Annotated in this window: 50 protein-coding genes (1 of these 50 running past the window's edge); 18 read left to right on the plus strand and 32 right to left on the minus strand. The window is 48.9% G+C overall.

Annotated elements, in window-relative coordinates; all coding sequences use genetic code 11:
- The 4 genes from BIZ37_RS04295 to BIZ37_RS04310 all read right to left on the minus strand — a co-directional run.
- Positions 1–529, minus strand: a 529-nt coding sequence (locus tag BIZ37_RS04295; RefSeq protein WP_187460460.1) for an ABC transporter permease, incomplete at its 3' end; no start/stop codon positions are given.
- Positions 529–1218, minus strand: a complete 690-nt coding sequence (locus tag BIZ37_RS04300) for an ABC transporter ATP-binding protein (RefSeq protein WP_187460461.1) — start codon at positions 1216–1218, stop codon at positions 529–531. The genes BIZ37_RS04300 and BIZ37_RS04295, both read right to left, overlap by 1 nt.
- A 49-nt stretch (positions 1219–1267) precedes the next feature.
- The gene (locus tag BIZ37_RS04305; protein WP_187460462.1) at positions 1268–2044 is read right to left on the minus strand and encodes a DUF2796 domain-containing protein; all 777 of its coding nucleotides are present in this window, start codon (positions 2042–2044) and stop codon (positions 1268–1270) included.
- A gap of 431 nt (positions 2045–2475) precedes the next feature.
- Entirely contained in the window at positions 2476–3027 is a 552-nt protein-coding gene (locus BIZ37_RS04310; protein WP_187460463.1) for a YtfJ family protein, read from the minus strand.
- A gap of 272 nt (positions 3028–3299) precedes the next feature.
- Here BIZ37_RS04310 and BIZ37_RS04315 point away from each other — a divergent pair, with 272 nt between their 5' ends.
- Entirely contained in the window at positions 3300–3509 is a 210-nt protein-coding gene (locus BIZ37_RS04315; protein WP_107299646.1) for a DUF1107 domain-containing protein, read from the plus strand.
- Here BIZ37_RS04315 and msrA read toward each other — a convergent pair.
- A complete protein-coding gene (gene msrA, locus BIZ37_RS04320) occupies positions 3506–4138 on the minus strand; it encodes a peptide-methionine (S)-S-oxide reductase MsrA (RefSeq protein ID WP_187460464.1) in 633 nt (210 codons plus the stop codon). The genes BIZ37_RS04315 and msrA overlap by 4 nt on opposite strands.
- A 174-nt stretch (positions 4139–4312) precedes the next feature.
- On the opposite strand from msrA, the gene BIZ37_RS04325 reads away from it, so the two are divergent.
- The 4 genes from BIZ37_RS04325 to BIZ37_RS04340 all read left to right on the plus strand — a co-directional run bounded on the left by BIZ37_RS04325 (position 4313) and on the right by BIZ37_RS04340 (position 10646).
- Positions 4313–6028 carry an autotransporter assembly complex family protein gene (locus BIZ37_RS04325; protein ID WP_187460465.1) on the plus strand — a complete coding sequence of 572 codons (1716 nt, stop codon included), beginning with the start codon at positions 4313–4315 and terminating at the stop codon, positions 6026–6028.
- Positions 6025–9777, plus strand: a complete 3753-nt coding sequence (locus tag BIZ37_RS04330; protein WP_187460466.1) for a translocation/assembly module TamB domain-containing protein — start codon at positions 6025–6027, stop codon at positions 9775–9777. Before BIZ37_RS04325 ends, BIZ37_RS04330 begins: the two co-directional genes overlap by 4 nt.
- Positions 9778–10206: 429 nt before the next feature.
- Positions 10207–10371 carry a hypothetical protein gene (locus BIZ37_RS04335; RefSeq protein ID WP_187460467.1) on the plus strand — a complete coding sequence of 55 codons (165 nt, stop codon included), beginning with the start codon at positions 10207–10209 and terminating at the stop codon, positions 10369–10371.
- 131 nt (positions 10372–10502) lie between these two features.
- Entirely contained in the window at positions 10503–10646 is a 144-nt protein-coding gene (locus BIZ37_RS04340) for a hypothetical protein (RefSeq protein ID WP_187460468.1), read from the plus strand.
- A 2020-nt stretch (positions 10647–12666) separates the two neighbouring features.
- On the opposite strand, the gene BIZ37_RS04345 is transcribed toward BIZ37_RS04340, so the two are convergent.
- From BIZ37_RS04345 to BIZ37_RS04370, 6 genes are read right to left on the minus strand one after another with little or no spacing between them, the layout of a single operon-like run.
- Positions 12667–14802 (minus strand): ATP-dependent RecD-like DNA helicase, encoded by a 2136-nt coding sequence (locus BIZ37_RS04345; protein WP_187460469.1) that lies wholly within the window; start codon positions 14800–14802, stop codon positions 12667–12669.
- Positions 14799–15398 carry a hypothetical protein gene (locus BIZ37_RS04350; protein ID WP_187460470.1) on the minus strand — a complete coding sequence of 200 codons (600 nt, stop codon included), beginning with the start codon at positions 15396–15398 and terminating at the stop codon, positions 14799–14801. The genes BIZ37_RS04345 and BIZ37_RS04350 overlap by 4 nt, the downstream gene beginning before the upstream one ends.
- A 22-nt stretch (positions 15399–15420) precedes the next feature.
- The gene (locus BIZ37_RS04355) at positions 15421–15960 is read right to left on the minus strand and encodes a hypothetical protein (protein ID WP_187460471.1); all 540 of its coding nucleotides are present in this window, start codon (positions 15958–15960) and stop codon (positions 15421–15423) included.
- The gene (locus BIZ37_RS04360; RefSeq protein ID WP_187460472.1) at positions 15947–18796 is read right to left on the minus strand and encodes a hypothetical protein; all 2850 of its coding nucleotides are present in this window, start codon (positions 18794–18796) and stop codon (positions 15947–15949) included. The genes BIZ37_RS04355 and BIZ37_RS04360 overlap by 14 nt, the downstream gene beginning before the upstream one ends.
- Complete coding sequence (locus BIZ37_RS04365; protein ID WP_187460473.1) at positions 18793–21186, minus strand: hypothetical protein; 2394 nt, start codon at positions 21184–21186, stop codon at positions 18793–18795. The genes BIZ37_RS04360 and BIZ37_RS04365 overlap by 4 nt, the downstream gene beginning before the upstream one ends.
- Positions 21187–22452 carry a hypothetical protein gene (locus tag BIZ37_RS04370; protein ID WP_187460474.1) on the minus strand — a complete coding sequence of 422 codons (1266 nt, stop codon included), beginning with the start codon at positions 22450–22452 and terminating at the stop codon, positions 21187–21189.
- Positions 22453–22502: 50 nt separating this feature from the next.
- Here BIZ37_RS04370 and BIZ37_RS04375 point away from each other — a divergent pair, with 50 nt between their 5' ends.
- Entirely contained in the window at positions 22503–22895 is a 393-nt protein-coding gene (locus BIZ37_RS04375; protein WP_187460475.1) for a gamma-glutamylcyclotransferase family protein, read from the plus strand.
- 14 nt (positions 22896–22909) lie between these two features.
- Here BIZ37_RS04375 and BIZ37_RS04380 read toward each other — a convergent pair whose 3' ends face one another.
- The 3 genes from BIZ37_RS04380 to fbp all read right to left on the minus strand — a co-directional run bounded on the left by BIZ37_RS04380 (position 22910) and on the right by fbp (position 25050).
- Positions 22910–23278 carry a rhodanese-like domain-containing protein gene (locus tag BIZ37_RS04380; RefSeq protein ID WP_187460476.1) on the minus strand — a complete coding sequence of 123 codons (369 nt, stop codon included), beginning with the start codon at positions 23276–23278 and terminating at the stop codon, positions 22910–22912.
- A 56-nt stretch (positions 23279–23334) separates the two neighbouring features.
- Positions 23335–23865 carry an inorganic diphosphatase gene (ppa, locus tag BIZ37_RS04385; RefSeq protein WP_107299640.1) on the minus strand — a complete coding sequence of 177 codons (531 nt, stop codon included), beginning with the start codon at positions 23863–23865 and terminating at the stop codon, positions 23335–23337.
- A gap of 168 nt (positions 23866–24033) precedes the next feature.
- Entirely contained in the window at positions 24034–25050 is a 1017-nt protein-coding gene (gene fbp, locus BIZ37_RS04390) for a class 1 fructose-bisphosphatase (protein ID WP_187460477.1), read from the minus strand.
- Positions 25051–25258: 208 nt separating this feature from the next.
- Here fbp and mpl point away from each other — a divergent pair, with 208 nt between their 5' ends.
- Positions 25259–26620 carry a UDP-N-acetylmuramate:L-alanyl-gamma-D-glutamyl-meso-diaminopimelate ligase gene (mpl, locus tag BIZ37_RS04395; RefSeq protein WP_187460478.1) on the plus strand — a complete coding sequence of 454 codons (1362 nt, stop codon included), beginning with the start codon at positions 25259–25261 and terminating at the stop codon, positions 26618–26620.
- Positions 26613–27236 carry a flavin prenyltransferase UbiX gene (locus BIZ37_RS04400; RefSeq protein WP_370577304.1) on the plus strand — a complete coding sequence of 208 codons (624 nt, stop codon included), beginning with the start codon at positions 26613–26615 and terminating at the stop codon, positions 27234–27236. Before mpl ends, BIZ37_RS04400 begins: the two co-directional genes overlap by 8 nt.
- Before the next feature lie 59 nt (positions 27237–27295).
- Here BIZ37_RS04400 and BIZ37_RS04405 read toward each other — a convergent pair whose 3' ends face one another.
- The 4 genes from BIZ37_RS04405 to argR form a co-directional block, all read right to left on the minus strand.
- Positions 27296–27751, minus strand: a complete 456-nt coding sequence (locus BIZ37_RS04405) for a universal stress protein (protein ID WP_107299636.1) — start codon at positions 27749–27751, stop codon at positions 27296–27298.
- A gap of 91 nt (positions 27752–27842) precedes the next feature.
- Positions 27843–30422 (minus strand): TRAP transporter permease, encoded by a 2580-nt coding sequence (locus BIZ37_RS04410; RefSeq protein WP_187460479.1) that lies wholly within the window; start codon positions 30420–30422, stop codon positions 27843–27845.
- Positions 30423–30536: 114 nt separating this feature from the next.
- Positions 30537–31505, minus strand: coding sequence for a TAXI family TRAP transporter solute-binding subunit (locus tag BIZ37_RS04415; protein WP_187460480.1), 969 nt, complete (start codon positions 31503–31505; stop codon positions 30537–30539).
- 332 nt (positions 31506–31837) lie between these two features.
- A complete protein-coding gene (argR, locus tag BIZ37_RS04420; RefSeq protein WP_107299633.1) occupies positions 31838–32308 on the minus strand; it encodes a transcriptional regulator ArgR in 471 nt (156 codons plus the stop codon).
- Positions 32309–32678: 370 nt separating this feature from the next.
- On the opposite strand from argR, the gene mdh reads away from it, so the two are divergent.
- Positions 32679–33617, plus strand: coding sequence for a malate dehydrogenase (mdh, locus tag BIZ37_RS04425; RefSeq protein WP_107299632.1), 939 nt, complete (start codon positions 32679–32681; stop codon positions 33615–33617).
- An 82-nt stretch (positions 33618–33699) separates the two neighbouring features.
- Here the strand turns inward: mdh and BIZ37_RS04430 are convergent, their stop codons facing one another.
- Positions 33700–33891, minus strand: a complete 192-nt coding sequence (locus BIZ37_RS04430; protein ID WP_107299631.1) for a hypothetical protein — start codon at positions 33889–33891, stop codon at positions 33700–33702.
- 148 nt (positions 33892–34039) lie between these two features.
- A complete protein-coding gene (ispB, locus tag BIZ37_RS04435; protein ID WP_187460481.1) occupies positions 34040–35011 on the minus strand; it encodes an octaprenyl diphosphate synthase in 972 nt (323 codons plus the stop codon).
- Positions 35012–35412: 401 nt separating this feature from the next.
- Between ispB and rplU the strand changes: the two genes are divergently transcribed.
- From rplU to folA, 7 genes are all read left to right on the plus strand, one after another.
- Entirely contained in the window at positions 35413–35724 is a 312-nt protein-coding gene (gene rplU / locus BIZ37_RS04440) for a 50S ribosomal protein L21 (protein ID WP_039456406.1), read from the plus strand.
- An 18-nt stretch (positions 35725–35742) separates the two neighbouring features.
- Positions 35743–36000, plus strand: a complete 258-nt coding sequence (gene rpmA / locus BIZ37_RS04445) for a 50S ribosomal protein L27 (RefSeq protein WP_007467532.1) — start codon at positions 35743–35745, stop codon at positions 35998–36000.
- A gap of 66 nt (positions 36001–36066) precedes the next feature.
- Positions 36067–36990, plus strand: a complete 924-nt coding sequence (locus tag BIZ37_RS04450) for a DMT family transporter (RefSeq protein ID WP_107299629.1) — start codon at positions 36067–36069, stop codon at positions 36988–36990.
- A gap of 140 nt (positions 36991–37130) precedes the next feature.
- The gene (cgtA, locus tag BIZ37_RS04455; protein WP_187460482.1) at positions 37131–38312 is read left to right on the plus strand and encodes an Obg family GTPase CgtA; all 1182 of its coding nucleotides are present in this window, start codon (positions 37131–37133) and stop codon (positions 38310–38312) included.
- Between the two features lie 127 nt (positions 38313–38439).
- Positions 38440–39231, plus strand: a complete 792-nt coding sequence (locus BIZ37_RS04460; protein ID WP_187460483.1) for a threonine/serine exporter ThrE family protein — start codon at positions 38440–38442, stop codon at positions 39229–39231.
- The gene (locus BIZ37_RS04465; protein WP_370577305.1) at positions 39228–39701 is read left to right on the plus strand and encodes a threonine/serine exporter family protein; all 474 of its coding nucleotides are present in this window, start codon (positions 39228–39230) and stop codon (positions 39699–39701) included. Before BIZ37_RS04460 ends, BIZ37_RS04465 begins: the two co-directional genes overlap by 4 nt.
- A gap of 28 nt (positions 39702–39729) precedes the next feature.
- On the plus strand, positions 39730–40209 hold the full coding sequence (gene folA, locus BIZ37_RS04470) for a type 3 dihydrofolate reductase (RefSeq protein WP_187460485.1): 480 nt from the start codon (positions 39730–39732) through the stop codon (positions 40207–40209).
- Positions 40210–40279: 70 nt separating this feature from the next.
- On the opposite strand, the gene BIZ37_RS04475 is transcribed toward folA, so the two are convergent.
- The 6 genes from BIZ37_RS04475 to lptD all read right to left on the minus strand — a co-directional run bounded on the left by BIZ37_RS04475 (position 40280) and on the right by lptD (position 47085).
- Entirely contained in the window at positions 40280–41095 is an 816-nt protein-coding gene (locus tag BIZ37_RS04475; RefSeq protein ID WP_187460486.1) for a symmetrical bis(5'-nucleosyl)-tetraphosphatase, read from the minus strand.
- 9 nt (positions 41096–41104) lie between these two features.
- A complete protein-coding gene (gene apaG / locus BIZ37_RS04480; protein ID WP_370577306.1) occupies positions 41105–41488 on the minus strand; it encodes a Co2+/Mg2+ efflux protein ApaG in 384 nt (127 codons plus the stop codon).
- A gap of 82 nt (positions 41489–41570) precedes the next feature.
- Positions 41571–42383, minus strand: coding sequence for a 16S rRNA (adenine(1518)-N(6)/adenine(1519)-N(6))-dimethyltransferase RsmA (gene rsmA / locus BIZ37_RS04485; RefSeq protein ID WP_187460487.1), 813 nt, complete (start codon positions 42381–42383; stop codon positions 41571–41573).
- Entirely contained in the window at positions 42380–43372 is a 993-nt protein-coding gene (gene pdxA, locus BIZ37_RS04490; RefSeq protein ID WP_187460488.1) for a 4-hydroxythreonine-4-phosphate dehydrogenase PdxA, read from the minus strand. The genes rsmA and pdxA overlap by 4 nt, the downstream gene beginning before the upstream one ends.
- Positions 43359–44663 (minus strand): peptidylprolyl isomerase SurA, encoded by a 1305-nt coding sequence (gene surA, locus BIZ37_RS04495; protein WP_187460489.1) that lies wholly within the window; start codon positions 44661–44663, stop codon positions 43359–43361. Before surA ends, pdxA begins: the two co-directional genes overlap by 14 nt.
- A gap of 64 nt (positions 44664–44727) precedes the next feature.
- Entirely contained in the window at positions 44728–47085 is a 2358-nt protein-coding gene (gene lptD, locus BIZ37_RS04500) for an LPS assembly protein LptD (RefSeq protein ID WP_187460490.1), read from the minus strand.
- Positions 47086–47285: 200 nt separating this feature from the next.
- Here lptD and djlA point away from each other — a divergent pair, with 200 nt between their 5' ends.
- Positions 47286–48131, plus strand: coding sequence for a co-chaperone DjlA (gene djlA / locus BIZ37_RS04505; RefSeq protein WP_107299618.1), 846 nt, complete (start codon positions 47286–47288; stop codon positions 48129–48131).
- Between the two features lie 96 nt (positions 48132–48227).
- Here djlA and BIZ37_RS04510 read toward each other — a convergent pair whose 3' ends face one another.
- The 3 genes from BIZ37_RS04510 to rapA all read right to left on the minus strand — a co-directional run bounded on the left by BIZ37_RS04510 (position 48228) and on the right by rapA (position 53028).
- On the minus strand, positions 48228–49181 hold the full coding sequence (locus BIZ37_RS04510) for a D-2-hydroxyacid dehydrogenase (RefSeq protein WP_187460491.1): 954 nt from the start codon (positions 49179–49181) through the stop codon (positions 48228–48230).
- A gap of 66 nt (positions 49182–49247) precedes the next feature.
- Positions 49248–49961: a bifunctional tRNA pseudouridine(32) synthase/23S rRNA pseudouridine(746) synthase RluA gene (rluA, locus tag BIZ37_RS04515; RefSeq protein ID WP_187460492.1), complete on the minus strand. Its 714-nt coding sequence runs from the start codon at positions 49959–49961 to the stop codon at positions 49248–49250.
- A gap of 148 nt (positions 49962–50109) precedes the next feature.
- The gene (rapA, locus tag BIZ37_RS04520; RefSeq protein WP_107299615.1) at positions 50110–53028 is read right to left on the minus strand and encodes an RNA polymerase-associated protein RapA; all 2919 of its coding nucleotides are present in this window, start codon (positions 53026–53028) and stop codon (positions 50110–50112) included.
- Between the two features lie 346 nt (positions 53029–53374).
- On the opposite strand from rapA, the gene BIZ37_RS04525 reads away from it, so the two are divergent.
- Complete coding sequence (locus tag BIZ37_RS04525) at positions 53375–54751, plus strand: PhoH family protein (RefSeq protein ID WP_187460493.1); 1377 nt, start codon at positions 53375–53377, stop codon at positions 54749–54751.
- A gap of 75 nt (positions 54752–54826) precedes the next feature.
- On the opposite strand, the gene thiQ is transcribed toward BIZ37_RS04525, so the two are convergent.
- The 3 genes in view from thiQ to thiB are tightly spaced (at most 37 nt apart) and all read right to left on the minus strand, a layout consistent with a single transcriptional unit that may run on beyond the window.
- On the minus strand, positions 54827–55546 hold the full coding sequence (gene thiQ, locus BIZ37_RS04530) for a thiamine ABC transporter ATP-binding protein (protein WP_187460494.1): 720 nt from the start codon (positions 55544–55546) through the stop codon (positions 54827–54829).
- On the minus strand, positions 55546–57111 hold the full coding sequence (thiP, locus tag BIZ37_RS04535; protein WP_187460502.1) for a thiamine/thiamine pyrophosphate ABC transporter permease ThiP: 1566 nt from the start codon (positions 57109–57111) through the stop codon (positions 55546–55548). Before thiP ends, thiQ begins: the two co-directional genes overlap by 1 nt.
- A gap of 37 nt (positions 57112–57148) precedes the next feature.
- Positions 57149–57671, minus strand: the 3' portion of a protein-coding gene (gene thiB / locus BIZ37_RS04540; RefSeq protein ID WP_187460495.1) for a thiamine ABC transporter substrate binding subunit. It continues 458 nt past the right edge of the window; 523 of the gene's 981 nt are visible here — the last part of the coding sequence; the start codon falls outside the window, past its right edge — the gene reads right to left on this strand; its stop codon occupies positions 57149–57151.

Here is a 57671-nt window from a genome sequence, read left to right on the forward strand (position 1 = left end):
GGTTAAAGGATTGGTCGCTGATACCGTGGGCGATAATTATCTCATCGCCAATCTTGTAATCGAGCTTTTTAGCAACGTCAGAGCCGATAACCGTTTCAAACAAGCTATCGAAGACCTCTCCCTGAGCTAATTGTAAGGGCTGTTTCTGGCCATACCGATAATGCTTGAAATAATCACCATTGGTACCAATAACACGGAAGCCACGATGTGAATCTCCCAATGAAATCGGGATCGCCCATTTTACAGAGCGGTGCTGGCTGATCTCTTGGAAACTCTTCCAGTCGATGTTATTGGTGGCATTGCCGATTCGAAAAACAGAATACAGCAACAGGTTGACCTGGCCAGAGCGTGAACCCACGATGAGATCTGTTTCTGAGATGGTATTGGCAAAGCTGGACTTAGCCTGAGTTCGGACTTTCTCTACGCCCAGTAGTAAGGTTACTGAAATCGCAACGGTCAATAGGGTTAATACTGCAGTGGCCTTGCGGTTCGTTAGGCTTTGCCAAGCAAGGCGGAAAATGGCGGTCATTACTGTCCCCTCGCAGCTTGGTTGATTGTGTTGAGGCTGATGCTGCGGTCAAAGAGTGCTTCTAATGTTTCATCGTGGCTGACGAACAGTAGTGTCGTCTCCGATTTGTCACACTCGGTCATGAGTAATTGAATAAAGGCCTCTCGGTTATCATGGTCGAGGGCTGAGGTTGGTTCGTCAGCAATTAACAGTTGTGGTTTGCCTATCAGCGCCCTGGCTGCGGCAACACGTTGCTGCTGACCAATGCTGAGGTCACTGATCGGGCGGCTTAGGCATTCTGCGGGTAAATGCAGTTGGGTAAGCAGTTGCTTCGCCTGTTGGTATAGGCTTCCGTCTATTTGTTTTTTGCGAAGTTCGGAAAATCGGCAGGGTAGCAGGACATTATCAATTACTGACAGATAAGGCAGTAGATTGAACATTTGAAATATGTAGCCAATATGATCAGCCCTGAAACGGTCTCTGGCCGTTGGTTTCAGGTGGCTAAATGGTTGGCCTAGCAGTTCTATCGTGCCGGTTGTTGGCTCATTAATTCCAGCTAGTAAGCCAAGTAGGCTTGATTTGCCACTGCCACTGGGACCTTTGATAAAGACTTTTTCTCCCTTGTTGATGATGAGGGAGGGGATATCTAGCAAGGGAGTGGCTTGGCGGGGCCATTGGAATGTGAGTTCGCGGATCTCAATGATGCTCATGGTCTGTCCTGAAATGGGGAATTTCTTCCCCATTTGGGTTACTGGGAAGTTAGAAACGGAAAGAGGTAGTGGCTGAAGTTAGCGAACCCCCTTTCTGGCCTTTATCGGTGATAGCGTTGACCGTGATGCTTTCAGTTGATGGGTACTGAGTAAACCACTGAGTATTAATATCTGTTAGCTGGTCAATGTTGTCACACTTGTAAGTGTATTGTGCTGAGAACTCACCGTGTGCACCATGGTCATGGTCATGGTCATGGTCGTGATGATCGTGTTTGTCGTGGTCATGGCCGTGGTCGTCGTGATCGTGCTTGTCGTGGTCATGGCCGTGGTCGTCGTGATCGTGCTTGTCGTGGTCATGGCCGTGGTCGTCGTGATCGTGTTTGTCGTGGTCATGGCCGTGGTCGTCATGATCATGCTTGTCGTGGTCATGGCCGTGGTCGTCGTGATCATGCTTGTCATGGTCATGACCGTCACTAGAACCAGAGGATAGCGTTTCTGTAACTTGGCTTTCTACCAATTGGCATTTTGCATTGGCAGTCAGCATCCAAGTTGAATCTGGTGCTTTTAGTTTTGCGATCGCATTTTCGACCGCCGCTTTTTGCTCGTCAGTTTGGGGAGCGTGCTCAAAGCCAACCACGTCAGCGCCTGGGGCGTGAATTTCCATTAATAAGTCTTGGCCATCCTGAGCGATATTGACTTCAACCACACCATGGACATGGGCATCATGTTGACGGAAGTGGTCGTCTGCAACTGCAGAGCCTGAAGCGGCCAAGCCGAGGGTGACGAACAAAGTAGCAATCGGTGAAAGAGAGTGATTTAAACGCATGGTTACCCCAAAAATAAGTCAATGAATAAAATGTATTGGATTAAAGTCACTCAATGCACTGGAGGTGAACGTGCGATTGAGGAGAGATATTGCAGAAAGCCTAGGTCGGGTTCTGAAATGAAAACGGTAGATAAAGGCTTTTTATGTACCGCCGGTAGGGCGGTATGGCCTAGGAGGTTGTGGTAGACCGAGTTGCCATTGGTGCAGAGATAGTTAACAAGTGCATCAAGTTGGTGCAATACAGTAACTGGCCCGATGATGTTCGGACTTATCAGTAAATTGTTTGGTCTCGGTGTCCAACGCTGCGCAAGGTTCACTTTGATAAAATAAAAAGCCATATCCATGTGGTGTAATAATATAACATTACTACTATTGCTAGAATATGGCCTCCATTATCATTTTATTTCTTATTTAAGGTTTGTTAAGTCACCCTAAAGGTTACTTTTTATTAGCTCAAGTGCTTGATTAATCTCTTGCTCTGTCAGTTTACCTTCTTTGACAAAAAGGACTTGGCTATCTTTGTCGAGAACAATGATGGCTGAGTTTTCTGCGGCGAGTTGCCACGATTTATGGACGCTCCCCTTGGCATCGAGGACCATGGAAGACCATGAGAATTCCTTTTTGCTGTCTTCAGCAGATGATTTAACGAAGCTTCCTGTACCCCACATAGCATCATCCTGGTTGATGATGGTGGTTGTCTGGTACTGATCATCCGGGAAGTCTGCTGCAGTGATAGCCGTCATCAGATCGGCATTCATTGCCTTGGCCGAACTGCGGCCGGCGATAGCTTGGATCACCCTTACCTTGCCCGCAAGTTGGTTGCTGTTCCAATCTTGATAGACAATTTTGTCATCTTGTAGAGTAATTTCACCTTTATCTGCAACCACTGCATTCGGAAGTGCTTCTCCGACAGAGAGGTTATGGGCAAATACTGTACCCGGTAGCAGCATGGCCAGCATGGCGAAGATTGGCTTCTTATTCATCTTTATTTCCATTATTTATTAGACGCGCCATTATCTTAGATTAGTGATGGCGAGCTGGTTTAACCAGTTTATAAAGCCTTGAACTTTATCACGAAAATATAAAACAAAGTGCGTAAAACGGTGAGTTGCCTTGCGGGGTGAGAATAAGCTAGCTAAACACTGCTTAACTGGCAAGTAACTTGCTTAATTTCTTATAAATTAGGCAATCTTGGAAAAAGGAAACATCTGGCTGTTTTCAAGGTCTATATTAATAGTAATTTTGTGAGGGAACCATGTTAAGAGTATTCAAACAATATCGACCAAACCAAGTCGCACGCTATGTGAAAAGTTACTTCCGAGGCCGATTGTTCATTATCGGTGTTGGGGCTTATGAATTTGACCGGGGACGCTTGCTGCCGCCAAAAAGACAAGATACCAAGGCGCTGAATGTGTTAAGCGAAGTTAACCGGGAGATCCAGCTCCTTAGTGCTGAGGCCGTCTAGTCTTGGTGCTGCGGGGGCATGCAGATGCCAGTTCCGCCTAGTCCACAGTAGCCATTGGGGTTTTTGGCAAGATACTGCTGATGGTAATCTTCAGCGAAATAGAATGTACCGGCAGGCAGGATTTCGGTAGTGATTGTGGCACTTTTCAGGGCCTGCTGATAACGGGTTTTACTCTCTGTTGCCGCCTGAAACTGTTCGTCTGAGTAGGTGTAAATGGCTGAGCGGTACTGGGTACCAATATCATTGCCTTGGCGCATACCTTGGGTGGGGTCGTGTTTTTCCCAGAATAGAGTGAGTAGGGCCTCTAAGCTTATCTGCTTCGGGTCAAATATTACCCTGACGACTTCACTGTGCCCTGTTCGCCCGGTACATACCTCTTCATAGGTTGGGTTTGGCGTTAATCCACCGCTGTATCCAACAGCGGTACTGTAAACTCCCTCCTGCTGCCAAAACAGTCTTTCTGCACCCCAGAAACACCCCATTCCGATAGTGAGTACTTCCATACTGCTCGGGATATCGTCATTTAATAGTGTCCCATTCACTGCATGGGGGATAGAAGGGATGATGGGGGTAGCCCTTCCAATCAAGGCTTGGCTCTCTGTTGGTAAGGTTTGCTTGGCTGACGACATGGTTATTTCCTTATTTTGCAGTCACTGACTTTGTTCAAAGTAGAGGAAACAGCGAAGACAATCAACTTAAGCAGATTTTCACAGCAAAAGATTGGCAGTTAGGGCTGTGCTTTGTCAAAATTAACCATGCACAAAGATAAAAAAATAATGCGCTAACCAATGAAGTAAATAAGAATGAAGATACCTTTTTTGCGGTATGGCCTAGCAACATTTGCGCTCACCGTTGCGATACCGGCTTCAGCCGCCACCTCTTTGACAATAAAAGGGTTAAAAGGAAGCCTTGAGGACAATGTAGATGCCTATGTGTCTGCGATACCAGAACAAGATTACAGTACTTCCTTGCGCTTTCGCGAGCAGCTTGAGGGAGAGATCCGCGATGCACTAAAAGCATTAGGGCGCTATAACCCCACAATTAGCTTTTCCGAAGCTGAAGATGGCAGAGAGCTGATTGTGCAGGTTGATGCTGGCCCCAAAACCACTATCGCCCGCAGTAATATTATTTTGACTGGGATGGCTAAAAATGACCCTGATTTCTTAGCCTTGGTACGCACAAGTGGGTTGGGGTTGGGGCAAACACTCAATCATGGAAAGTATGAATCACTGAAGTCTTCACTAACGAGCTTAGCGATTCGAAAAGGATACTTTGATGGCGAGTTGACAGTGAGCCGAATGGAGGTTGCTCCAAGCCGTAACGAAGCTTTTATTACTATCGAGTACGCATCTGGCCAACGCTATAACTTTGGAGAAACCGTTTTTGAAGGCAGCCAGATTGAACTTGATCGCCTAGAATCGTTAATGCCTTATGAGAAAGGTGACCCATACCTTGCCTCTACATTGGGGGAGTTTAACCAGCGCTTGTCCAATGTCGGTTGGTTTTCGTCCATCTTTGTTGGTGGTGAACTTGCCGAGATCAAGGATGATGAAATCCCTGTCAGTGTCGTCGTTAAACCACAAGTAAAAAACCAAATTGAAACCGGTATCGGTTTCTCGACCGATGTCGGTCCACGTCTTAAATTCAACTGGCGCAAACCCTGGTTAAACAGCAAGGGCCACAGTTTGAGCATTAAAACCGAACTGTCAGAAATTCAGCCAAAGATTGAAGCAACCTACAAAATCCCGCTCGATGATGTGTTGAATGACTATTACCAAATAGTTGGCGGGATCCGTTATGTCGATAACCATGACACGGTCAGTACCGAAACTAACTTGGCCGTCGAGCGTCATTGGCGTTTGGAGTCAGGATGGAAACGAATCGCTTCATTACGTTTGCTTTATGAAGATTATACCCAGGGCAAAATTGAAAGCGGAAATTTGACTATGGTGATCCCTGGGATCAGCTATGACAAAACGCGGCTTCGAGGTGGTGCAATGCCAACCTGGGGGGACAAACAGTTGATATCTATCGAGTATTCAGATCCTGCTTTGGGTTCTGATACTCGCTTGACACGCTTTCGTGGGCGATCGGCCTGGATACGCAGTTCAGGGGAGAACCACCGTGGCTTGTTGCGCCTAGATGGTGGTGCCGTCATCGCAGATAGATTGGAAGATATCCCACCCTCGATGCGCTTCTTTGTCGGGGGGGATAACAGCCTGCGAGGTTACAGCTATGAGTCAATCTCACCTCGTAACGAAATAGGCCTCAGGGAAGGTGGTAAGTATATGGTGACTTCCACGCTTGAATACCAATACCGGGTATATGGTGATTGGTGGGGAGCGGTATTCTACGACTATGGCTCAGCCTGGAATGATAGCCCCGAGTGGGTAGCAGGTACTGGTGTCGGCGTTCGTTGGGCATCGCCTGTTGGACCTATCCGTGTTGATTTTGCTTGGGGGCTGGACAAGAAAAAAGACAAGTTCCAGCTCCACTTTGTATTGGGGCCAGAAATATGATTTGGGTAAAGCGCTCAGCCATCGCCTTGTTGGCATTGTTGATGGTATTGGTGATTGCCGTTGCAGCATTGCTGTATACCCCTGCAGGGATCAAAGTTGCTGTGTGGGGTGCGCAGAAAGCACTGCCTTCCCTCAGTATTGGTGGATCCCAAGGTAGCTTGTTGAATGGATTTTCCCTTGAACAGGTTGTTTATAATGATGACAGCATCGATCTTTCACTGGCGCAACTGGCCTTGGACATTGAAGATAGCTGCCTGCTGACCCCGGCAGTATGTATTTCCAATCTTGCGGTGAGCGGGGTGCGCTTCTCGATGCCACAATTTCCCCCTGTGCAGGAAGATGCCGAAGAAGAAGCGCCTTCGGAGCCGGTCACCGAGATCAGTCTGCCTATTCCTATCACGCTTTCTCGCTTGGTGCTTGATGATATTGAGCTTGATGTATTGGGTAACCAAGTCGGGTGGCAGCACTTCTCAAGTGCCGCAGAGATGGTGGGGGATAAGCTGGTCCTCAAGCCGACTGATTGGCAGAAGATAGATCTTACACTGGCCTCTGCAGAAACAGATCCCACTGAGGCTACAGAGCCCCAGAAGGAGACTCCTGAGCCGATCGTTCTGCCTGAAGTGCTCATTCCTCTATCCGTCGAGATCCAACGCTTTACCATTGAAGACTTTACCCTTCATGGGGAAACACCCCAGACCGTGCAAAAGCTCGAGCTGGTTGCTTCGGCAAAGGGCAGCGATGTTGCGGTGGAGAAGCTTGAGGTGTCTGCGCCGCAGGCAGATCTTAAAGCCAATGCCAAGGTGACTTTGGCGGGCGACTATCCGTTGGTACTTGATGCTGATGCTGCCATTCATATAGCTCCCGTCGCCAATCATGATTTGGTCCTCAATGCCGAGGGCAGTGTGGCTAATTTGATATTGGATGCCCGGGTGAAAGGGACGCTTGATGCTTGGTTGAAAGGTCAATTATCGCCATTGGATCCGAGCTTGCCGTTTGAACTCTCGCTTGATAGCCAGCATCTGCAATGGCCAATTGATAGCGAACCCGATTTTGAGGTTAAAGAGACGGCGTTGACGGCAAAAGGCAGCCTTGAAGGATACAGCTTTACCTTGGCTAGCCAGATTGATGGCAAGCCGATGCCAGCCGTTGGTGCTGAACTTGTCGGAAAGGGAACACTTGAGAATGTTGAGCTGAGCCGTCTCAGTGTCGATACCTTGGGAGGCAATATCTCGGGCAGTGCCAAGGCCAGTTGGAAAGATTTGGTGAGCTGGCAGGGGGAACTTGCCTTCAGCCATATTCAACCAGGTTTGGAATGGCAGGATGTACCGGGTGACTTGAACGGTAGGCTAAAGACGTCCGGTGGGCTAACCCAACAAGGCGGTTGGTTTGTTGAACTGCCGGAGCTGGTGGTTGATGGCGAGGTGATGGAGCAGCAGCTTGATCTTAATGGCCAGCTTTCGGCAAAAGATACCTCCGGAAAAGGCGACATCCAGCTCGATACTGAAGGGCTGGTATTGAAACATGGTCCAAATGGCTTTTCAGCTAAGGGCCGCTTGACCAAAACTTGGGATATGGCTGCGGAAATTAATGCCCCTGATCTGTCCCAGTCCCTGCCAGGGTTAAGGGGGAGTGTTCTGGGCAGCGTGCAGTTGAAAGGCAAAATGGCAGAGCCAGATCTGGATGTTGATTTGGTTGGCGAAGCTTTAGGGTGGGAAGAGTTGGCTTCGCTAGAGAAACTTACTTTGAAAGGGGAGATCACCCCGATGCCGCTGCTGGATGCTGATGTCAGCCTAACCGCATCGGGAGGGCGTTATGACACGTTTACCCTCAACGATCTTTCGCTATTGTTCCAAGGAAGTGAAAAGCAGCATCAGTTAGTGCTGGATGTGAATGCAGAACCGGTTAGCACGGCATTGCGCCTTCAGGGGGAGCTCGATAGGGACAAGGGATGGCGTGGTGCTCTCCAGCAAGGGGAGATTGATACCGAACTGGGGGTATGGAAGCTTGATCGTTCTACAGCCATTGGTTACCGCTTTGACAAGCAACTAGCGAGTGTTGCTGCACATTGCTGGAAACAAGACAGGGATAGGGCGGCTTTATGTCTGACCCAGAATATGGAAGCAGGGGCCAGCGGCCGTGCCAATGTATCGCTCAGTAATGTTGATTTCGCGATGCTGGAGCCATATCTACCGGATACCGTCACGCTGAAAGGTAGTGCAGGCGCACAGGCTGAAGTAGCATGGGCGCCGAAGTCAGCACCCTATGTTAAAGCCAGCGTCACTTTACCCGCAGGCAGTGTGACTCAGCAGGAAGACCCAGATCTGGAGCCCGTCACTGTTGGTTGGGATAAGGTAACGATCAACGCAGAGGTGAAACAAGATACCCTGAATGCTGATTGGTTATTTGCCATTCGAAACAATGGTGACTTGAGTGGTCGCGCCAAGGTTACCCCTTTAAGTGGTGAGCAGCAGCTAGATGCCAATTTGAAACTGGATCGTTTCATGCTTGGTTTCCTTAAACCGTTAATGATGGACTACCACACTTTCGATGGTCAGGTTGATGCTGATATCTCGGTGACGGGGCCTGTGATGCATCCAGCGGTGAACGGCTTGCTCAAAGTCAGTAACGTGAAGGCTTCGGGACGCACCGTGCCAGTTGATGTTGATAAAGCGGATATTACCGCGACTTTCAGTGGTTATCAGGCACGGCTTAGCGGTGAGGTGGTGACACCGGACGGCAAGCTCAATATTACCGGTGATGGTAACTGGCAGGATTTAGCGGATTGGCGTGGTCAGCTTGGGGTTAATGGCCGTGAACTCGAAGTCACAGTACCACCTTTGCTTGCGGTGAAGGTAACGCCAGATTTAACAATTAAGGCATCACCGAAACAAGCTGAAATCACCGGTAGTGTTGCTATCCCATGGGGGCGTATTACCGTTGACCAACTGCCTGAATCAGCCGTGTCGGTATCGGATGATGAGATATTGCTGAACGATGATCTACAGCCAATAGAGACGGATAAACCCATCCCGTTCAATGTGAAGACCAATGTGCTGGTCAGAATTGGTAATGATGTTAAGTTGTCAGCGTTTGGGCTTAAGGCCGATCTTGTGGGGGATCTTAATGTCCGTCAGGATGAAAAAGGGCCGTTGGTATACGGTGAGGTGAATCTGAGGGACGGTACCTACCGCTCATTTGCCCAGGAATTGGTGATCCGAAAAGGACAAATCTTATTCAATGGTCCTGCCGACCAGCCTTATTTGTCGATAGAGGCAATTCGCGATCCTAACAATATCGAAGATGATGTGATTGCAGGACTTAGGGTTACAGGCCCTGCTGATGAGCCGAGGGTTGATATTTTCTCGGATCCGGCCATGCCACAACAAAATGCGCTGTCTTATATACTACGGGGTAGGGATCTGGACAGTGAGTCGGGCGATAACAGCGATGCTATGGCAACCACTTTATTGACTATGGGCTTGGCTCAGAGTGGTCAGCTGGTGGGGAATGTAGGTGAAGCCTTTGGTGTCCAGGACCTAGCGCTCGATACTGCGGGTACGGGAGATGATACCCAAGTGACCATCAGTGGCTACATTGCCCCTGGCCTTCAGGTGAAATATGGGGTAGGGATTTTCAACTCTATCCCAGAATTTACCGTGCGTTACCGCCTGATGAAAGATCTGTATGTGGAAGTTGTCTCTGGCTTGGACAGTGCTGCGGACTTGCTGTACCAGTTTGAATTTAACTAATGGATAGGTAGTAGAGTGAGAGTCTTTGTCTACGCTTCTTTGTGAGAGTCAAAATTGGCAGTTTTAAAGTGAGTGAGTGAGCTAAAACGGTAGCTTGCTCCTCATTTTCCTCTGCCAAAAGTGTACTGCCAGTGATTTTAGAGGAATTCATCTCTATCCAAGTGTATTAGTCCTGCCAAACCTGCACGTTAGTAAGTCTAGCAACAACTCTTGTTAACCCTAATATTGGCGACAATCTGTCGCCAATATTAGGAAGTCGTCTGCACCGGCAAATGCCCATGGGTTCCTGGATAAATTGTAGAACAACCTCTGTCATTCATTTTTTCTTCCCCTTCCAACACAGCATCGCACTAAACAGGCTAAAAAAACTTTATCTCTAAACTGTATGGATATACAGTTATCTGAGTGATAATAGATAGGTGTGCTTATATGACTGATTTTGAAATTCTAATGACTGCAAAAGCGAAACAGCTAGGGATTTCTATTGAGCAACTTAGGGTTGCTATTGCTAACCGTGTTGTTGCCGGTGAGTCCGAAGAAGACCCTGTATCGTTGCTCCTGTCCATCACTGAACGGGATATCCGGTTGTCATGATTACCAATATCAAAAGCACTAATGACTTCTGTTGTGGCTGTAGGCTGTACCGTCAAACCTTTGAGGAGAATGGGCAACTGACATGCATCCAGTGCTCAAAGCTAAGGTATCGGGTTGATGAGTTATTCATTGTGTTCAGTAAGTCAAAGTGGTGGCTAATCAGCTTTGATGGCCGGGCTCATATACATGTACATGGCAAGGCTACTAAATACAGTGAGGTTGTTGATTTGGTTGGTGATGAAGACGCTACTGCACTGACGCTAACTTACCAATAACGTTTCTGAGAGCCTAGGTCGTAAAACCAAAATTCTTCACTAAGCTAACGAACGTTAGACTAACGTTCGTTAGCTTAGCAACTTCATGTAAATCGAATCACCTTTCAGTCTATCCGCGATACAAAGTCGCTGAAACGTATATGTCCAACAGTTTCATTAATTATAAGCGTTTATATTTAATAGCCCTCAGAATGATTACCCTTCGGATAGGTTCAGAGCAGCGTGAGCCCAGAGAAATTTAGAAAAATGGCAGGTGTACAGCCCCTCGACCCAGAACCGACCTGTGGGGAAGTGATAAGGGTAATGAAAAGCGACAGTGTCGGATTAGCATAATTATAGATAGAGGGAAGGACTGTCGGGCAGGGGTGGCGGTATGTTTACCGGAATGAACGAATAAAACCATGGCTGTTCAAAAAAAATGATTTTTAGCTGGTATAGTGTCCTCAGGGAAAGAAATTAATTGTTGTCAGGAAATGTGTAGAGACAGTTTCCGAATAGGTACTTGCGATTTCTTTCGGCTCTATTCGGTCAAGGGGCAAGCTTTTTCTTATGAACGCTATATTGATAGATGGAATCGCATGTAACTCCGGTATAATGATTTTGAAAAGAAGGTTTTAATTTTGCAGGTTTTGAAAGTAGGGTACAAAAAAGCCGCTTTTTCAGCGGCTTAGATGTGTTGATAGGTGGTTTCTCAGGCCAGCTATCTACATCAGTAAGGGGGTCTCATTCCCTTACCGACGCACATTGAGATATTAACCCAATGGACTCAACTAGCAGTTTATGAAATGTTGGCGTATTTGTCATCATTAATTGTGGTAGTGCCTCTCGAACACTATCTGTCTTTCAACCCGAGACATTAACCCAATGGACTCAACTGTTGGTTAATAGTCTCCCTAACTACGGAGGCGATCATGGTATTGTTTTTAGATATCCTAAAATTGCTAGCGGTGCTGATACCAGTGCTGATCTATATCATCGAAATTACACAACTATAACTAAAAGGGGTCAGTATTGGCTGGCCCCAATTATTTAAACCCGTGGCTTACCAGGCGGCACATTATCTTTCCCTAACGTATCCAAGCGACGCATTGAGACTTGCTGTAGAAACGTAATCTCACGCAGCGACCGGATGATATGCAGATAAAGGAATTTCTATTTTGTATAACACGCAGCCTTGATTATATCTGTATATACTGACAACCAATATTTGCCCAGCTTCGAGCCACAAAGACCTATGCTGACTCATCTTTGCCCCGAGACGTGTTTCGCCAAGTTGCACCATTCAGGAAATAAAAAGGCCTGGCAGATGCCAGGCCTTTGCTTACTGTTGTTACAGCATTTTCATCTATCGACCAAGGCGCATTAATTCTACAGCTTTCTTGCCAAATTCGATGATGATAGTAATTGTTACCATATTTGTTCTCCAAATATATTTTACAAAAGGTAGTGCTTCCTCTTAGCGAGGATGCATGGGTAATTCCATACTAGTTTATTGAGTGCTGTAACAATTATTTACCATAGTAGTTTATTAGTTTACTGTCGCGAAGCGCGCACATACCTCATAACAACAATAGACCAGTCACAAAAAAGTGCAATTCTGTGTTAAACCGAGAAGACAAATCTAGGTACACATAATCTTTGAATATGTTAAATAGCGGATTTTGTTATTAAAAACTGACCTCTCGCGCAGATATATCCCTTAAGACATTAAAACCATCTTCCAAATGAACCAGGAAGAGCGCCATACCTGTCAGTAAAAATACTTTCGATTCGTAAGTAATCACCCGCGCTAAATGGCAAACCCACACTCGGAGAGAATGGTGCCCCAACGGGCTATTTTGATAACTTTAGCTTGGGCGGGCAAAGAGCAGAAGAGCGGCTTTGCAGGGGGCGCGCTGCGCACTAACACTGCCCGATTGGCCTAGTAGCAGCTTCGCTGGGTCTCGGGCGGATTCAGTCCAGCAACCCCTCAGCTTTCTTTCCGCCCTTATATGCCGCCAGAGGCGGCATGAGAGATGCTTTACGCCTTGAGTAAGCGGTGAAGGGAGGTTTTGCGGCGGTCAGCCTCAGGCAGCCGTTGAATTGCATTCACGAACTGCTCATAAGTGCCAACGATATCGATATGGATTTCAGCTCGAGTGAGGGCAGTGTATATCCATGAACGGTCAATACGTTGTGATCTACCCAGAACCACGATAACCCGTGGAAATTGAGACCCTTGCGCCTTATGCAGGGTCACACAATAGGCTGGCCTGATGTAGTCGATAAGGGTTTCATTCAGCTCTAGTGTCCTGCCATCATCGAGTGCGACCATGCCCTTGTGGCCCAGGCTGGCATTCTCGATTAGATGCCCCATGGTGCCGTTTTGGATGTCTGAGTCCCAGTCATTGTTATTGAATATTATCGGGTCTCCTACACGGATATTCAGGTAACTCCAAAGCCCCTTCATCGAAAACTCAAACTGAGCGCCATTTGGGTTACACACCTGTTGGCAGATGCTGTTAATGATATCAACTCCACCATGAGGGTTTCTGTAGGTGTCAGCAAGGATGAGGGTGTTTTCGGGATCTTGCTTAAATAGTTCCGTCACAACCTGATTTATATCATCGGATTCTGTTTGATGTAGCGTGATGTTCGCTGGGAAGCAGGAGGGTACGATGCCGTTCCTGACGTCATAGGTAAATTCAGGGATACCTGTCGAACCGTCTTGGCGCTTAACGATGTCTAGTTCAACACCAGAAATTGATTCGGCCTGGACAACATCACGGAGGACAGCCCCGTAATTGATTGCCGCTAATTGGCCTATATCACCGACTAGCAGGATGCGGGTATCAGGCTGTATCGCTCTGATAATGCGGTACATATTCGGCAGGTCAATCATCGAGCTTTCATCAATGACGACAATGGCTTTTTCGCCCTCTTTGATTTTGACGTTTTTCAGGAATCCAGTGATCGTTCTGGCTGCAACCCCTGTTGCCTCACGTATCCGCTTTGCTGCACGGCCTGCCAGTGCCATAGGGTAGATCTTGTAACCTAGGCGATAATACGCCCTGAAAATCGATCTGAGCACAGTTGTCTTGCCAGTCCCTGCTCCCCCTATCAATCTGTAGATAGAGTGTGTCAGGCTCTCACAGACGGCCTCACCCTGTCGCTCTGTTAGGGGGAAGGGCAGGTCTTGGATGCCATAGGCAAGTGCCTCTTCATGCTCACCGCCCCATGTATCAGTCTTCTTAGCAAGCTCAAGAAAGTGGCTTGCAACGACGTGCTCCATGACAAACACACCAAGGGAATGATAATAACCATCGTCGTCGACAATCACATCAGCCTTGGTAAATGACTGTTTTAGAGCTTCTTTAGCAAGGTCGGTATCACCAAGTATCGATGGGAGCCTTCGCATCAGGTCGTTTTCACTAGCCACGGTATGGCCGTACTGTGAGTGGCGATAGAGGGCTTCTTCAACGCCAGCAATGAGGCGTCTTGGGTCTGATATCGCCACCTTAAACTTTTCGAGTGCCAGTTCATCAACACTGTCAAAAGTCATCCCATACACCTGCAAAATATACGGGTTGGATTTAATTTGCTCAATCGCATCTTCATCATGGTACTTGATGATGTCGGAGCTAACAGACGGTGGTATGGAATGGTCTGCAAACCAATGTAGGTACTTTAAATTGTTATATTTTTTCCATCCCTCAATCAAACTTTCAGCCGGTTTGCGGGGTATGACAGCTTCAAGTGATTGAATGTCGCCGTCTGCCAAAATCTTGTAGATCCCCTTCTGGTAGCGGTGCCAAAGTTTGGCTGCGTAGCTTTTACCTACTCCGGGAAATGCCTTCTCTTTGTCGACAAAATGTACAAAAGCCCGATCAACGTCAGGCATTGTTACTCTCAGCTTTTCTGCCGTTATATCAACCCGTGCAATTTCACGTCCATTTTTAACCTCAGTTGATACTGTCTTGGTGCCATAAATGCGCCAATGCTGACCAATAACAGGTATAACAGGCAATTTTTTACGGACTGTTTTTACAACAACATACTTCTTTCCACTGGCACCCACACCTGCAACAATAGGTACACCACTGAAAATAAACTCATCGTTGGTGTCCTTCCAAATATTACTGACCTGCATATCATATCGTGTAGGCTCTGGCTTCATCGTGGCATCCTTCCCAAATTAATCAGTGCAGAATCAATAGCCTCATAGCGTGATAATTTGAGTTTCAGTTCTTCATTCTCAGCTTCCAATTCAGTAACACGCTGTTGTAAAAACTTATTATATCGGCTGGTTTCCTGATTCGATTTTTCTCTCTGGTCGTGCTTTTTGGGGCCGGCGCTCTTTGCTTTAGCGACAGGCTTTCCTAGGACGCCATTCTTTACCTGCAAAGCTTCAAACCTTTTTAATATCCCACCCAAACAACAATTCTGACGAAATGCGGGTGTATCAAAGCCAGAATCTACAGCTAATGTTGTGCGATTAAGTTTGCCGCCCCTCACCATTCCCTTTAGTTCGCTTGGGGTATAGAGTCTCAACTGCATCAAAAAGCGAGCAGGACTGAGTGAACGCTTGTAGCGATTATCCAGCATGGCGAGATGGTCTAAGTCAAACCCTTCACCAAAATCAAAGGCCATAATTACATCCATGTGCTCATCTAGGACTGTTTTAACTTTCTTATCATCTTCGAACACAATGATTGCATTATCAGATGCCTCCTCAATGAGATTGAAAAAGGCCTCTTCCCGTCCATTAGCCATATTGCATCTCCTTGCAGTCGTGTTATTTCAGTCTGAGCTTACGTTTAATATTATCAGGGATATCCCTTAAGAGGCGCGCATAGACCATGTCCACCATTTCAGACTTATTTCTAACCGCTTCTTCTCTTGCCTCTTTATAGCCTGCCAGTAATTCCTTTTTAGTTTTGGTTACACTACCTGTATACTTCGGGGTGACCTCAGCCTTTTTCTCTTCAAATGAATTCCTAAGCTCCTCGTTTGTGCTCTTAAATAGTTTGTTCATACCTGCTTTGTATGAGCCACTAAATAGTGTTTGGTGGTCTTTTACGCCAGCCCTTTGCGCAACCTCTCGCTGGGTCATTGTGTATTCGTTCTTGCGGGTGCGCCGAGTGAACTTGCCTCGAGCAATAAAACTACGCTTCTCTATAGCTAATTCATGGATAGCGACATACCCAGCATAGGAATAGTTATCTTTGCTTACCCAGTCAGGCATATCGCTTATATCTACAGGTGTATCGTCCTGCTCTGCAATTTGCTCACTCAGGTTGTTGAGGAAATCAATGTCATTATCATGCGAACTCATGGACAAACTCCTCTAGACAAATCTTGGCTTTATCAATAGCCTTATCAATATGTGGAATGATGTTATCGATGGCTTTCTTATTCGCGGCGTCACATATTTCAACAAGCCGCCTTTTTGCCAGATGAAAGGTATCAATGTGGTCAGGCAATTCGAATGGAGCCGCAGCGTTATCTAGCACCGAAATAATCATTGGGGTTATCCGCTGTATGATGCCTTTGGCATGACCGCTGTTGATATCAGCATTAATGCAGCCAATGCAGAATTGAATACAGGCATCCTGCGGGCGAATATCACCGTATTGATTGCATTTAGCTTGGCCTTCTTTTCCTTTGCGGGGGAGGCAATTAGCGAATGCATCGGTATTAAAGTGAATAACGCGGCCAGAAATTTGCTCCGCAAGGAGCCTCTTTTCAGATGGTGTTAATTCATCAGTATTTTTGACAATTCGGACATTGCGCAAACTCAATGTCTTCTTGATGAATTGGTTGAACCCGCCAACATAGTTGGGGTTTTCATCTTCTAACTCAATAAGTCGCTTCTGGACAAGGTTATTAAGGGCAGTACGTTTCGCCCGTGTGAACAGAGACGCGTCAGCTTTATCTCTTATATAAGCCATAAAGAAACGGTGGCTCATGTGTTTAAAATTATGCCGTATAACTGCACCGATATCACCTTCATAACGAGTTAGGACAGCCTCAGCCCAAACATGTCGCCAAGAATGGGGAGTTGGATAAACTAAACCTTCACGTATTTCATCATTGACTGTCTTTGTGAATTTCTTCCTCACGTTTTCATCTAACTCCCTGAATGGTTTGCTCTGAGAACGCAGCCACTGTAATGACGATTCAGACATATATTTATTGTACATATTGGAAACTTCTGAGTTAGAAGCTTGGCCGTTTTGCAATTCGGTAAAATAGACGGTTGAAAGTGTAACTCTTTCACCGTTTGTCTCTTTACTTCCTTTTGTACTTTCCACAACTTCATAACGACTTAAGCTGTCATTTAAATTAGTCTTTATTTCACGTAGTAGTTCTAAATCGACAGAGCGATAATGTCCGGTTAATGCTTTGTAACCTGATAGCTTTGAGTCAATAACATCAACATCTACAAATGGCTTATAGTGGGTAATAAATGCCTGCCAATTCTTTCCAGTAAATCCTGAGGTGTTATTGTAAGCTTGTACTTCGTTTGGGGCTTTGTCTCTGAATTTCAACCCTTGTTTAAATTCAAATAAACAAGGTAAATCTCTATCGGTACCATGTTGTTTAGCGATTTGCTCAGCTAAGATGTACGTGCATGATGTTATCTCACGGTTTAGCCTTGCTTTTCCACTTGTTTTGTAAACATACCAGTTAACATGAAATCGAAATGGAATATAGGCGCTGTCAATAATGTCGGTGTTTTCTTCCTTGTGAATGTTATCTAATGAAAAACCATACTCTGAGCCGCGCCACCCCGTATATGTAAGCATTAACTCTGACCCTGCATCAGTTACTCGATTAAGAGCAACGCTGAAATCAAAGTATGTCTGAAAACTATCATCCCCAAACATCAAATTTTTATAACTCGCCGAAAGGTATTCTTTTACATTCTTCTTGTTTAATTTAGGGGGAGCGAGAGAATCCATTATCTCGTAGAGTGATTGAATGCTGACTTTCGTAAAATCAATGCCGGTGGGCAAAATGGCATTGAAATCCGTTGAATCTTCGATAATGACTTTAACATGTTCTTGGTATCGTTTGAGAATACGCTCAGCTTCGTCATCATCCTTGTGATGAAATCGGCAAATTGCAATAGAACGAAATAACTCCGAGGCATCATAACGTGCAGCTAAACCAAAACCCTCCACCATTTTTTCTATTGTTTGTGGATTAAAAGCTGACGCTTCTAGGCGATAGTCATTAAAATGCTTGATAAAAAATTTATTTACGACGTTAGGAATTACTCTATACAGTTCGCCTGACATAGTACGCTTGGAAGGAAAGGCAGCCTTAAACTTCGGTGTAAACTCAGCACCTTGTAGTAGACTAGATATCAGGGTATTAAGTGACTTTTTTTTCTTTGGAAGTTGATGGCTGTGTTCAAGGTTGGGTATAATATCATTAAGAACTTTCAAGCATATTGTGCTGTAGAGATGGTTTTCGTAAAAACGTTGTGCGAGGAAATCAGCATACAACTGCCCAGTCTCTAACCCTAAAAAATTAAATGTACCCCCCTTTTTATATTGGGCTAATGTTATGTCGAAGAGTTCTTTCAATTCATTGTTAAGGACGACATTTAATTTTTTATCCCCAATTGAGGTATCAATAAAGTTATCTATATTGTACTTCAAGCAAAAATCGATTGTTTTTTTTATCGTGTTATTATCAAAAAGAATTACGTGGGACATTAGTGATGGAGTATGAAATAATCCATCATCAGAAAATCGTGTTGTTAAAATAGCATTTAATAAACCAGCGATGCTTGAATGGGATATGCGTCCTTCTAACTTATTCCTCTGCATTACAAGTTGCAAAACTACTTGGTAATATTGAGGTGGAGGGACTTTATTTCGATCAATTAACTCAAGCATTAGAATCTGTACGAACTGTTTGGTATCTAATGTTATAATATTATTGCCATCTACCTCTAAATCATAGAAAATATTTGATGCCAATTCAGGGAATCGCAACCATTTAAAATCAATGGTTTGAGTGTAACCACGCTTGCTGAACTCCCACGCTTCACCACCGATAACACCACTTTTATAGCTTGGGTGAGAAGTAAGCAGTTTATTGTAATAACTCAGTAATTCTTCTTTTGTTGAAATGACTGTGTATTGGTTGCCTTTCATGCGCCGCCTCCCTGTGATGGATTTAATAGGTGTGGCTTATATCTCTCTAAAAAAACCATACCAGCTTTTTTAGATTCTGTGCTTAATTTTGATTGTATATATTTACATAACTCTAAGTTTGGCAATACCGACATCAAGAAATGATCTGGGTTATTATCAAACATCGTTTTATAAGACTGCTCCACTTCAGATTGATATGCCATGACTTTGAAAGCTGTTTCAGCATTATCACAAAATAACATTGGGGGTAGACCAGTGGTGTTCTCTGATTCACCTTTCATTATCCCTATATCGTTCACCCTCCCTTTTTGGTCTGTGACCAACTCTAAACGTGAGCGCATTAATAAGAAATCAGCCCGTGTTTTTTCTAGTAGTTGGTTTACATTATCTTTACACTCCTTGTTATCTTCGTCATCTTTAGTAGATTCTAATGGTTTCTGATTTGATATGTTGCTGTATACCTTAATGCTGCTTGATGGCTTAAACACATTATGAATTAAATCATTTATTATGTTGCGGGTAATTCTTCCAGTTGAATTTAGCCATTTTTCATTGGATTCATTTAAGTAACAACTCTCTTCAGTTGATGGTGAGTGGGAGCGCCTTACAAAAAGTTTGTTAATATCGATGGGGTCGCTACCTGAATGCACTGCGGTGTTTTTTATCATCGATAGTGGTAATAGATTTACAGCTACCTTAGTTTCAGACTTTTTATCCAGTAGTTCGCAACTTAACTTATATATCTCCTGTCGATCTTTGCTTGAAAAAGGTTTCTTCAAACCTAAGGTTATTGTCGCTTCATTTCTATAATTAAATTTTGTTTCACCGACCGATAAAATAACGGATAACGCATTAAAAAACGCAGATGAGGTACTGTTCTTGATATGCTCTGAAATAATTTTAGATTTTATTATAGGGATATGGTTAATAATATTACCCAGCGTTTTTAATTCAGAATAATTCCGGCCGTTAACAACTGGAAAACTAATTGCTTTATTCATATTAATCTTGCAAACTTTATCTTTCACCTCTGTGACCCTATTGATACAGCTCAGAAGGAACTTTCCGTGCGGAGTTTTAGTTTTAATAGAGTCGATTGGGTGAACTATTCCTGCACGCCCCTTAAAATAATCACACTCAATCGCTTTAACCCGTGAGTTATTATTTGGCCTTAATAATTTAAAGTCTTCCTTTTTCAATTTTGGGATGTCAGACGGTTGTACAGTCATACTGGCCATTAACCAATGAAACAATAAATCCTGTAGTGGGACATGTTGAGTTTTACCTGCAACCCATAACTTCAAGCTTTCAATATCAAATAATCCTGAGCGTGATTTTATTACAAATAGGCCATCGACCTTGTTAGGATTGATCCACATATTATTTTTATAAAAATCACCGATAGCAATCTTATCGATATCATTCTCGATATACTCTCTAAGCTTCAAGAAGGTCTCATCGGTAGTGAAGGCGCTGGTTATTATCAATAACGATTGATGGTGTTTCGCTCTTTCTTCGTCGCCGAAGGATGAATATACCTCAATCAATCGGCGTATGATTGTTGATATATCAAAACAATTTTCGGGTCTGATGTTTTTTTTGTTCTTCCCTTCTAATGGCAGGTCACTCACTTCTATCTCGGCACGCTGTACTAGAGTAATGCCGTGTTCCTGTGCTAATTCAATTGCATTGCCAAGCATTCCTACCGTAATATGTAGCGAGCGAGTGATGTGCTCTGGCGAAACTAACTGAGCAAACATTTTAACACCTATCCCGATATCTTCACGCTCCAACCACTTATATTGTTGGAAGTGTGTAGTGATAGTTCTTTGTTCGCGTTCCTCGTCTTCTAGTGGGGTGTATTCTAGCCATTTAAGCACTACCGTTTTTTCCCAGCGATTTAGCTCTTTGATAGCTTCATTCGGTTGCATTGTTGAAAAGATAGCTTGAAGTGTCTTTATGTGAGCAACCCCTTGTACGCCACTATTTATCAAATCTACCTGATAACGTTTCAACACTTCAAATTCAACGCCATCTAGAGATGTTGAATTTAACCAATCCATAAATAAAGGAATAGTCGTTAAGAACTGATATTGATGGCTTTTCACCTTTTGTTTGTTTAGTACAAAGAGTTCATAGTGAACGCGGTTAAACAAACCAAATATGAGCTTTTTTGTTTTGCATGAAGTATCTGTAAGAGTGACTACTGACTGCCGTCGAGCATTAAAACTATCAGTTTTAGGTAATGCTGGTATCGTAAATGTTGTCGAGTCTGGATTAAAAGGCTGAGGTATTACGTTCTTATTTTGCTTCTTTTGTGCAGCCTTGGCCATTGCTTTGGTAATTTCTTCAGGTTTTGCAGTTGTGTTCTCATCATCAGACTTTTTCATTTACGCCACCTCTGCTAGTTCTAGTGCCTGTTTTACCTGAGCGCTACGAATGTATTTTATGGTTGTTTTCCCCGCCTTTCGCATGTTATTTATTCTGTGTCCCATTCTCTCTGCTACGTGCATGAACTCTTTAGATGTGGACACAATACGTTCAGGGTTTCCGTCTGACAGGCTCCAGAATAGGTCAGTACCAAAACTATGCCTGAGAATGTGAAAAGTCTGGTCTGTTATTTCTTGAGTATTCTGGTAAAGAATTCCTTTCGATTTTATTTTATTAAGTTTCTTCGCTACAACCCGGAAAACATCAGTCCCTTTTCTTGCTGAGATATTGGTGACCCCCAAATTATTGGATTCATTTAAAAATAGAAATTTGCTTTCAATCCCTTGAGAAGGTCTTTCTCCTTCGTAATAGTCCTTCATTCGCTCTAATAAATTATAGGGGATATCTAGCCACCTAGATTCGCCACCCTCGTTTGGCTTGGCTTTTGAATACCGACCATGGAGACGAAACTTGAAATAGGGTGTTTCAACATCATCCGTAGCTTCTAGATCATCAAATAAAGATTTAAGCCCCTTGAATGTAGATTTACCCTCGGCGAAGTCATCAAGGACAAAACCCCTTAACTCACAGGATCGAACACCAATCTCACCACCGCACCTTAAAATGATTTCATCCCTCAGGCCGAACTCTGTTAGAGCGACCTCATATAAAGCATCCCTAACGCCGTTGGTCAGGTATTTAACACCTGTTTTCTTATTGGTATTATTGCGTGCCTCTTCCAAAAGCTCAGGTCTAATGTAGAGGTCTTTAAAGCCATCTTCTATTAGTTCACCTATCTCTAGATATGCAAAATAGGCATTCAGCGTGGTTATATGTGCTTTTGCTTCTGCTTCCGATACTTTTTGTTCACTAATTAGGTAATCATTAATGTAGTCATTGAGTATTTCGCTAGGCGAAAGGTGGTGGTTATGAAGGCCGTATGTATCCCGGACGCCACCAATCTCCCAGTGATAATCAGCGACATTCTCGGCCCACTTTAAAAACCGGAGCAGGCGCGGCATCATTTCCTCAATTGTGCGCCTAGATTCATCCCGTGTTTTAATTTTTCGCTTGTAAGGCTCATAACCGCCAGTTATTTTGATTCGGGCATAGGTAAAAATTTGGTATGTATTGAATGAAGCCTGAGAAAAGAATGATGGGAGCACCTGAATCACCCCATCATTACTCAGGAAAATATACACATTTTCACGCTTAAGATATTCCATACCACTCCCAAAAATCGAACATTAACTTAACCCACACAATCAGCGTAGTAGTGATTTTTGAGACTGCCAAAATTTTTTTCGAATTAGCTCACACCTTCGGGACCCTTCGCGAGGGGGAGGCCAATGCCTACCTCCTCAAAGAGGCGGTGAAACTGGGTGATGCCTGTCTGGTATCGGGTTATATACTCTATGATTTGGGAGCTTATCCTGCGGCGATTGCTTCCCATAGCGGGGCGTCATTGTTGGGTGAGGTATACCAAATCAATGAAAGTATTTTACGCGACCTTGATTGGCTCGAGGAATACCCGGTGGAATATGACCGGGTTGAAATCGAGACGTCTTACGGTAAGGCATGGATATATCTTTATAACCAGTCAGTGGCAGGCCTGCCTGTGATTGGGCATGGAGATTGGTGTCATCGGAAAAGGAAAATACCGGCTTAGCCCTGTTTACTCTTTTATTTTGGCATTGCTTCGGCCAATGCCTGATAGCTTTCTCCGTTATAGATATTGGAGTAGCCCAGCTTATTCAATGTCGTTTCTGCGATACCAGAGCGTCGGCCTGAGCGGCAGTAGATGAATAGGGATTGGCTTTTATCCGGTGCAAAAGTGGTCAGTGATTCGATTTGATCGTATGGGATATTGATAGCACCAGGGAGGTGGCCGTCAATGAATTCCTCATGAGTTCGGACATCAATAATCAGCGGTCTCCCTGAATGGCTACCATTATAGGACTGCCAGAACTCTTCTGGGGTGACAACTTCTGCATAGGACAGACTGGCAATTGAGCCCAACAATACAGTGATGGCTATCAACGGCCTTCGCATAGGTTTACCTCATTACAGTCCCGGGCTTATAGCCCGGGGTACTATTTCATTCGCAATTATTTTTCCTGGGCGCGTTTGAACGACTCAAGGATTTCTTCCTTGGCTGCAGCCGCGTCTGCCCAGCCTTCTACTTTTACCCATTTACCCGGCTCTAGCTCTTTGTAGCGCTCGAAGAAGTGGGTGATTTGGGCTTTTAACAGCTCAGGAAGGTCATCGACATCCTGAACGTTATCGTATTCTTTGGTTAGCTTGCTGTGTGGGACAGCGACTACCTTGGCATCTTCACCAGATTCATCTGACATCTTCAGCACACCAACAGGGCGGCAGCGGATCACGGAACCTGGCACGAGTGGGTACGGGGTAGGAACCAGTACATCTACTGGGTCACCATCCAATGATAGGGTGTGGTTTACATAACCGTAGTTACAAGGGTAGAACATCGGGGTAGACATGAACCGGTCTACGAATACGGCACCGCTGTCTTTGTCGACCTCATATTTGATAGGGTCGGCATTGGCAGGGATTTCAATGACAACATAGATATCTTCGGGTATATCCTTTCCGGCTGGGACCTGATTCAGGCTCATCGTCTCTTCCTTTTGCTAGGTTAATCAATTGTTGGTGATGTTGAAATTATAATACCAACATCCTTCTTTTATTGTCTAATAGCAATAAGTTGTAGGGAAAGTTTTACATTACTGGGTGTTCTGGAAGGAAAAGGAAACAGGCTGGGTGATCCAGCCTGTTTATTTTGGTTAGTCGTGGTCAGGGAATTCCGCTAGGAAGGCCTCGACTTTTTCTACCATGTTGGTTGAGCCGACAAAGAACGGCACACGCTGGTGGAGTTCGTTGGGTTTGATGTCCATGATGCGATTTGCACCGTCAGACGCCTTACCACCGGCCTGCTCGATCAGGAATGCCATTGGGTTGCACTCGTATAGAAGACGCAGTTTACCCGTTGGGTGGGTTGCTGTACTTGGGTACAGATAGATACCACCTTTTAATAGGTTGCGGTGGAAATCCGATACCAGTGAGCCGATATAGCGAGATGTATAAGGGCGATCATCTTCAGGCACGTTTTCCTGGCAGTACTTGATGTACTTCTTCACGCCCATTGGGAAGCGGAAGTAGTTACCTTCGTTGATCGAGTAAATACGGCCATCTTCAGGCGTCTGTAGGTTCTCGTGTGACAGGCAGAACAACCCTAGGGACGGGTCGTAGGTAAAGCCGTGGACACCGTTACCTGTGGTGTAAACCAACATAGTTGATGAACCATAGATAATGTAGCCCGCTGCTACCTGCTGGTTACCTGGCTGCAGGAAATCTTCCTGCGTCGGTGGGGTGCCGACTGGTGAAACACGGCGGTAAATCGAGAAGATAGTACCGACGGAAACGTTTACGTCGATGTTCGAAGAGCCATCTAGTGGGTCCATCAAAACGACGTATTTAGCGTTACGGTTCAACTCGCGGTTGAAAGTAACGGCTTCGTCTTCTTCTTCACTGGCTACACCGCACACTTGGTCGCGCGCTTCCAAAGCGGCCTTGAACTTGTCATTGGCATAGACATCGAGCTTCTGCTGCTCTTCACCCTGAACATTTTCGTCGCCGAACGAACCTGTGATATCAGCCAAACCGGCTTTGTTGATTTCACGGTTGACGATTTTCGCCGCAAGTTTAATTGAACTTAGCAGAGAAGAAAGCTCACCGCTGGCGTGGGGGAAGTCGTTCTGTTTCTCGACAATGAACTCGCCAAGGGTTCTAATATCGGACATATACAATCCTTGCATCTTGTTGTCATTGGGGCAGTTAAGTCAGGTACAATGTCTCTAACGGACAATTTTTATACCCATAATGGCATTTCGCCTTTTTATAGTGTGTGCTCTATTTTGTATAAAATATTGTATATAAAGATCTTTTTTATGGTAACGAAGTAACGCATTAGCGTGAAATTAGTGAAAATTACCGAGTGAGCCGACAGTTATGCACATCCATATTTTAGGAATTTGTGGCACTTTCATGGGCGGAGCGGCAATCCTTGCCCGCCAACTAGGCCATAAAGTCACCGGCTGCGATGCCAATGTTTACCCGCCGATGAGTACACTCCTTGAGTCTCAAGGTATTGAAATAATGCAAGGTTATGACCCAGAGCAGTTAAAACCTGCCCCCGATCTTGTGGTTGTCGGTAATGCGATGAGCCGTGGTAACCCTTGTGTGGAATATGTGCTTAACAACAATTTGCGCTATACCTCGGGCCCGCAGTGGCTGCAGGAGATTTTGCTGCATGACCGTTGGGTACTGGCTGTTGCAGGCACCCATGGTAAGACCACTACCGCGAGTATGTTGGCCTGGATCCTTGAAGATTGCGGTTATCAGCCGGGCTTTTTGGTCGGTGGGGTACTCGGAAACTTCGGTGTTTCCGCGCGTTTAGGTGAAAGTATGTTCTTTGTCGTCGAGGCGGACGAATACGATAGTGCTTTTTTCGATAAACGTTCTAAGTTTGTTCATTATCGACCACGCACCTTGGTTATGAATAACTTGGAGTTCGATCACGCAGATATTTTCGATGATCTGAAATCTATCCAGCGCCAGTTCCATCACCTAGTTAGAACAGTGCCAGGTAATGGCCGGATTCTAGCCCCTAAAGGTGTTGAGGCTATTGATGAGACCTTGGATATGGGATGCTGGAGCGAGTTGGAGTATATCGGTGCCAATGGCCATTGGCAGGCGAAAAAGCTCGATGCTGCAGGTGGCCGATTTGATGTATTGCTTGATGGAAACAAGGCTGGGACTGTCGATTGGGATTTGATTGGCGATCACAATGTCAATAATGCCCTAATGGCGATTGCTGCCGCCCGCCATGTTGGTGTTACTGCGGATCTGGCCTGTGAGGCGCTCGGCAAGTTTGTTAATACCAAGCGCCGGTTGGAGCTTAAAGGCGAGCAGTCTGGGGTGAAAGTCTATGATGATTTTGCCCACCACCCTACAGCCGTAGAACTAACGCTAGGTGGTTTGCGTGCCAAGGTTGGGGGGCAGCGTATCCTAGCTGTCCTCGAGCCTCGCTCGAATACCATGAAGCTTGGCGTGCACAAACTGGACTTGGCGCCGGCGTTGGCAAAAGCCGATGAAGTCTTCATCTTCCAGCCGGATAATATTCCGTGGTCAGTGGACGAGATTGCCGAGCATTGCCAGCAGCCTAGCCAGACAGACAGTGACTTGGATGCTCTAGTTGCTAAAGTCATCGCAAGTGCCCGCCCTGGCGATAACATTCTGGTGATGAGTAATGGTGGCTTCGGTGGCATCCACGGTAAATTGCTTGCCGCTCTGGAGGCTGCTGGTGAGTAGCCCTGATAAACGCATCACCCTTGCGTGGACTGGCGCGTCAGGTGCGCCTTATGGCTTGCGCCTGCTGGAGTGCCTGTTGGCGGCAGATTACCATGTCTACCTGCTGATCTCATCGGCGGCCAGGGTCGTGTTGGCCACGGAGCATGGCCTGAAACTTCCTTCCGGTCCTGATGCCGCCAAGGCCGCGTTGGTCAAGCAATTGGGATGTTCTGAAGATAGGCTTGAGGTGTGCGGAAAAGAAGACTGGTTCTCGCCGGTTGCTTCAGGCTCAGCGGCACCCAAGAAGATGGTCGTTTGTCCCTGCTCTGCTGGCACGCTGGCATCGGTTGCCCATGGCCTGTCGGATAACCTGTTGGAGCGAGCTGCCGATGTGGTACTCAAAGAGCGTGGGCAACTGCTGATGGTGGTGCGTGAAACGCCTTTTTCTACGCTTCATTTGGAAAACATGCTCAAGCTATCCAAAATGGGGGCCACTATCATGCCGGCTGCTCCAGGGTTTTATCACCAGCCGGAGAGTATCGAGGATCTTGTCGACTTTATGGTTGCACGTATTTTGGACCACCTCGGTGTCGAACAAGGCTTAGTCCCTCGCTGGGGCTACGACCAAAGAAAGTAATTGCTCAGCCTGAAACTAAAAAGCCCGCTTATGCGGGCTTTTTAGTGGGGAAATGGGCATTACTCAGATTCTGATAAATGAGCTTGGGGTTTGAGAACCAACACATTGATCGGGGAGTTTTCTACTACCTTGGTTGCTACCGAACCCAGCATGACTTTATCCAACCCGGAGCGCTTGTGGCTTGGCATAATGATCAAGTCGGCCCCGACTCGCTCGGCATGATCCAATATTGTTGTCCAGGTTTTCCCTTCCGAGACATGCTGGTGGTGGACAATTTCCGGAGGAATATAGGTTTCGGCAAAGGCTTTGAGTTGCTGCTGGGTGTCCTGCATCATTTTACGTGCCGCATCTTTGGGGAAGTAGCTCGATACCATTGCCATATGGATACCGGGCAGGACATTAAGCAGGTGGATCGTCGCATTGGAGTGCTGGGCATGCCAGACAGCAAGCTCGACAGCTTTGTCTGCGAACCCTTTATCGTTGAGATCGACCGGAACCAAGATTTGCTTATACATACTTTTCTCTTTGTTCACGAAGGGAGAGGCTCCCTATAGTGTATACCAAACAACAAAGGCCCTTCCGTGATGGAAGGGCCAGAACCGTGGTTTACTTTATATGACCTAGGGATTTAGCTCGCCGGCGCTGGTTCCAACCCAGCCCCCCCAAGATGAGTAAGGTCGGTATGAATACCCACTCTTTCATCGGGCGAACCGCCGGTAGGCTAACCGTGGTGATTTCCCAATCGAAGTCGATACCCGCTTGCTCAGCCGGGCTACCGAACTCGACCATATCGACAATCATCTTGTCGCCATCTTGACGCAGCATCAGGCCGGTAGAGTCGATCCGCTCGTCGGGAGAGACCGCAGCTTCGTCAAAAGGCAGCAGTACATGTTTGGAGACGAATTTCCCTTCCAGATTTTCCCCGCTGACCTGCAACTCGAGCGGCTGGCCGATTGCCAGTTTATCGGCAGCATCAGCAATCAGAGTGCCCGGCATCTCGTGCTTGGGTGGGTAGACCATATCCCACCAGAATCCTGGGCGGAACAAAGTGAAGGTGATCAGCAGTAGTGCCGCGACCTCCCACCATTTGGTTTTGGTAAACCACCACCCCTGGGTCGCAGCCGAGAAGGTTAACATGGCGATGATTGCCGAGCCTACCGTGAGCATCAGGTGCCACCAGGAGTCGATATTCATCATCAGCAGTTGGGTGTTGAAGATGAACATAAACGGCAGGATGGCGGTCCGGATATCGTAGGTAAAGCCCTGGATACCGGTCCGGATTGGGTCGCTCTTGGCAATCGCCGCCGCAGCAAAGGCAGCCAGGCCGACCGGAGGGGTATCATCGGCTAGGATCCCGAAGTAGAACACGAACAGGTGAACTGCAATCAACGGGATGATCAGGCCGTGCTGGGCCCCCAGAGTAACGATAACCGGTGCCATCAAGGTCGAGACAACGATATAGTTTGCCGTAGTAGGCAGGCCCATACCGAGGATCAAGCTGATCAACGCGGTAAACAGTAGCATCAGCATGATGTTACCGCCCGAGATGAATTCGACGAACTCGGTCATTACCAGCCCGATCCCGGTCAGGGTGACCACGCCGACCACGATACCGGCAGCAGCCGTGGCGACACCGATACCGATCATGTTGCGGGCACCGGAAACCAAGCTCTCCAGCAGGTCGATAACCCCCTCTTTACCAGCTTCTGCCAGTGTCTTCTCTTTGTTGAACAGTGCCAGTAATGGTCGCTGGGTCAGCAAGATAAAGATCATAAAGACCGTTGCCCAGAAAGCAGAAAGCCCTGGCGAGAAGCGCTCTACCGTCAAGCACCAAACCAGCACTACAATCGGCAGCAGGAAGTAAAGGCCTGACTTCATCGTCGGTCCCGGATCTGGGACCTCGGTAATATCAGCGTTGGGATCTTCGAGTGCATGATCTTGGTAATCTGCAGCAACCTTGATCAGTGCTACGTACGCAACCAATACCACTACGGCAATCATTGGTGTCGCTGCGGCGCCAAAGACATCTTTGGTCCAGCCTACCCCGTAGTAGACCGCGGCACTGAGCACAACCAAGCCGAGGATAGTGCCACAGAAAGACAGCAGGCTCTGGGCTAGGGTTGGTTTGTAGCGGCGCTCAAGGCCGGACATCCCAGCCTTGCAGGCTTCTAGATGGACAATGTAAATCAGTGCGATATAGGAGATCAGGGCTGGCAGCAGTGCCGCTTTGATTACTTCGACATAGGAAATCCCGACGTATTCCACCATCAGGAAGGCTGCGGCCCCCATGATGGGTGGAGTAAGCTGGCCATTGGTCGATGCCGCTACTTCTACGGCACCCGCTTTGGTGCCGGGGAAACCCACCTTTTTCATCAAAGGGATGGTAAAGGTACCGGTGGTAACCACATTGGCAATGGATGAGCCTGATACCAAACCGGACAGGCCGGAGGCCACGACAGCAGCTTTTGCAGGCCCGCCACGCATGTGGCCTAGCAGTGAAAAAGCAACCTTGATGAAGTAGGCGCCGGCGCCGGCCCGTTCGAGCATGGCACCAAACAATACAAACAGGAATACGAACGAGGTCGAGACGCCAACTGCGATCCCGAATACCCCTTCGGTGGTCAGCCACAGGTGCGACATCGCCTTGTTGAGGCTAGCGCCTTTATGGGCAATGACATCCGGCATATGCGGGCCGCCGAAGGTATAAAGCAAGAAGACGGCCGCGACGACCATCAAAGGTGGCCCAAGTGCGCGTCTGGTAGCTTCAAGCAGTAATACCATACCAATAACGGCGACCACGATATCCATCTGGGTTGGCGCACCGGAACGACCAGCGAGTTGGGTATAGAATAGATAAATATATCCAGCAGCAAAACTACCCGCCAGCGCGAGGATCCAGTCGACGAGGGGGATCCGGTCCCGTGGCGAATGCTTCAGCGCGGGGTAGGCGGTAAATGCCAGGAAGATGGCAAAAGCCAAGTGAATAGATCGGGCTTCGGTGTCGTTCAGAACGCCAAAGTTAAAAATAAACGGTAACGGCGACGCGTACCAAAGTTGGAATAGGGACCAACAAAGTGGAACAAACCACAGGATACGTCCAGCCAGTCCAATCGGGCTTCTTGCCCCGGTATCCGCCTGAGCCACCATATCTTGCACATCTGTCGACGATTGTGTTGTCTTCGTCATGCATAATCCTTCTGCGATGGGCTAGGGTGTGATTAGAATTTATCGGAATGAAAATAGAGAAACAGCAAGCACCCTTATATGGTGCTTGCTGAATAGTATTGCCTATCGGCAGGATTACTTCAGGTAACCTGCTTCTTTGTAGTACTTCACTGCACCTGGGTGTAGTGGGATAGACAGACCGTCTTTGACCATGTCCTCAGGCTTGAGGTTGGCAAAGGCTGGGTGTAGGCGTTTGAATGTATCGAAGTTTTCAAATACGGATTTCACGACAGCGTAGACAACGTCATCAGAGACATCGGTAGAAGAAACCAGCGTTGCCGCCACACCGAAGCTGTTTACGTCGCTGTCAGTTCCTTTGTACATGCCGCCTGGCACCGTGCTCTTGGCGTAGTAAGGGTTGTCAGCGACGATTTGGTCAATCTTAGGACCTGTTGCCGAGATCAGCTTGGCATCACAAGAGGTCGTTGCTTCTTTGATCGATCCGTTTGGATGGCCAACCACGTAAACAAAGGCATCAATCTTGTTGTCACAAAGGGCTTGCGAACGCTCAGAGCCTTTTAGCTCGGAAGCCAGTTTGAAGTCTTTGTTGGTCCAACCCATAGCGTCCATTACCACGCCCATTGTCGCGCGGTCACCCGAGCCTGGGTTACCGATGTTCACTCGCTTACCTTTTAGATCTTCAACACCGTTGATGCCGGCATCGGTGCGGGCAATGATGTTAAACGGTTCAGTGTGTAGCGAGAAAACAGCACGTAACTTCTTGTATGGACCTTGCTCTTCGAATTTGCTGGTACCGTTATAGCCATGGTACTGCCAGTCAGACTGCACGATACCGAAGTCCAACTCACCTGCACGCATGGTATTAACGTTGTAGATAGAACCGCCGGTCGATTCTACCGAGCAGCGAACATTGTGTTCTTTGCGATCTTTGTTGACGAGCTTACAAATAGCACCACCTGTCGGGTAGTAAACACCGGTGACAGAACCGGTACCGATGGTGATAAAGTTCTGGGCATTGGCCATGCCAGTTGTCATAACTGCGGCAGCAAGTGCACTGACCTTGACGATTTGCTTAAATGCCATGTTTGTCCCTTCCTAGTTGTTGTTATTTCCAGAGAAAAGCCTTTTCCATCTGTGGTAAGGCGTACCTACCTGAGGGCAATTCATTGCTGAATCTGCACAATGATATCAAAACAAATCAATAACTTTAAAACTATGTTAATGAAAATAAGGCGATTACAGGGTGGAAATAGTTACTGACACTTAGGGTGGGAAGAATAATTATTTAAAGCAATCAATGGCTTGCAGGAGGCATGATAGATTGGTGAAAGTTTGTCTTATTGTGATCTAACTCTCACAATACCAGGCAGTAAGAGGGATGATTTGCTGCCTGGTATCGAGATGGTAATAAGCAATTACTTGCTGTAGTCAAACAGCTCGCAAACAGAGTCGAAGAGCTCTTCTGTAGAAATTGAGTTGGTTGGTGTGATGAAGATAGTATCGTCACCTGCGACCACACCTAAGATCCCTTCAGCCTTGCCAAGGGAGTCTAGCAAGCGGGCAATAACTTGTGCTGCACCTGGGCCGGTGTGGATAACGACCAAAGCACTGTTGTAACCGATTTCCATCACTAACTCTTTGAGTGGGCTGCTGGTTGTCGGTACGCCAAGCTCTACCGGCAGGCAGTAGACCATTTCCATTTTCGCGTTGCGGGTACGTACCGCACCGAATTTGGTCAGCATGCGAGAGACTTTGGATTGGTTGATATTGTCGAACCCCTGAGCCTTCAATGCGTCGACGATTTCACCTTGAGAGCTGAATTTCTCTTCTTTTAGAATTGCCTTGAACGCTTTGACTAGGCGTTCTTGTTTATCTGAATTTCGCATAAGTAAATTTCATGTGCAGGGACGAGGTGCTGTATTCTGGCACAACATTTCGACTCCTAGCAAACAGTGTTCAAGTAAACTGGTGCATGTATCACCATTATAGAGGGAAAAAGTGAATATATATTGAGGTGTATGCAAGCTTTACGCGTAAATGTCGTCAAGCTCTGACCGGGAAATGTTATAGGGATGTAGCACATTTTATTCTGGCTTATGCGCGATATCGCAAAGCTGGTGGCATCTGATTGTATTTCTTGGTTGGTTACTATAACGTCAGTTCTGTCTTTGATATGAAATCAGTGTTTTAAATCAACTGTGATTTCATATGATTAGGTCTGAAAATTATATACTTCTATCGTAAAGGAGAACGAACATGAAAGTTGCTGTAATTGGTGCGGCCGGTGGTATCGGCCAGGCTCTTGCCCTGTTGCTTAAGAATCGTCTGCCAGCAGGTTCGGATCTGGCTCTGTATGATATTGCCCCTGTAACACCAGGTGTTGCGGCTGATCTGAGCCATATCCCAACGCCTGTCTCTATCAAGGGATACGCGGGTGAAGATCCTACTCCGGCACTGGAAGGTGCTGATGTTGTTCTTATTTCAGCAGGTGTTGCCCGTAAACCAGGGATGGATCGTGCCGATCTATTCAATGTGAATGCAGGCATTGTTAAGTCACTGGCTGAAAAAATTGCGGTTGTTTGTCCGAAAGCTTGTGTGGGTATTATCACTAACCCAGTTAACACAACAGTGGCGATTGCTGCTGATGTATTGAAAAAAGCAGGTGTTTACGACAAGCGTAAGCTATTTGGTGTAACTACCCTGGATGTTATCCGTTCTGAGACGTTTGTAGCAGAGCTGAAGAATGTTGACCCAGGTGAAGTGCGTGTGCCTGTGATCGGTGGCCACTCTGGTGTCACTATCCTACCGCTTCTATCTCAGGTTGAAGGTGTTGAGTTCACTGAAGAAGAAATCAAAGCCCTGACACCACGTATCCAGAACGCGGGTACGGAAGTAGTTGAAGCGAAAGCGGGTGGCGGCTCTGCAACCTTGTCTATGGGTCAGGCTGCTTGTCGTTTCGGTCTATCACTGGTTCGAGCACTACAGGGCGAAACTGGCCAAGTTGAGTGTGCTTATGTTGAAGGTGATGGTAAACATGCACGCTTCTTCGCACAGCCAATCCTATTAGGTAAAGAAGGTGTCGAAGAGGTGATGGATTACGGTGCACTAAGTGCTTTCGAGCAAGAAGCACTGGAAGGCATGCTAGAGACGCTGCACGGCGATATCGCTAAAGGCGAAGAGTTCGCTGCCAAGTAATGCTACCAACCTGTATTAAGGAAAGAAGCGGCCCACTGGCCGCTTCTTTTTTGTGTACGGGATTGTCGAACGCGGTGGGTGGTCAATAATAGTTATCACACCCGGTGTGGAGCTGGGGTTGGTCAACAAGATCATTGCAGTTGATGTTGATCCGGCGGTGATCATTCATGTTCTCGATGATCACTGTATTGTGCTCTTGATCCACATCGATAACTTCAGCGACACCTTGTTGGTATTCAACCCACATTCCAGGCTTGAGCTCTTTTGCTTGCATAATGGCCTCCTGTCATGATCTCGATGATCCAGCCTTTATTGATATAACTATAGATTATTGTGAAATCACTGAATGGTTACGGACATAGGAAGGGCGGGGATCAAAAAAGCCCGCCGAATGGCAGGCTTATTTCCAGGAAGCGGGTGAATTACTTGTTGCGGTGTACGGCTAGGTGAGCCAGTGCAACCAAAGCTTTTTTGTATTCACTGTCAGCTATCGGAGCCAGGCTGGCAATCGCCTTCTCGGCTTCTTCTTCTGCACGTTGTTGGGTGTACTCCAGCGAGCCTACTTGCTTCATACAGGCGAGGATTGGCTCAAGCTTATCGAGGCCATTGCCTTTCTCGATAGCTTCACGGATCATCGCTGCTTGCTCAGCATTACCATGTTGCATGGCATGCAGCAGGGGTAGGGTTGGTTTGCCCTCGGCCAAGTCATCACCAACGTTCTTGCCCATCTCTGCGCCATCGGCGTTATAGTCCAAGACATCATCGATTAGCTGGAATGCTGTGCCAAGATAGCGACCGTAGTCCTGCAGGGCCTGCTCAACTTCTTCCGGTGCGTCGACAAGAATGGCCGAAATTTGGGTGGCAGCTTCAAATAGACGGGCTGTCTTGGAGTAGATCACCTGCATGTAGCTTTGTTCGGTCGTGTCGGGATCGTTGCAGTTCATCAATTGCTGCACTTCACCTTCGGCGATCACATTGGTCGCTTCGCTCATGACATCAAGGATCCGCAAGGATCGTAGGCTCGTCATCATTTGGAACGAACGGGTATAAATGTAATCACCGACCAGGACGCTGGCGGCGTTGCCGAACATCGCATTGGCGGTTTCTTTACCGCGACGCATATCCGACTCATCGACCACATCGTCGTGTAGTAGGGTGGCAGTATGAATAAACTCCACGAATGCCGCTGCGGTCGTGTGTTGTTCACCTTGGTAGCCAAGGGCGCGGGCTGCCAGTACAGCAAGCATTGGGCGTATGCGCTTGCCGCCGCCGCTGACAATGTAAAAACCTAGTTGATTAATGAGGGCTACATCTGAGTTCAGTTGAGCCAGTATCTTCGCGTCGACCTGTGCCATATCATCGGCAGTAAGCGCTTGGATAGCTTTGAAATCCATTGTACATCCAGCAAAATAATGTGCCGCACCCGGCGGATTGTTATGCGTGTCGGTTGCTAAGCTTAACTGATCTGACCCAAGCACGAAAAGCTCTCCCCCAGAGATGGGAAGTGGCTCACAGCAGGGCTCTACAGGGTTGCATAGTTAAGATTTGTTAATCAACCGAGATAAATTAATTATCGAATATTACACTAAAAGACAGCAATCTTCATAACCTCGATTGCGTTTAAATCGATGACTTTTATTACTGAGCAGCTTTTCGCCAATTTTCTTTGCACAATCGCTTGCCAGTAGCCCTAATTTCGCGTAACATTCGCGCCCTATTGATGACAAGATTAAGCGCATACCCATTGCCCAAAATATACGTGGCAAATGGCCTATGCGGACAAGCGGAGTAAGACATGTACGCTGTTTTCCAAAGTGGTGGTAAACAACACCGTGTAAGCGAAGGCCAGACCCTACGCTTAGAAAAACTAGACGCTGAAACTGGCGCTAGCATTGAATTTGACTCAGTACTTCTAGTAGCTAACGGCGAAGAAGTAACTGTAGGCGCACCTTTCGTAGCTGGCGGTAAAGTAACTGCTGAAGTAGTTACTCACGGTCGTGGCGATAAAGTAAAAATCGTTAAGTTCCGTCGTCGTAAGCACTCTCGTAAGCAAGCGGGCCACCGTCAGTGGTTCACTGAAGTCAAAATTACTGGCATCAGCGCTTAATAACAGGAGAATTTAAAGATGGCACACAAAAAAGCTGGCGGTTCTACTCGTAACGGCCGTGATTCAGAAAGTAAACGTCTTGGTGTTAAGCGTTTCGGTGGCGAATCTGTACTAGCAGGTAACATCATCGTACGTCAGCGTGGTACTAAGTTCCACGCAGGTAACAACGTAGGCCTAGGTAAAGACCACACTCTATTCGCTCTATCTGACGGTAAAGTGAAGTTCGAAGTTAAAGGTCCTAAGAACCGTAAATTCGTTTCTATCGAAGCTGAATAATTTCAGTCTCGACACGAATGATAAAGCCCTGCCTACTGGCGGGGCTTTTTGTTTATGGGGGGCTTTATGCCACAGCAAAATCCCATGATTGGGATGTCCCTGGCGTTATTGACCGCCGTGTTCTGGGGAGCGCTGCCCATTGCAATGAAGCAGGCTGTCGAAGTCATGGATCCTTTTACCATCGTTTGGTACCGGTTCATAACGGCTTCGATTGGATTGGGCCTCTGGCTGGGCTACCGGCGGAAACTGCCGAGCCTCGGTGGACTCGGTGTGAAAGGAAGTAGCTTGATGCTACTGGCAAGCTTGGGGCTTGCAGGTAACTTCGTGTTGTTCAACAGCTCGCTGTCTTACCTCAATCCTGCGGTGGTCCAGGTGATCATGCAGTTGGCACCGATGATGCTACTGCTGTCCAGTGTCTGGCTATTTAAAGAGACATTGGGTAAACACCAGGTTGTGGGTGTGATAGCGCTGCTGTCTGGCTTGCTGCTGTTCTTCAATGAACGTCTGGCCGAGCTGTTTACCAGTATGAGCGCATACACCACCGGGGTATTGCTGGCTGTCGCTGCTGCAATGGTGTGGGTTGTTTACGCATTGGCGCAAAAGCGGATGCTGAGACAGTTTTCGTCCCCGCAGATCTTGCTAATGATCTATGTGATCTGTGCCTTGATCTTAATGCCGTTAGCGACACCAAGCCAGATCCAGTTGATGGATCAACGCCAACTGGGCATGTTGATTTTCTGCTGTCTCAACACATTGGTGGGCTACGGTGCCTTCGCCGAAGCGATGGCTCGCTGGCAGGCATCACAAGTCAGTGCGGTGATCACTCTGGCACCCCTGTTCACGATCTTGTTTGTGGATCTGGCCAGTTTGGTCTGGCCTGACTACGTCGCACCTGCTGCCTTGAACCAATGGGGTTATGTCGGTGCGTTGGTGGTCGTTGGTGGTGCGATGTTCAGTGCTATCGGTCACCGCCTGCTGAAAAGAAAATGATGAAGGGCGCTTGTATTGCCCGTGATAGTGCACCACAAAAGGTCGGATAAGCACGACGTTTGGTTGTACAATAGGTTAATAGCAACTTGGACAGAGCGCTCCGGGTTGAAGAATTTTAACGCCACTGCGCGGAGAAAGAGATGAAGTTTGTAGATGAAGCGGTGATTCGAGCCGATGCTGGTGACGGTGGTAATGGTACCGTTAGTTTCCGTACTGAAAAGTATGTACCGAAAGGCGGCCCTGACGGTGGTGACGGTGGTGACGGCGGTGACGTTTACCTACTGGCTGATGAAAACCTCAATACACTGATCGACTACCGCTTTGTAAAATTCTATGCCGCTGAACGTGGCGAAAATGGCCGTGGTGGTAACTGTACCGGTAAACGTGGTGCCGACAAGGTATTGAGCGTTCCTGTGGGTACACGTGCTGTCGATGAAGAGACCGGTGAGGTGATCGCCGACTTAACCCAGCATGGTATGAAGATCATGGTAGCCAAGGGCGGCTTCCATGGCTTGGGCAACACCCGTTTCAAATCTTCCGTAAACCGTGCACCACGACAGAAAACCATGGGTACCAAAGGTGAGGTACGTCACCTGCGATTAGAGCTTTTGCTGTTGGCTGACGTGGGTATGCTAGGTTTGCCGAATGCGGGTAAATCGACCTTTATCCGCTCTGTATCGGCAGCAAAACCGAAAGTGGCGGATTATCCGTTTACGACTCTTGTGCCAAGCCTTGGCGTGGTTCGTGTCGATAGTGATCGCAGTTTTGTTGTTGCCGATATTCCGGGTCTGATTGAAGGGGCTGCTGACGGTGCTGGCTTGGGTATTCGCTTCTTGAAGCACCTTGAGCGCTGCCGCGTGCTGTTGCACATGATTGACCTGCTACCGGCAGACGGTTCAGATCCGATCGATAATGCCTTTACCATCATCAATGAGCTTAACCAATACAGTGAAAAGCTAACTAACAAGCCACGTTGGTTGGTCTTTAACAAAGTTGATTTGATGCCTGAAGAAGAAGCACAAGAGAAGATTGAAGCGATCTTGGATGCTCTGGCATGGGATGAAGATTATTACTGTATCTCGGCCCTCAACCGTATGGGTACCAAAGAACTTACCTATGATCTGATGCGCCAGATCGAATCGATGCCTGCTGTCGACTTCGAAGACGATGAAGAAGAACCTGAAGAGAAGAAAGTTGAGTTCAAGTGGGATGATTATCACGAACAGCAAATTAAAAACGCTGACAAGAGTGATGACGATGATGATGACTGGGATGATTGGAATGAAGATGATTACGACGTAGAAATCATCTACAAGCCATAACGGGTCGTCTCCGTTACATTGAAAAAACCGCCTGCAAGGGCGGTTTTTTTGTGCCTAATCAAGCTGGTTTTTGTCAATTTGTATGATAATTCATCATTCAGATCACAATTTCAGGCAGGGGAGAGAGATGGAGGAGCCTAACGGGGCACTGGCCGAGCCAGTGCAGCGGGAGATTTCACGGCTAGCGGTATTGGCCGGGCAAAGATTGTTGCAACACGGGGCGGAGAGTACCTTGGTGATGGATGTCGCCAGGCGCTTGGGGCTGGCGCTGGGGGTAGACAGTGTCGAGGTGTCCCTTTCAGCCAGTTCCATGGTATTGACGACCTTGAGTGACGGCCGCTGTATTACGACCACCAGACGGTGTCAGGACCGTGGGATTAACATGCAGGTGGTGACCGAGATCCAACGGGTATGCATCATGGCCGAGCGGGGCGTGCTGGATGTCGACGGGGTGCATCAGCGTCTCGAACAGATCAAACCGATGCGCTACAACCGTTATTTGGTCATCGTGATGATAGGCCTGTCATGTGCCTCGTTCAGCCGTCTGGCTGGTGGCGATTGGCCGGTGTTTGCGCTGACCTTTTTTGCCTCGGCGGTGGGGATGTTCGTCCGTCAGGAGATCGCCCATTGCCACTTCAATCCACTGCTCAACTTCGGGGTGACCGCTTTTGTAACCACTTTGATTTCCGGGTTTGGGCAGGTGTACCAAATCGGTGAGGCGCCGTTTTTGGCGATGGCATCCTCGGTCTTGATGCTGGTACCGGGGTTCCCGCTGATCAATGCTATCTCGGATATGGTCAAAGGGTATTCCAATATGGGGATAGCCCGTTGGACGATGGCCAGTTTGCTGACGCTCTCGACCAGTATGGGGATTGTTGCTGCCATGAATGTGTTAGGTGTATGGGGGTGGTTGTCATGATCTCGACCGATTTTTTTCTTGCGCTACTCAATGATATGTTTTTTGCGTCCATCCCTGCGGTTGGCTTTGCCTTGGTGTTCAATGTGCCGCCGAAGGCACTGAAGTATTGTGCGATTGGTGGGGCGCTGGGCCATGGCTGTCGTTTTGCCCTTATGCATTGGGGACTGTCGATTGAGTGGGCTACGCTGAGTGCCGCAACTCTGGTTGGTATGATTGGTGTTCACTGGTCACACCGCTTTCTCGCCCACCCCAAGGTATTTACCGTTGCGGCGATGATCCCTATGGTCCCTGGTGTGTTTGCCTTTAAGGCGATGATTGCCCTGGTGGAAATCAACCACCGTGGTTTTACGCCTGAGTTGTGGGGGCTGTTGGTGGAAAACATGCTCAAGGCGGTCTTTATCGTCGCATCGCTAGCAATTGGCCTCGCAATGCCCGGCTTGCTGTTTTATCGTCGCCGTCCTGTGGTATAACTCTGCCAACAGGAATGAAGGAGACAATATGAAGATCAGTATGGTTGCCGCAATGGCCAAGGCACGGATCATCGGCAAAGACAACGCCATGCCATGGCACCTACCGGCCGATTTTGCCTGGTTCAAGAAAGTGACAATGGGCAAACCGGTCGTGATGGGACGCAAAACGTTTGAGTCCATCGGCCGACCATTGCCAGGCCGGCACAATATCGTGATCAGCCGAAATGCCGCCTACCAAGCCGAAGGGATCACCGTCGTCAGCGATTTTGAGTCAGCCAAGCAAGCTGCTGGTAATGTCGAGGAGCTAATGGTGATTGGCGGCGGCAGTATCTATGCAGCTTGTTTGGAGGATGCAGACCGCCTTTACCTGACCTTTATTGACCTTGAGGTCGAAGGCGATACCCAGTTCCCGGACTGGGGCAAAGGTTGGCAGGAAGTACATAGCGAATCCTATGCCGCTGATGAGAAAAATGCCCAAGACATGCGTTTTGTGATCCTAGAGCGCTAATGCCGGTGGTCGCCCAGATAAAGAAGAGGCTTGCCGTTTGGCAAGCCTCTTTTGTTATCAATGCCATCTATCAGGCATGAACCGGGCACGCTTGCTCGAAACGGGCACCGTCTTCCCAGCGAAGTAGTGTCATGCTATTGCCCCATACGCAGCCTGTATCAAGTCCTATGACGTGGTCATCTTCGTAACCCATAAGGGCTGCCCAGTGACCGAAAACCATCTTCTTGTTCATCTCAGGGCGTTTGAGGGTAAACCAAGGAACCAATTGGTTGCCGGATGTATTTTCAGGGGACAGTTTGCACGCCATGTCGAGCCTGCCGTCCGGATAACAGAAGCGCATTCGGGTAAAGGCATTGATGGTAAAGCGGTAGCGCTCGATACCTTGCAGATCTGCCGACCATGCATCGGGGCCGTTGCCGTACATGTTCTTTAATAGCCAAAGATAGTCCTCACCCCGGAGCACGTTCTCAACCTCCCTGGCGTGTTCCCTTGCCTGAGGTAGGTTCCAGCAGGCGGGTACCCCTGCATGGGTCATGACAAACGGGAATTCGGGATGCTCGGCAAGCAGGGGCTGCTGGCGCAACCAGTTGAGGAGTTCGTCCCGGTCCGGCGCATCGAGGATCGGTTGCAGTTTGTCCTTGGGCTTATTTTTGGCTATGCCTTGGGCAACGGCTAGCAGGTGGAGGTCGTGGTTGCCCAGTACCGTTGTTGCTTGTTTGCCCAGATCTTTGACAAAGCGCAGGGTTTCGAGCGAGAGAGGCCCGCGGGCGACAAGGTCGCCGGTAAGCCAAAGCTGATCATGCTGTGGGTTGAAGCCGGCGGTATCAAGCAGTTGGCGCAAGTCATCGAGGCAACCTTGTATATCGCCAACAAGATAGGTCGACATAGTGATCCTTTAGTGGAGTATGTTGGGTACTGACAAGCGGAAGGGGGAGATCTCGGCGACAAACTCGTCACCGTTTTCATTGACCATGACGTAATGTCCCTGCATCACCCCTAGTGGTGTTTCAATGATGGTACCGCTGGTGTAAGTGTATTCTTCATTGGCCGGAATAGTCGGTTGCTCACCGACAACCCCCTCACCTTCAATGACCAACTTTTTGCCGTTGGCATCGGTGATCAGCCAGCGCCTGCTGAGCAACTGGGCTTGGCCTGCTCCCAAATTGGCGATGGTGATGGTGTAGGAAAAGACATAGCGCTGGTTGTCAGGCTCGGATTGGTCTTCTATGTAATGGGTGACGACTCGGCATTTGATGGTTGGCGTTACGTTCATTGTCATTGTTATGCTTCCTTTCCTTGGCAAGCTACCGGCACGGTGAACCGGGCCGGTAGTTCTATCAATGTCACTGGCGAACGCAAGCTTACTTGGTATGGTTTGCATCCAGCCAGTTTGCCATACCGACAAACTGTTCTAGCGTCAGGTTTTCCGGACGCATGCTTGGGTTGATCCCAAGGGCTTCCAGTTGTTCGCCTGTTAGCAGGGCCTTGTAGCAGTTGCGGATGGTTTTGCGGCGCTGGTTGAAGCCTTCACGGCAAACACGGTCCAACCACTTAAGGTTAGTACATGGATGTGGCAAGGTTTCATATGGCGTTAGGCGTACAACGGCTGAGTCAACCTTAGGTGCTGGCTTGAATGACTCAGGCGGCACTTCCAGAACAGGCATGACACGGCAGTAGTACTGGGTCATCACGGTCAAACGGCCGTAAGCCTTACTACCTGGGCCCGCTGCCAGGCGGTTGACGACTTCTTTTTGCAGCATGAAGTGCATGTCTTCAACGTGCTCGTGGAATGACAGCAGGTGGAAGATCAGCGGCGTAGAGATGTTGTACGGTAGGTTACCGAAAATACGCAGCTTGTTGTTTTCTTTAAGTAGCTGCGTGAAGTCGAAACGCATCGCATCACCTTCGTGGATAGTCAGCTTGTCAGCCAGATCCGGGTGGTTACGAAGACGCTCGGCCAGGTCACGGTCAAGTTCGATAACCGTAAACTTGTCAACCATTTTGCCCACCGGCTCGGTGATTGCACCAAGGCCTGGGCCGATTTCAACCAGGTTTTGGCCCGGTCGAGGGTTGATGGCAGATACAATGCCGTCAATGATGTAAGGGTCGTTCAAAAAGTTCTGGCCAAAGCGCTTTCGGGCGCGGTGACCTAGGTGGACTTGATCGCTGCTCATGCTTGTTTTTCTACCAATTCGAGGGCGTGTGATAGCGCTGTCCAAAGGCTACCCGTGTCCGCCTGTCCAGTACCGGCGAGTTCCAGTGCGGTACCATGATCTACTGAAGTTCTGATGAAGGGCAGGCCTAACGTAATGTTGACGGATTTACCAAAGCCTTTGAATTTCAGCACTGGTAGCCCTTGATCGTGATACATAGCCAGTACCGTATCGGCATCGGCCAGATATTTTTCTTGGAAGATAGTATCTGCTGGCAGTGGGCCAATCAGATCCATACCTTCCTGTTGGCGGAGTTGTTCCAGGGCCGGGCTGATCACATCGATCTCCTCGGTGCCCAGGCAACCATCTTCGCCAGCGTGTGGGTTTAAACCACAGATATAAATTTTAGGTTCAGCGATGCCAAACTTGCTGACAAGATCAGCATGCAGGATACGAATAACCTGCTGTAGCCGCTCTTCGGTGACGGCCTTTGATACACATGACAAAGGGATATGGGTTGTCACCAAAGCCACCCGCAACCCTTCGGTAGCCAGCATCATAACGACCTGGGCTGTATTGGATTGCTGGGCAAAAAACTCGGTATGCCCGCTGAATGATACCCCAGCTCGGTTGATAACCCCTTTATGGACCGGGCCGGTAACGACGGCGGCAAACTCACCGTTCATACACCCTTCAGCTGCCCGTTCCAGAGTATGGAGTACATAGTGGCCGTTTTGCTCGTTGAGCGTGCCGGCCTCCACAGTGGCTGCCAGAGGGAGATCGGCAATGACCAAGGTGCCAGCCTGGTGAGGCTCGGCAACTTGACTAGGGTCATAGGCTTTGACAGCCAACGGCAACCCGAGTTGGGCTGCACGTTCTACCATAAGCTGGGCGTTAGCACAAATAACAAGTTGGTGCGGCCAGTCCTGTTGGGCAAGGGCAAGCACCAAATCCGGGCCAATACCAGCAGGCTCGCCCGGGGTGATAGCAATACGTTTAACCTTGGTCATCGGCACGTTCCGGTTGTTCGATAAAGGCTTCAGCACGCAGTTCCTGCAACCAGGCCTGAGCTTCTTCGTTGAATTTACGGCTGAACAGGATGCGGTAGGCACGGTTCTTCACAGCGGCATCGGTACGGTCGACATCGCGGCGGTCGAGAACTTCAACAATATGCCAGCCATGTACCGTCTTGAATGGTTCGCTGATCATACCTTCTGGCAGTGTCTCTACTTTTTCCTTGAACTCAGGAACATACAGATCTGGTGTCTGCCAGCCCAGTTCACCACCGTTTGCGGCAGAGCCCGGATCGGCACTTAGTGCCTGGGCGGCATCTGCAAAGCTGCGTTCACCGGCCAAAATAGAGCGGCGGGCCTGCTCTAGTTGCTCTTTGGCACCTTCATCGCTGAGGATAACCGAAGTTGTCACCAAAATATGACGGGCGTTAACTTCAGTAACCGATACCGTTTCTAGGCCATCAACCTGATTGATTTTTAGGATGTGGTAACCCACACCGCTGCGGAAAGGCCCGACAATGGCACCGGTACCCTGAGATTGGATTTGGTCGGCAAAGATGGTTGGCATTTCTTCTTTGCGCATCCAGCCCCACTCACCGCCTTGTAATGCTTTTGGCCCTTTTGAGTAGCTGTAAGCTAAGTTGGCAAAGTCAGCACCGTCTTTTAGCTCATTGACCAGTTGCTGGGCTTCCTTGGCGACTTCGTCACGCTCGACAGAGCTTGCCCCTTCTTCAACACGCAACTGGATGTGGCTGATGTTGTAGCGAACGCCTTGCTGCTCTTGCTGGCTGAGTTGGTCTGCTAGGGTTTCCACTTCCTGCGGCAAGATGTTGATCCGGCGGCGGACCTGGATGGTACGGGCTTCGCTCGCTGTCATGTCGCGGCGCATTTGCTCACGGAAAATCGAGAAGCTGATGCCATTGGCTGTCAGCATCTGCTGCAATTGGCCAACGGTCATCTGTTGCTCGGCAGCCATCTGATTGATCGCCTGATCAAGGCGGTTGTCGTCAATCCGGATCCCGAACTGTGCAGCTTGCTGGAGTTGCAGGGTCTCCATGACCAATTGGTCCATGATCTGGCTGATCAGCACATCATCCGGCGGCAGAGGCTGGTTTTGCCCAGCGGCATTCATACGGACCGTTTTTAGCATGGCGTCGACGTCGCTCTGTAGGATCACGCTGTCGTTGACGATCGTAACAATACGATTGAGCTCTTGGGGGGCGGCAACGGTGCCGGCAGAAAGGCCCAGTAGTGCAATACCGAGCAAGCTAGACTTCCAATTTTTCATAATCTGTTTCCATCTGGCGCAAAGCGCGTTAAATCTTGGCTGGAAGGGCTGCCCCTTCCATCTATTAATTATTAAGGTAGAAAGGACGGCCGTAGCTAATGGCGTTACCACTGCCACTTGAAGAGCCAATTGCCGGAACACCCGCTAAGCCCAGCAAGCTGAATGAGATACTGAAGTTTTGTTCATATTCAGCAGGGCTACTCGTTACATTCGCCCTTGTTTTCAGGTATTCGTTATAGCCAAGGCTGATCATCCAGCAAGCTGTACGGAAGTTGAGGCTGATTTGTCCTTCCAGCATTTGGTTTTCGGTCAGGTCGTGATAATAATCACCGGTAAGGGTGACCCCATCATAGATAGGAAACCCCGTCGAAAAGCCAAGCTGCGAAATACCATCCTCTGTGTAGCTGTTTAGGCTGTCAGGGTCCTGAATATTTTCCAACAGGTACTCTTTGGAAATGTAGCGATAGTTAAGTTGGCTATAAGTGCCACCTTCACGGTACTCAATTGCCCCGTTGGCAAACTGGAGATCTTTTTTACTGGCGTCGTACTGCAAACCGCCGTGGAAGAATAGCCAGTCATCGTAATTGAAATCTGACTCCAGGGCAGTGGCTGAGTAGTTAGGGCTGGTTTCGTCACTTGTATCTAGGTTGCGGCCTGAATCATTGATATAGAATATCTGGCCAACAGATAAGTTGAAGCGTTCAACAAAGTTGCTGTCAAAGTAACGGGTCGAGGCCCCGACAGTAAACTGGTTAGCCGCGGCAATACGGTCAACACTGGAATAGCGTTTGTCGCGGAATAAGCCGTAGTAATCGGTTTGCATCAAGGTGGTATCGTAGGACGCGAAGATATCGTCTTGTTCAACGTCTCTGACATACAGGTACTGAATCTGAGGCTCTAAACTCTGAGTATAGCTATCGCCCCATATCAGGGTATCTCGCTCGAGGTATAGCCCACTGTGGATACGGATACTCGGTACTGTGCGAGAGGCCGTTTCTGACAGTTCAGGGTTTGTGCCAGGGTCAAAATCCTGATTGTAATAGGTATACATCAGCTTGGCTTCGCTGGTCACCGACCACCATGGGGTGGCATATGGCAAGGTCAGGGTTGGCTCAAGGTGTACCCTGTCTGCTTCAGGCTTTGAGGAATCATCATTTTCAAACCGGCTTACATGGCTGTTAAGGTGGAAGTCTAGCCCATAGGGCATGTCATCCCGGTAGTAGTTGACTTCGACCTGTGGCATCAAGCGGTAGTTTGAGGACAGTCCGGTTGTCGTCAGTGGTTGGAAGTTCCTGACGCGCAATGTTGAATCCCAGTAGGTATCGCGGTAGGACACAGAACCGGTTTGCAGCAGGTTACTGTCTTCACGGTTACCTATGCTGGAATCGATATCTTCAAAGTAAGTTGGGTCGCTGACCTTGCTGTAGTCTACCTCGAACAACCAGTGCTGGTTATATCGGCCGTTATGGGTCCAGTTAAAGCCCCAGCGGGTGTCCCTATCACCGGCTGATGCTTCTTTGTCGTTGCCAAGATACTCCCCTTCCAATTGGCCCGTGCCGAGTTCGGTTAAGTAGCGGAACTTGGAGTTGAGCTGCAAACCCCGGTTGCTCATGTACTTCGGCGTAATGGTCATGTCGTAGTTGGGCGCGATGTTCCAGTAGAAAGGGGTTTCAAGCTCGAAACCATCACGGGAACCGTAGCTGACAGAAGGGTACAGGAAACCTGTCAGGCGCTCATCACCAACGGGTACCCTAAGGTACGGCATATAGAATACTGGCACATCGGCCACTTCGAAACGGGCATTGTAGAGGTCGGCAAAGGGGGAGTCTGCTTCGCGCTCGATACTGGAAGCTGAAAATTGCCAGCTCTTGTCACCCGGTGGACATGTCGTATACGTACCGTTTTTCAAGCGGTAGTAAGAAATCCCGTTTTTGGTCACACGCTCAGCTTCCCCGCGACCAGCTTCACAGGTCATGTTATAGACCGCATTGTCCATCTGTGAGTCTTCGGTATCCAAATTACTCTGGATACGATCGGAGTAAACCTCAATGGTACCGTCATGGAAGTAGACGTTACCTTCGGCCGTCACATTATTTGATGGCTGCTCAAGGGTCGCAACATCAGCGACAACGGTTCGGTTTCCCTGACGGACTATGACATCACCGGTGTAGGTAACACTTTGGTTATTCAGGGCTTCTGCTTGGTCGGCGGTGACTTTGATGGGTTCGTTATTAGGATCGGCCGGCATTTGCTCTGGAGCAATACACGTACCACGCACCATGGCCAGTTCGTCAGTTCCATCACTGACCGCAGAGTCGCCATTGGCTTTCTCTGGGGCGGCTTGGTTTGCGTAAGCCACCGTCGGGCCGAAAAGTGCCAGGCTGATCATGGTCGCCAGTAAGCTGCGGGAAGTAGATGACATCTAACTAAACGTTCCTGTAATAAAGTTTTTAGCGCATTTGTTATTGTTGACTGGGTTTTGACAAGCTTTCCCAGTAAATGCCAGCTATGATAATGCAAATTCTATCCGACGGCATCTTTTGGCTCATTTTTTGGCTTTTGCTATCGGGTGTAATGCATGGGAAATATTTCTAAATTTAGCAAATTACCAGAGAGTAGCGAATGCAGGTTTGGGGCAAAATACTTGGGGCATTTTTTGGCTTCCTCCTTGGCGGGCCGTTTGGTTTGTTGTTAGGTCTCTTTTTGGGCCATAAGTTCGATAAAGCACGTGCAAAAATTTATTACGGTGGAGGATTTGGCGGTTTTTCCGGTGGGCAGAGCTCAGCAGAGAATCAAGCTGCCTTTTTCTATGCCGCGTTTGCGGTGATGGGGCATGTGGCAAAAGCCAAAGGGCGGGTCACCGAAGAAGAGATACGTGTAGCCAGCGTGTATATGGATCGAATGGGCTTGCAGGGCGAGTCCCGCCGTCAAGCCCAAGAAGCGTTCCGTGAAGGTAAGGAAGAGCATTTTCCGCTTGAAGAGACCCTAATGCGGGTTCGCCAAGGAAGTGCTGGTAGAGCAGATCTGTTGCAGTTTTTCCTTGAACTGCAGATTCAGGCGGCCTTTGCAGATGGCTCGCTACACCCTAGCGAGCGCAAATTACTGCACGTGATCGCGCGTATCCTGGGCTTTTCTGCCCAGCAGTTGGAGCAGCGACTGCATATGCAAGAGGCCGCGTTCCGTTTCCAGCAAGGTGGGTTCCACCAGCAGTACCAGCAACAGGGTGGTGGTTTCCGACAAGCACCGACCAAAGACCAGTTGGCTGATGCATTTGAGTTGATTGGGGTGCCGGAAACAGCTTCTGCACAAGAGCTCAAACGTGCTTATCGCAAGCAGATGAACGAACACCATCCGGACAAGCTAGCTGCCAAAGGCCTACCGCCGGAGATGATGGAGCTGGCCAAGCAGAAGACACAGGAGCTTCAGGCCGCTTATGATCTGATCCGCAAGGAGAAGGGGTTTAAGTAGGGACTTGGTCCCAGGAAAAGCGGGCCCGGGGCTTGAGGAAAAGCAAAACCCACACAGTTGACTGTGTGGGTTTTTTGTTATTTTGCTCCCGAGCCCCTAAACGACGTTCTTCGGCTCACCTGCCGCAAACGCATTGATATTGTCGATGAGTTGGTTGGCGAGGGTTTGGATGGCACTGTCCGAACCCCAGGCTACATGCGGGGTGAGCAGTAGGTTAGGCAAGTCGCTATTGGCAATTAGCGGGCTGTCACCGCCGGCTGGCTCTTCAGTAAATACGTCGCACCCGGCGCCGGCGATGTCGCCGCTGCGCAGGGCATCGACCAGGGCCTGTTCGTTGACCAAGCCACCGCGGCCGGTGTTGATCACTATTGCGCTATCTTTCATTTGTGCCAGTTCGTCACTGCCAATCAGGTTGTGTGTCTCGCTTGTCAGTGGGCAGTGCAGGCTCAGCACATCGGCCTGTGCCAGGACTTCATTGAATGGCAGGTAGCCCTCGCGGCAGGTCCCAGCGCCTTTTCTCTCGGCAAAGATGACTTTCATTCCCAGTGCGCGGCCTAGTGTTGCCATTGCCTGTCCCAAACCACCGCTGCCAATAAGCCCTAGTGTTGCCCCGCGGATATCATTGATTGGGTGGGTGAAAAAACAAAACTGCTTCTTCTCTTGCCATACGCCTTGCTGGATATCCTGATGGTAGCCTAGCAGGTTGCGCCGCAGGGCAAACATCATGGCAATGGCATGTTCAGGTACTGAATCCACCGCGTAACCACGGATATTGCTCACTGTGATGCCATACTCCCGGCAGTAGGTGAGGTCGACATTGTTGGTACCGGTGGCGGCAATAGCAATCATTCTGAGTTTGGGTAATTTTGCCAAGGTGCCTGCATCAAGGACGACTTTGTTGGTGATGGCAATCGTCGCATTTTCCAATCTTTCGAGAACTTGCTCGGGGCTGGTGGATGGATACTCTGCCCATTGGTGTTCAAAGCTAGGGGAAGGAATGGTGATATGGGCCGGTATCGTGTCGCGGTCGAGAAAAACAATCTGTTCCATGGCTGTCAATATTGGTTCGAGGATAGTGTGACCAGTACACACTATCCTCGACAGCCAACTCAAGCCCTAAGGCTTGGAATAGTGATCCGGTAGGGTCTTTTGTAGTGCGCTGGTAAAGAACTCACAAGGCGCAAACAGGTGCATCGGTTCACCACTGCGCGGATGGAAGAAACTCAGCTCTGCGGCATGGAGTTGCAGGCGCGGTGCCATCGCCTTGGCCTCTGGGTGGGCATAGAAGCCATCACCGAGAATAGGATGACCCAGGGCGAGCAGGTGAACCCGCAACTGATGCGAGCGGCCTGTGATGGGACGCAGGCGCACTAAGCTGGTGTTTTCACTTCTCTCAAGCACCTGATAATGGGTGACCGAAGGCTTGCCATCGTCAAAGCAGACTTTTTGCTTTGGCCGGTTCGGCCAATCGCAGATCAGCGGTAGGTCGACAGTACCGTTATCCAAGGCTATTTCCCCAAATGCCCGGGCGTAATAAACCTTTTCGGTTCGGCGCTCCTGAAACTGGATTTTGAGGTTGCGCTCAGCCTGCTTGTTGAGGGCGAGGATAATGAGTCCAGAGGTTGCCATATCAAGGCGGTGGATCAGGTGCGAATCGGGATAATCGGCCCGGACTCGTGACCAGATGCTGTCATAAAAGGCTGGGTCACGGCCAGGGTTAGAGAGCATGCCCGATGGCTTGTTCACCGCAATAATGTCTTCGTCCTGATAAAGGATATCCAGCCAAGGATCCTTGGGTGGGTTATAGTCTATTTCTGGCAGTGTGCTCATAGCTTTGATCTGCGAAAAGGTCCGTGAAACGGGAAGGCGGCGATAATATCAACAATTGCCAATAAGGCAATATCCTTGATAGTAAATCTGTGGGTGTAAAAAAGCCGCCCGAAAAGGCGGCTTGGTTGGCAGTGACGGTAAGGTTAGTTTAGCCGTGGCTAACGACAATCAAACGCAGTGAGTCCAGTTGGATTTGCGCTTTGGCGATGTAGCCTGTCAGCTCTTCGATTTGGTTTTCTATTAGCTCTAGTTCGTCATCACGGATATTTGGGTTCACCGCTTTCAGTGCCTGCAGGCGATCAAGCTCAGCACGCAGTGTTGCTTCCATTTCGGCTTGGGCTGCATCACGGATAGTCACCAGTTCACTGGATACCACTTGCTCGGCGCTTTCGATCAAGGTGTGAATGTCTTTCTGCACCGAGTTAACCAGTTTGCTGCCAAGGTGGCGGTTGACCGGGCTCAATTGGCGGTTGAAGCCTTCGAATTCTACTTTGGCCGACAGGTTGTTGCCTTTGGCATCAAGTAGGATACGAATTGGTGTTTTTGGCAGGAAGCGGCCGATACCCGATTGCTTCGGTGCCTGCGCATCCACTACATAAACGAGTTCCAGCAGCAGGGTACCGGCTGGTAGCGCCTTGTTCTTCAGCAGTGATACCGCTGTGGTACCTACGCCTTCGGACAGTAGCAGGTCAATACCACCCTGGATCATCGGGTGTTCCCAACTGATGAAGTGCAGATCTTCACGTGACAGTGCGGTGTCACGGTCGAATGTGATGGTACAACCGTCGTAAGGTAGGCCAGGGTAGCTCGCGACCATCATGTGCTCCGATGGTGTCACCACGATGGCGTTTTCGCCTTTGTCGTCCTGGTTAAGGCCAATAGTGTCAAACAGGCCAAGGGCAAAGGTTACCAGGTTGGTATCGCCATCTTTACCGCTGATCTCTTCAACCAACTGCTGCGCATCAGCGCCGCCGTTGGAATGGATTTCCAGCAGGCGGTCACGGCCTTGCTCCAACTTGCCCTTGAGCTCATTGTGCATTGCTGCACTTTGTTCGATGAGTTCATCGAGTTGCTCGCCATCAGGTTTGTCACTGGCCAGTAGTTCCAGCAAATTGCTGCTGAAGGCATCGTACACAGCACGGCCGGTCGGACAGGTTTCTTCAAAGGCGTTAAGGCCTTCGTTGTACCAGCGAGCCAGCAGGGCTTGCGAGGTGCCCTGAAGGTGCGGGACATGAATTTCGATATCACGTTTCTGGCCGATACGGTCAAGGCGGCCGATACGTTGTTCCAGCAGATCCGGGTTGTTTGGCAGGTCGAACATCACCAACTGGTTGGCAAACTGGAAGTTGCGCCCTTCAGAGCCAATTTCAGAACACAGCAGAACCTGGGCACCGTCTTCTTCCTGGGCGAAGTAAGCTGCCGCCTTGTCACGCTCGATGATCGACATGCCTTCGTGGAACACGGTGGCACGGATCCCCTCACGTTCACGCAGGGCTTGCTCAAGGATAAGCGCGGTTTGGGCACGAGAGCAGATCACCAGCACTTTTTCCTGGCGGTTGGCTTTTAGCATATCCAGCAACCAGTTGACGCGTGGGTCGAACTGCCACCAGGTGGCAGAGTCGCCTTCGAATTCCTGGTAGATATCTTCCGGATACAGCAGCTTGAAGGCTTTTTGCTCCACGCTCATCTTGCCACCCATCATTCCGGCAACACGCATTGCGGTTTGGTACTGGGTTGGTAGTGCCAGCGGGTACATATTGAGGTGTCGCTGCGGGAAACCTTTGATCGCTGCACGGGTGTTACGGAACAATACGCGACCGGTACCGTGACGGTCCATCAGGTTGTCGATAAGCTCGTGGCGAACGGTTTGCTGTTGCTCTGGGTCGATGTCACCGGCTTCGATAATACGTAGCATCGGCTCGATATCCTGCTCTGGCAGTAGCTCAACCAAGGTGTTCTTGGCATCGTCATCCAGTTTTTCGCCAGAGAGCAGGCGCGAGACCGCATCGGCAACCGGAGCGTACTGGCGCTCTTCTTCGACAAAGGCTTCGTAATCGTAGAAGCGATCTGGGTCAAGCAGGCGCAGGCGGGCAAAGTGGCTTTCATGGCCTAATTGCTCTGGGGTTGCAGTAAGCAGCAATACGCCCGGTGCTTTTTCGGCAAGCTCTTCCACTACCTGGTACTGGCGGCTCGGCTTGTCTTCGCTCCACTCAAGGTGGTGAGCTTCGTCGACAACCAACAGGTCCCAATCAGCATCCAGTGCCTGTTCGAAACGGCGGCGGCTCTTGCGCAGGAAGTCCAGCGAACACAGCACGTACTGGGCGGTGTCGAAGGGGTTGGCAGAATCTGCAAATGCCTCGACACAACGCTCTTCGTCGAAAATCGAGAAGTGTAGGTTGAAACGGCGCATCATCTCGACCAGCCACTGGTGCTGCAGCGTCTCAGGTACCAAGATCAGGATACGCTCGGCACGGCCAGACAGAACTTGCTGGTGGATGATCATACCGGCTTCGATAGTCTTACCGAGGCCAACTTCATCGGCAAGCAGAACGCGCGGTGCGTAACGGCGACCGACTTCATGGGCGATATAAAGTTGGTGCGGGATCAAGCCGGCACGCATACCGCATAGACCGCGTAGTGGGCTCTTGTGCTGCTCGTACTGGTTTTTCAGGGCACGGTAGCGCAACGCAAAGCGGTCCATACGGTCAATCTGACCGGCAAACATCTTGTCTTGCGGTTTGTTGAAGCGGATTTGGTTGCTGAGGAAAATTTCGCGCAGTGCGACATGCTCCTCGCCGGTATCGGTACGGGTACCGATATAGGTAAAGACGCCGCCGGTTTCATCGACCTGCTCGACCTTGAGCGACCAGCCGTCATGGCTTTCAACCACATCACCGACATTGAACATTACACGGGTCACTGGAGCGTCGTTGCGAGCATAAAGGCGGTTCTCTTCACTGGCAGAGAACATTAGAGTCACGGTCCTGGCATCGACAGCCACGACCGTACCTAGACCCAGATCACTTTCAGTATCACTGATCCAACGTTGACCCAAAGCAAATGGCATAGTGGTTAAAACCTTCTAATTATTTGAAATCAAGGAAAATGCGAAGCCGATGCGCCTGCATTTTTGAACTACACTCAAAGTAATACGTACTAGATGGTATCCATCACCTGCCATTGGCAGCGCGTATTGGTATATAAGTGTAGCCAGTAATCGCACCGGTAAAAAAGGGGAGTAATGTTACTGCATGCCGTGAGCAAGGTCACGGTCAATATGACAAGAAAGTACCAAACTGTAACTGTCACATTTATTTAATTATCTCCGGTCTTTAATAGTAACTACCCCGTTAATTCGGGCACAGGAAATACTCAGGTGGGACAACCACCGTTTTGTTACCAAGGAGGTACCTATGGATGAAGTTGGTAGGAAAGTTTTCGTTCTCGACACCAATATACTACTTCATGAACCCCTCGCTGTTTATTCTTTCAAAGAGCATGATGTCGTCATCCCGATGACGGTGCTTGAAGAGCTCGATCGTATCAAGGACAGCAAACGTGATGTGTCACGTGATGCCCGTGTTGCTATCCGAGCCTTGGAAGATATTTTCCGCGATGCCACCCCTGAGCAAATTGCCGAGGGGATCCCGCTAAGCCCACAAGGAGGTGAGTTAGGTAAGGTTTCTATTTTTGCTGATTATGAGGTGACTGAAACGGTCCACGCTTTTGCTGACAAGGCAGGAGACAACCGTATCCTCAATGGCGTGTTATTTCTCCAGTCCCATTATGCGCCGCGTGACGTGGTGCTGATCACGAAAGACATCAATATGCGGCTGCGCGCCAAAGGGGCCGGTGTCTATTATGTCGATGACTACCGTTCCGATCAGTTGATTGATGATGTCAAAATGCTGACCAAAGGGTTCTACCAATTCAGTGGAAACTTCTGGGAACGTGTCGGTGAGTGTTATTCGGAGAAAAAAGGTCGCTCGACTGTCCATACCCTGCCTTCAGAATTGTTTGAGGCACCGTTTATCAACCAGTACTTAATTGATGAGGATAGTGATTTTGCCGGTCGGGTCCAGTCTATTGATGGGGAAACCCTAACCATGAAAGACATCGGACATGAACGGTTGCTGAGCAAACAGGCATGGGGGATCCACCCGAAAAATATCTACCAGGGAATGGCTCTCGATGCCCTTATGGATCCGAAGATTGACCTGGTGATCCTAACCGGGCCTGCCGGGTGTGGTAAAACCATCCTGGCCATGGCGGCGGCATTGGAGCAAGTGATCGAAAAAGGCATGTATGACAAGATCATCGTGACCCGAAATACCCCAGAAATCGCAGAGTCTATCGGTTTCCTACCGGGTACCGAGGAGGAGAAGATGATGCCTTGGCTCGCTGCGGTGACCGATACTATGGAGGCATTACACAAAAACGATGTGTGTACCGACGGATCGATGAAGTACATCTTCGACAAGGCCAATATTCAATTTAAATCAATTAACTTTATGCGCGGGCGTTCTATCCAAAATGCATTTGTATTGCTGGATGAGTGCCAGAACCTCACCGCCTCCCAGATTAAAACCATCATCACCCGTTGTGGGGAGGGCACCAAGCTAGTTTGTTCGGGTAACCTGGCCCAGATTGACTCCAGTTACCTGTCTCCTGTGACGTCGGGCTTGACCTATATCGTCGAGCGTTTCAAGAATTTCGAAGGCAGTGCCAACATTTATCTCAATGGCGTTGTCCGCAGCCGCCTGGCTGAGTTTGCCGAGGAAAACCTATAGCCATATAGGTTCTGTATCTTTCCCTATTTGCAAAAGCGAGCCGGTTGGCTCGCTTTTCAATTATTACTGGGGGTATTAGTCGCCAAGATAGCGCTTAAGGGCGGGATCGCTTGGTGAGGCTAATACGTCTTGGCAAGGCCCGAAGACCTTCACTGTGCCTTGATAAATAAAGGCACACTTATCGGCAATTTTCAGCGCATCTTCCGGACTGTGGGTGACCATCAGTACTGTGGTGTTCTGCTCCCTGGCAAGCTTTCTGACCAGTTCTAGCATCTCTTTCCTTAATGCTGGGTCAAGTGCAGAGAAGGGTTCGTCGAGCAGCAGTAATGGGCGCTGGCGGATCAGGCAGCGTGCCAATGCTACCCGCTGGCGCTGGCCGCCGGATAGTTGCTCCGGCAACCGCTCCAGGTAGTTTTGTAATCCCACTTTTGCCGCTGCAACTACTACGTGCTCTTTTTGTTCGTCGTTCAGTTTCAACGCCGGGCTCAAACCGAGGGCAATGTTTTCATAAACACTCAGGTGCGGAAACAAATTGTGCTCCTGAAACAAGATAGAGAGCGGGCGGTTGGCCGGGTGCAGTTGGCAGATTGGCTGACCATTAACCGTGAGCGTGCCACTATCTGGGGTAAGGAAGCCGGCAACCATGGCAAGCAGGGTGCTTTTTCCGGCCCCGCTTGGGCCGACGAGGGCGACGATATCCCCGGCCTCAACGCTGAGGTCAAAGCAAAGCTGGGTCGATTGGCCGGGTTGCTTCGGATGGTGGAAGCAATGTTGTAATTGCTGCAGATTAAGCATTATGGATTCCGGATGATCAGTTTTTCAACCAAGGAGAATAAGCCTAGGCTAAGAGTGAGCAGGATCAGGGCTGCTACTGCAGCAGCGTCCATTTGGTAGCTGCCGAGCAGTTGGAACAGGTAGAGCGGCAGGGTTTGGAAGTCTTGGCTACCAAACAGTGCGATAGCCCCCAAATCGCCGAGTGACAGTACAAAGCCGATGGCCAAGGATTGGGCAAAGGGCTTTTTCAAGGCTCGCCACTCTACCAGCATAAGCCGTGATAGCCCGGTCATGCCGAGGCTCTGGCACAAGGGCTCGTATTGCTGGGCAACATGGAGCATTGGCTGGCTCAGGGTCTTGAGTACATACGGCAGGGCCATCAGGGCATTGACCGCAACCACCACCCAGAAAGCGGCGGCAAAGGCGTCGGTAAACTGGCGCAGTAATAAGAAGATACCGGTACTTAGGACTAACCCCGGGGTGACCAGGATAATAGTGCCAATCAGGTCCAGCCCATCGGCCTGCCAACGGCGATGTTGGAGGCGCCATTGCCGACTGGTGAGCAGTATCGCCACGCCGCCAGCTAAGGCCAGCACACAAGCAATACTTGCGATTTGCAGTGAATTGAACACGGCCTGCCAGAGGCCGGGGTTGCCCAGTGATGCAAGGGTTTGGCTATTGAAGCCCGCAAGGCAGACCGCAAGCAGGGGGGGAAGCACCAATAACAGGGCAAGGCCTATCCATACCCAGTCCCAGCAACGGCTGGCGAATGAATCGAACTGGCTCTGGCGCAGGTTGGCGACAGATTGGCTCGAGGTGGCCAGGGGTTTGGCAAAACGTTGGCTCAGCAAGACAAGGCTACAGCACAGCAGCATCTGCCATAGGGCAAGGATAGCACCACCTGCAAGATCAAAGTCGTAACGCAGCGCTTGGTAGATGGCCAGCTCAATGGTTGTCGCTTTGGGGCCGCCACCCAGTGCCATGATGACGGCAAAACTGGTAAAGCACAGCATAAAGACGAGCCCTACGACGTGGGGGAGCTGCTGGCGTATCCTCGGCCAGGCGACAAAACGAAAGGTGTGCCAGCTCGACATGCCAAGGTGGGTAGCCAGTTGGTGCTGCTCAAAAGGGATCCCCTCAAGGCTTTGGACAAACAGTCGCGCTGCCAATGGAAGGTTGAGGAAGACATGGGCCAACAAGATCCCCTGTAGGCCATAGAGGGAAAAACTGCCCTGCCACCCTAGCTTCGCCAGAAAGCTGCTCAGTACACCGTTGTTACCGTAGATAGCCAATAGGCCGAATACCGCGACCAGAACCGGTAATACCAAGGTCATGGCAAAGATCCGCATCAGCAAGGCTTTCCCCGGAAACTGCCGTCGCGACAGTGCGTAGGCGACGGGAATGGCCGGTAAGGTACTCAGCAGAGTCGAGAGCAAGGCCTGGATAAAGGAAAAACCAGTAATATGGCGCAGGTAGGGGTCGCTCCACAGCGAAGCGATATCGAGCGTACTGGCTTCATTGACCAATGCGGCAAGGGCGCTGATCACCAGGCACAGAATAAGCCCGGCGGTAATGAGGCCGGGCATCAGTTGGGTGTTGCGTGTGTTCAAAAGTGAGTGCCTACTACTTGGTCAATGCCTGTTGCCACTCACGTACCCAGCTACGGCGTTGCTTGGCAACATCCTCGGCCGAAAATTCAAGGGATTTACCCGGTAGGGTCAGTAACTTGAACTCGGCTGGCTGGGCGACATCCGTTACTGGATACATCCAGTTACCGGTTGGGATCACTGACTGAAATTCGGGCGTTAGGATAAAGGCAAGGAACTTGTCAGCCAGTGCTTGGTTCGGGCTGTTTTTCAGTTTTGCCGCTACTTCGACCTGCATGTAGTGGCCTTCGCTAAAATCGGCGGCTTTGTATTTGTCATCCTGCTCGGCGATCAGGTGATAGGCGGGTGAGGTGGTGTATGAAAGTACCATATCTGACTCGCCTTTGAGGAACATGCTGTAGGCCTCAGACCAACCTTTGGTGACGGTAACCGTCTTGTCAGCCAGTTGCTGCCAGGCTTGTGCTGCCTTGTCACCGTACACTGACTTCATCCACAGCATCAAGCCTTGGCCCGGCGTAGAGGTGCGTGGGTCTTGGTAG

It is taken from the genome of Photobacterium sp. BZF1 (assembly GCF_014349205.1).
In the GTDB taxonomy this organism is placed as follows: domain Bacteria; phylum Pseudomonadota; class Gammaproteobacteria; order Enterobacterales; family Vibrionaceae; genus Photobacterium.

Bases quoted from the DNA above. Each gene is read 5' to 3' on its own strand.
- BIZ37_RS04410 (WP_187460479.1), bottom strand. From the start codon at position 30,422: ATGACGAAGACAACACAATCGTCGACAGATGTGCAAGATATGGTGGCT.
- rsmA (WP_187460487.1), bottom strand. From the start codon at position 42,383: ATGAGCAGCGATCAAGTCCACCTAGGTCACCGCGCCCGAAAGCGCTTT.
- BIZ37_RS04525 (WP_187460493.1), top strand. From the start codon at position 53,375: ATGGATGAAGTTGGTAGGAAAGTTTTCGTTCTCGACACCAATATACTA.
- BIZ37_RS04325 (WP_187460465.1), top strand. From the start codon at position 4,313: ATGAAGATACCTTTTTTGCGGTATGGCCTAGCAACATTTGCGCTCACC.
- rluA (WP_187460492.1), bottom strand. From the start codon at position 49,961: ATGAGCACACTGCCAGAAATAGACTATAACCCACCCAAGGATCCTTGG.
- BIZ37_RS04475 (WP_187460486.1), bottom strand. From the start codon at position 41,095: ATGTCGACCTATCTTGTTGGCGATATACAAGGTTGCCTCGATGACTTG.
- BIZ37_RS04300 (WP_187460461.1), bottom strand. From the start codon at position 1,218: ATGAGCATCATTGAGATCCGCGAACTCACATTCCAATGGCCCCGCCAA.
- mpl (WP_187460478.1), top strand. From the start codon at position 25,259: ATGCACATCCATATTTTAGGAATTTGTGGCACTTTCATGGGCGGAGCG.
- BIZ37_RS04345 (WP_187460469.1), bottom strand. From the start codon at position 14,802: ATGAAGCCAGAGCCTACACGATATGATATGCAGGTCAGTAATATTTGG.
- BIZ37_RS04310 (WP_187460463.1), bottom strand. From the start codon at position 3,027: ATGAATAAGAAGCCAATCTTCGCCATGCTGGCCATGCTGCTACCGGGT.
- apaG (WP_370577306.1), bottom strand. From the start codon at position 41,488: ATGACAATGAACGTAACGCCAACCATCAAATGCCGAGTCGTCACCCAT.
- pdxA (WP_187460488.1), bottom strand. From the start codon at position 43,372: ATGACCAAGGTTAAACGTATTGCTATCACCCCGGGCGAGCCTGCTGGT.
- fbp (WP_187460477.1), bottom strand. From the start codon at position 25,050: ATGTCCGATATTAGAACCCTTGGCGAGTTCATTGTCGAGAAACAGAAC.
- argR (WP_107299633.1), bottom strand. From the start codon at position 32,308: ATGCGAAATTCAGATAAACAAGAACGCCTAGTCAAAGCGTTCAAGGCA.
- thiQ (WP_187460494.1), bottom strand. From the start codon at position 55,546: ATGCTTAATCTGCAGCAATTACAACATTGCTTCCACCATCCGAAGCAA.
- BIZ37_RS04460 (WP_187460483.1), top strand. From the start codon at position 38,440: ATGGAGGAGCCTAACGGGGCACTGGCCGAGCCAGTGCAGCGGGAGATT.
- msrA (WP_187460464.1), bottom strand. From the start codon at position 4,138: ATGTCGTCAGCCAAGCAAACCTTACCAACAGAGAGCCAAGCCTTGATT.
- BIZ37_RS04450 (WP_107299629.1), top strand. From the start codon at position 36,067: ATGCCACAGCAAAATCCCATGATTGGGATGTCCCTGGCGTTATTGACC.
- BIZ37_RS04380 (WP_187460476.1), bottom strand. From the start codon at position 23,278: ATGCGAAGGCCGTTGATAGCCATCACTGTATTGTTGGGCTCAATTGCC.
- rapA (WP_107299615.1), bottom strand. From the start codon at position 53,028: ATGCCATTTGCTTTGGGTCAACGTTGGATCAGTGATACTGAAAGTGAT.
- folA (WP_187460485.1), top strand. From the start codon at position 39,730: ATGAAGATCAGTATGGTTGCCGCAATGGCCAAGGCACGGATCATCGGC.
- ispB (WP_187460481.1), bottom strand. From the start codon at position 35,011: ATGGATTTCAAAGCTATCCAAGCGCTTACTGCCGATGATATGGCACAG.
- rpmA (WP_007467532.1), top strand. From the start codon at position 35,743: ATGGCACACAAAAAAGCTGGCGGTTCTACTCGTAACGGCCGTGATTCA.
- lptD (WP_187460490.1), bottom strand. From the start codon at position 47,085: ATGTCATCTACTTCCCGCAGCTTACTGGCGACCATGATCAGCCTGGCA.
- BIZ37_RS04305 (WP_187460462.1), bottom strand. From the start codon at position 2,044: ATGCGTTTAAATCACTCTCTTTCACCGATTGCTACTTTGTTCGTCACC.
- BIZ37_RS04315 (WP_107299646.1), top strand. From the start codon at position 3,300: ATGTTAAGAGTATTCAAACAATATCGACCAAACCAAGTCGCACGCTAT.
- cgtA (WP_187460482.1), top strand. From the start codon at position 37,131: ATGAAGTTTGTAGATGAAGCGGTGATTCGAGCCGATGCTGGTGACGGT.
- mdh (WP_107299632.1), top strand. From the start codon at position 32,679: ATGAAAGTTGCTGTAATTGGTGCGGCCGGTGGTATCGGCCAGGCTCTT.
- BIZ37_RS04365 (WP_187460473.1), bottom strand. From the start codon at position 21,186: ATGAAAAAGTCTGATGATGAGAACACAACTGCAAAACCTGAAGAAATT.
- BIZ37_RS04510 (WP_187460491.1), bottom strand. From the start codon at position 49,181: ATGGAACAGATTGTTTTTCTCGACCGCGACACGATACCGGCCCATATC.
- BIZ37_RS04335 (WP_187460467.1), top strand. From the start codon at position 10,207: ATGACTGATTTTGAAATTCTAATGACTGCAAAAGCGAAACAGCTAGGG.
- BIZ37_RS04415 (WP_187460480.1), bottom strand. From the start codon at position 31,505: ATGGCATTTAAGCAAATCGTCAAGGTCAGTGCACTTGCTGCCGCAGTT.
- BIZ37_RS04405 (WP_107299636.1), bottom strand. From the start codon at position 27,751: ATGTATAAGCAAATCTTGGTTCCGGTCGATCTCAACGATAAAGGGTTC.
- BIZ37_RS04355 (WP_187460471.1), bottom strand. From the start codon at position 15,960: ATGAGTTCGCATGATAATGACATTGATTTCCTCAACAACCTGAGTGAG.
- thiP (WP_187460502.1), bottom strand. From the start codon at position 57,111: ATGCCCGGCCTCATTACCGCCGGGCTTATTCTGTGCCTGGTGATCAGC.
- surA (WP_187460489.1), bottom strand. From the start codon at position 44,663: ATGAAAAATTGGAAGTCTAGCTTGCTCGGTATTGCACTACTGGGCCTT.
- BIZ37_RS04360 (WP_187460472.1), bottom strand. From the start codon at position 18,796: ATGAAAGGCAACCAATACACAGTCATTTCAACAAAAGAAGAATTACTG.
- BIZ37_RS04465 (WP_370577305.1), top strand. From the start codon at position 39,228: ATGATCTCGACCGATTTTTTTCTTGCGCTACTCAATGATATGTTTTTT.
- rplU (WP_039456406.1), top strand. From the start codon at position 35,413: ATGTACGCTGTTTTCCAAAGTGGTGGTAAACAACACCGTGTAAGCGAA.
- BIZ37_RS04370 (WP_187460474.1), bottom strand. From the start codon at position 22,452: ATGGAATATCTTAAGCGTGAAAATGTGTATATTTTCCTGAGTAATGAT.
- ppa (WP_107299640.1), bottom strand. From the start codon at position 23,865: ATGAGCCTGAATCAGGTCCCAGCCGGAAAGGATATACCCGAAGATATC.
- djlA (WP_107299618.1), top strand. From the start codon at position 47,286: ATGCAGGTTTGGGGCAAAATACTTGGGGCATTTTTTGGCTTCCTCCTT.
- BIZ37_RS04330 (WP_187460466.1), top strand. From the start codon at position 6,025: ATGATTTGGGTAAAGCGCTCAGCCATCGCCTTGTTGGCATTGTTGATG.
- BIZ37_RS04430 (WP_107299631.1), bottom strand. From the start codon at position 33,891: ATGCAAGCAAAAGAGCTCAAGCCTGGAATGTGGGTTGAATACCAACAA.
- BIZ37_RS04350 (WP_187460470.1), bottom strand. From the start codon at position 15,398: ATGGCTAATGGACGGGAAGAGGCCTTTTTCAATCTCATTGAGGAGGCA.